The 42,017-nt window shown below is 72.6% G+C and carries 38 protein-coding genes, 3 pseudogenes and 1 riboswitch; of the genes and pseudogenes, 22 read left to right on the plus strand and 19 right to left on the minus strand.

All coding sequences use genetic code 11. The features are described from left to right. Nucleotides 1-660: 660 nt before the first annotated feature. The 4 genes and pseudogenes from FHG89_RS34280 to FHG89_RS08885 all read right to left on the minus strand — a co-directional run bounded on the left by FHG89_RS34280 (nt 661) and on the right by FHG89_RS08885 (nt 6,539). Complete coding sequence (locus tag FHG89_RS34280) at nt 661-3,345, minus strand: DNA topoisomerase (ATP-hydrolyzing) (protein ID WP_425280161.1); 2,685 nt, start codon at nt 3,343-3,345, stop codon at nt 661-663. A 69-nt stretch (nt 3,346-3,414) separates the two neighbouring features. After that, nucleotides 3,415-4,221: pseudogene (locus tag FHG89_RS34285) on the minus strand (LAGLIDADG family homing endonuclease); the annotation flags it as partial. Next, nucleotides 4,195-4,449, minus strand: a pseudogene (locus FHG89_RS34290) (DNA gyrase subunit A); the annotation flags it as partial. The pseudogenes FHG89_RS34285 and FHG89_RS34290, both read right to left, overlap by 27 nt. Before the next feature lie 32 nt (nt 4,450-4,481). After that, nucleotides 4,482-6,539, minus strand: coding sequence for a DNA gyrase/topoisomerase IV subunit B (locus tag FHG89_RS08885; RefSeq protein ID WP_139583888.1), 2,058 nt, complete (start codon nt 6,537-6,539; stop codon nt 4,482-4,484). Nucleotides 6,540-6,777: 238 nt separating this feature from the next. On the opposite strand from FHG89_RS08885, the gene FHG89_RS08890 reads away from it, so the two are divergent. From FHG89_RS08890 to FHG89_RS08900, 3 genes are all read left to right on the plus strand, one after another. Beyond that, nucleotides 6,778-7,500, plus strand: a complete 723-nt coding sequence (locus tag FHG89_RS08890; protein WP_139583889.1) for a hypothetical protein — start codon at nt 6,778-6,780, stop codon at nt 7,498-7,500. Nucleotides 7,501-7,745: 245 nt separating this feature from the next. Then, nucleotides 7,746-9,002: an SGNH/GDSL hydrolase family protein gene (locus tag FHG89_RS08895; RefSeq protein ID WP_139583890.1), complete on the plus strand. Its 1,257-nt coding sequence runs from the start codon at nt 7,746-7,748 to the stop codon at nt 9,000-9,002. 100 nt (nt 9,003-9,102) lie between these two features. Beyond that, nucleotides 9,103-9,966, plus strand: a complete 864-nt coding sequence (locus FHG89_RS08900; protein ID WP_139583891.1) for an alpha/beta hydrolase family protein — start codon at nt 9,103-9,105, stop codon at nt 9,964-9,966. 37 nt (nt 9,967-10,003) lie between these two features. Here the strand turns inward: FHG89_RS08900 and FHG89_RS32850 are convergent, their stop codons facing one another. Further along, on the minus strand, nt 10,004-10,174 hold the full coding sequence (locus FHG89_RS32850) for a hypothetical protein (RefSeq protein ID WP_167517363.1): 171 nt from the start codon (nt 10,172-10,174) through the stop codon (nt 10,004-10,006). A gap of 195 nt (nt 10,175-10,369) precedes the next feature. Between FHG89_RS32850 and FHG89_RS08905 the strand changes: the two genes are divergently transcribed. Together FHG89_RS08905 and FHG89_RS08910 are read left to right on the plus strand one after the other, a co-directional pair. Further along, on the plus strand, nt 10,370-11,002 hold the full coding sequence (locus tag FHG89_RS08905) for a hypothetical protein (protein ID WP_139583892.1): 633 nt from the start codon (nt 10,370-10,372) through the stop codon (nt 11,000-11,002). A gap of 157 nt (nt 11,003-11,159) precedes the next feature. Beyond that, on the plus strand, nt 11,160-11,528 hold the full coding sequence (locus FHG89_RS08910) for a hypothetical protein (protein ID WP_139583893.1): 369 nt from the start codon (nt 11,160-11,162) through the stop codon (nt 11,526-11,528). Between the two features lie 57 nt (nt 11,529-11,585). Here FHG89_RS08910 and FHG89_RS08915 read toward each other — a convergent pair whose 3' ends face one another. Beyond that, entirely contained in the window at nt 11,586-12,536 is a 951-nt protein-coding gene (locus tag FHG89_RS08915) for a DUF72 domain-containing protein (protein WP_139583894.1), read from the minus strand. Nucleotides 12,537-12,665: 129 nt separating this feature from the next. On the opposite strand from FHG89_RS08915, the gene FHG89_RS08920 reads away from it, so the two are divergent. Beyond that, nucleotides 12,666-13,169 (plus strand): DinB family protein, encoded by a 504-nt coding sequence (locus FHG89_RS08920; RefSeq protein ID WP_139583895.1) that lies wholly within the window; start codon nt 12,666-12,668, stop codon nt 13,167-13,169. 107 nt (nt 13,170-13,276) lie between these two features. After that, a complete protein-coding gene (locus tag FHG89_RS08925) occupies nt 13,277-13,501 on the plus strand; it encodes a hypothetical protein (protein WP_139583896.1) in 225 nt (74 codons plus the stop codon). Nucleotides 13,502-13,508: 7 nt separating this feature from the next. Here the strand turns inward: FHG89_RS08925 and FHG89_RS08930 are convergent, their stop codons facing one another. Next, a complete protein-coding gene (locus FHG89_RS08930; protein ID WP_139583897.1) occupies nt 13,509-15,560 on the minus strand; it encodes an amylo-alpha-1,6-glucosidase in 2,052 nt (683 codons plus the stop codon). Then, on the minus strand, nt 15,557-15,946 hold the full coding sequence (locus tag FHG89_RS08935) for an SCP2 sterol-binding domain-containing protein (protein WP_139583898.1): 390 nt from the start codon (nt 15,944-15,946) through the stop codon (nt 15,557-15,559). The genes FHG89_RS08930 and FHG89_RS08935 overlap by 4 nt, the downstream gene beginning before the upstream one ends. A 155-nt stretch (nt 15,947-16,101) precedes the next feature. Between FHG89_RS08935 and FHG89_RS08940 the strand changes: the two genes are divergently transcribed. Further along, nucleotides 16,102-17,148 (plus strand): NAD(P)-dependent alcohol dehydrogenase, encoded by a 1,047-nt coding sequence (locus FHG89_RS08940; RefSeq protein ID WP_139583899.1) that lies wholly within the window; start codon nt 16,102-16,104, stop codon nt 17,146-17,148. A 10-nt stretch (nt 17,149-17,158) separates the two neighbouring features. Here FHG89_RS08940 and FHG89_RS08945 read toward each other — a convergent pair whose 3' ends face one another. Continuing rightward, the gene (locus FHG89_RS08945) at nt 17,159-17,668 is read right to left on the minus strand and encodes a mycothiol transferase (protein ID WP_139583900.1); all 510 of its coding nucleotides are present in this window, start codon (nt 17,666-17,668) and stop codon (nt 17,159-17,161) included. Between the two features lie 77 nt (nt 17,669-17,745). Here FHG89_RS08945 and FHG89_RS08950 point away from each other — a divergent pair, with 77 nt between their 5' ends. Together FHG89_RS08950 and FHG89_RS08955 are read left to right on the plus strand one after the other, a co-directional pair. Continuing rightward, a complete protein-coding gene (locus tag FHG89_RS08950; RefSeq protein ID WP_139583901.1) occupies nt 17,746-18,261 on the plus strand; it encodes a 2'-5' RNA ligase family protein in 516 nt (171 codons plus the stop codon). Nucleotides 18,262-18,477: 216 nt separating this feature from the next. Next, on the plus strand, nt 18,478-18,663 hold the full coding sequence (locus FHG89_RS08955) for a hypothetical protein (RefSeq protein WP_139583902.1): 186 nt from the start codon (nt 18,478-18,480) through the stop codon (nt 18,661-18,663). A gap of 15 nt (nt 18,664-18,678) precedes the next feature. Here the strand turns inward: FHG89_RS08955 and corA are convergent, their stop codons facing one another. Next, nucleotides 18,679-19,806, minus strand: a complete 1,128-nt coding sequence (gene corA, locus FHG89_RS08960) for a magnesium/cobalt transporter CorA (protein WP_139583903.1) — start codon at nt 19,804-19,806, stop codon at nt 18,679-18,681. A gap of 228 nt (nt 19,807-20,034) precedes the next feature. Here corA and FHG89_RS08965 point away from each other — a divergent pair, with 228 nt between their 5' ends. The 5 genes from FHG89_RS08965 (at nt 20,035) to FHG89_RS08980 (ending at nt 24,876) form a co-directional block, all read left to right on the plus strand. Beyond that, a complete protein-coding gene (locus tag FHG89_RS08965) occupies nt 20,035-21,975 on the plus strand; it encodes an APC family permease (RefSeq protein ID WP_139583904.1) in 1,941 nt (646 codons plus the stop codon). A gap of 85 nt (nt 21,976-22,060) precedes the next feature. Continuing rightward, a riboswitch (SAM riboswitch) is annotated at nt 22,061-22,172 on the plus strand. Between the two features lie 33 nt (nt 22,173-22,205). Then, nucleotides 22,206-22,346 carry a hypothetical protein gene (locus tag FHG89_RS32855; RefSeq protein WP_167517364.1) on the plus strand — a complete coding sequence of 47 codons (141 nt, stop codon included), beginning with the start codon at nt 22,206-22,208 and terminating at the stop codon, nt 22,344-22,346. 95 nt (nt 22,347-22,441) lie between these two features. Continuing rightward, the gene (locus tag FHG89_RS08970) at nt 22,442-23,323 is read left to right on the plus strand and encodes an ABC transporter substrate-binding protein (RefSeq protein ID WP_139583905.1); all 882 of its coding nucleotides are present in this window, start codon (nt 22,442-22,444) and stop codon (nt 23,321-23,323) included. 45 nt (nt 23,324-23,368) lie between these two features. Beyond that, a complete protein-coding gene (locus FHG89_RS08975; RefSeq protein WP_139583906.1) occupies nt 23,369-24,148 on the plus strand; it encodes an amino acid ABC transporter permease in 780 nt (259 codons plus the stop codon). Beyond that, the gene (locus FHG89_RS08980; RefSeq protein ID WP_139583907.1) at nt 24,145-24,876 is read left to right on the plus strand and encodes an amino acid ABC transporter ATP-binding protein; all 732 of its coding nucleotides are present in this window, start codon (nt 24,145-24,147) and stop codon (nt 24,874-24,876) included. Before FHG89_RS08975 ends, FHG89_RS08980 begins: the two co-directional genes overlap by 4 nt. Nucleotides 24,877-24,886: 10 nt before the next feature. Here the strand turns inward: FHG89_RS08980 and FHG89_RS08985 are convergent, their stop codons facing one another. The 3 genes from FHG89_RS08985 to FHG89_RS08995 form a co-directional block, all read right to left on the minus strand. After that, the gene (locus tag FHG89_RS08985) at nt 24,887-26,182 is read right to left on the minus strand and encodes a hypothetical protein (RefSeq protein ID WP_139583908.1); all 1,296 of its coding nucleotides are present in this window, start codon (nt 26,180-26,182) and stop codon (nt 24,887-24,889) included. 173 nt (nt 26,183-26,355) lie between these two features. Further along, the gene (locus FHG89_RS08990; RefSeq protein ID WP_139583909.1) at nt 26,356-27,930 is read right to left on the minus strand and encodes a Na+/H+ antiporter; all 1,575 of its coding nucleotides are present in this window, start codon (nt 27,928-27,930) and stop codon (nt 26,356-26,358) included. A gap of 104 nt (nt 27,931-28,034) precedes the next feature. After that, nucleotides 28,035-31,334: an ATP-binding protein gene (locus FHG89_RS08995; RefSeq protein ID WP_139583910.1), complete on the minus strand. Its 3,300-nt coding sequence runs from the start codon at nt 31,332-31,334 to the stop codon at nt 28,035-28,037. A gap of 155 nt (nt 31,335-31,489) precedes the next feature. Between FHG89_RS08995 and FHG89_RS09000 the strand changes: the two genes are divergently transcribed. The 3 genes from FHG89_RS09000 (at nt 31,490) to FHG89_RS09010 (ending at nt 33,527) form a co-directional block, all read left to right on the plus strand. Beyond that, the gene (locus tag FHG89_RS09000) at nt 31,490-32,380 is read left to right on the plus strand and encodes an alpha/beta fold hydrolase (RefSeq protein ID WP_139583911.1); all 891 of its coding nucleotides are present in this window, start codon (nt 31,490-31,492) and stop codon (nt 32,378-32,380) included. 305 nt (nt 32,381-32,685) lie between these two features. Continuing rightward, nucleotides 32,686-33,135, plus strand: coding sequence for a hypothetical protein (locus FHG89_RS09005; RefSeq protein WP_139583912.1), 450 nt, complete (start codon nt 32,686-32,688; stop codon nt 33,133-33,135). Next, complete coding sequence (locus FHG89_RS09010) at nt 33,132-33,527, plus strand: hypothetical protein (RefSeq protein WP_139583913.1); 396 nt, start codon at nt 33,132-33,134, stop codon at nt 33,525-33,527. The genes FHG89_RS09005 and FHG89_RS09010 overlap by 4 nt, the downstream gene beginning before the upstream one ends. A gap of 19 nt (nt 33,528-33,546) precedes the next feature. Here FHG89_RS09010 and FHG89_RS09015 read toward each other — a convergent pair whose 3' ends face one another. The 5 genes from FHG89_RS09015 to FHG89_RS09035 all read right to left on the minus strand — a co-directional run bounded on the left by FHG89_RS09015 (nt 33,547) and on the right by FHG89_RS09035 (nt 38,346). Then, nucleotides 33,547-34,893, minus strand: coding sequence for a hypothetical protein (locus FHG89_RS09015; protein ID WP_167517365.1), 1,347 nt, complete (start codon nt 34,891-34,893; stop codon nt 33,547-33,549). Further along, complete coding sequence (locus FHG89_RS09020; protein WP_139583915.1) at nt 34,844-35,083, minus strand: hypothetical protein; 240 nt, start codon at nt 35,081-35,083, stop codon at nt 34,844-34,846. The genes FHG89_RS09015 and FHG89_RS09020 overlap by 50 nt, the downstream gene beginning before the upstream one ends. A 116-nt stretch (nt 35,084-35,199) precedes the next feature. Continuing rightward, nucleotides 35,200-35,967 carry a TetR/AcrR family transcriptional regulator gene (locus FHG89_RS09025; RefSeq protein ID WP_139583916.1) on the minus strand — a complete coding sequence of 256 codons (768 nt, stop codon included), beginning with the start codon at nt 35,965-35,967 and terminating at the stop codon, nt 35,200-35,202. Nucleotides 35,968-36,022: 55 nt separating this feature from the next. Next, nucleotides 36,023-37,657 carry an MFS transporter gene (locus FHG89_RS09030; RefSeq protein WP_139583917.1) on the minus strand — a complete coding sequence of 545 codons (1,635 nt, stop codon included), beginning with the start codon at nt 37,655-37,657 and terminating at the stop codon, nt 36,023-36,025. Further along, nucleotides 37,651-38,346 carry an SDR family NAD(P)-dependent oxidoreductase gene (locus FHG89_RS09035; protein WP_167517366.1) on the minus strand — a complete coding sequence of 232 codons (696 nt, stop codon included), beginning with the start codon at nt 38,344-38,346 and terminating at the stop codon, nt 37,651-37,653. The genes FHG89_RS09030 and FHG89_RS09035 overlap by 7 nt, the downstream gene beginning before the upstream one ends. Before the next feature lie 162 nt (nt 38,347-38,508). On the opposite strand from FHG89_RS09035, the gene FHG89_RS09040 reads away from it, so the two are divergent. From FHG89_RS09040 to FHG89_RS09055, 4 genes are all read left to right on the plus strand, one after another. Continuing rightward, nucleotides 38,509-39,798: a sensor histidine kinase gene (locus FHG89_RS09040; protein WP_139583919.1), complete on the plus strand. Its 1,290-nt coding sequence runs from the start codon at nt 38,509-38,511 to the stop codon at nt 39,796-39,798. Next, nucleotides 39,786-40,451, plus strand: a complete 666-nt coding sequence (locus tag FHG89_RS09045) for a response regulator transcription factor (RefSeq protein ID WP_139583920.1) — start codon at nt 39,786-39,788, stop codon at nt 40,449-40,451. The genes FHG89_RS09040 and FHG89_RS09045 overlap by 13 nt, the downstream gene beginning before the upstream one ends. Before the next feature lie 87 nt (nt 40,452-40,538). Beyond that, the gene (locus FHG89_RS09050; RefSeq protein ID WP_139583921.1) at nt 40,539-41,600 is read left to right on the plus strand and encodes a Gfo/Idh/MocA family oxidoreductase; all 1,062 of its coding nucleotides are present in this window, start codon (nt 40,539-40,541) and stop codon (nt 41,598-41,600) included. An 85-nt stretch (nt 41,601-41,685) separates the two neighbouring features. Continuing rightward, nucleotides 41,686-41,835: a DUF1062 domain-containing protein gene (locus FHG89_RS09055; RefSeq protein ID WP_280116057.1), complete on the plus strand. Its 150-nt coding sequence runs from the start codon at nt 41,686-41,688 to the stop codon at nt 41,833-41,835. A 50-nt stretch (nt 41,836-41,885) separates the two neighbouring features. On the opposite strand, the pseudogene FHG89_RS09060 reads toward FHG89_RS09055, so the two are convergent. After that, nucleotides 41,886-42,017: pseudogene (locus FHG89_RS09060) on the minus strand (IS481 family transposase); the annotation flags it as partial.

The raw sequence follows: 42,017 nt of genomic DNA on the forward strand, positions 1-42,017 counted from the left end.
CACCTCACCTCACCTCGCCTCGCCTCGCCGATCTTGCATCTCCGGACGCTGAATGCCCCTTTCGCGGTGCATTGTCGGTGCAGGAAGTGCAAGATCGGCGCGAGCGGGGCGCGAGCGGCTAGAGGAGGCCGGCTAGTTTGTAGAGACCAGGGAGCCGGCGGCAGGCACCGACCGCGTCGCACGTACGCAACAGGGTGCCCAGGTTCGCGCCGTGCATCGGCCAGAGCGGGGCGGCGATCAGGTGACCCCAACAGCGGTGTGGCCGGGGACGGCGGGCGGCGCGTAGCTCACGCCTCGGCCGGACCCGGATGGCGGCGCTCACGCCGCGCCGGCGACTCCGCCGGACAGAGAAGAAAACATGTTGAGGGGTGCTTCGCGGTGCACCCGGACCCTCACCGACAACAGAGGGCCCCACCATACCGCGCTGGCGTACACCCCACTCCCCATGATCGTGCTCGATCCAGGATCGAGTGGTATCACCGCGTCGATGAAACCAATACTTCCAGGATCGAGCACGAATATGCGGCGGCTCGAGCGACAAGATCCGCACAACATCAGGGAAACTGCTGCCTGCGGCATCCCGGAAGCAGCACCTTCCCCGAAGTTGTGCGGATCTTGGGGCCGGCCACGCCGGGCGCACGCCGGGACAACGCGGTTGGGTTAGTCGCGTTCGATGAGGTGGCCGACCACCGTCGGGCCGAGCATCACCGCGAAACCGGAACCGTCGCGGCGCGGGTCGGCCGCGGGCAGCTCCACCGGGTCGCCGGTGCCGGTCGCGCCGACCGGGCGCGGGCCCACCCAGGCGACAGCCACGTCCGTCTCACCCTTGAGGAAGCGGTGCGCGCGCACGCCGCCGGTCGCCCGGCCCTTCGCCGGGTACGACCTGAACGGCGTCACCTTGACCGTCGCCCCGGTCGACGTCACCACCATCGGCTCGCCGTGGCCCGGGTCGTCGGTGCGCACCGCCCCGAAGAACACCACGTGCGCCCCGGCCGGCAGGTTGATGCCGGCCATGCCACCACCCTTGAGCCCTTGCGGACGGACCAGCGCGGCAGGGAACCGCAGCAGCGACGCCTCCGAGGACACGAACGTCAACGTCTCGGCGCCGTCGGTCAGCCAGGTCGCCCCGACCACCTCGTCACCATCGCGCAGACCGATCACCTCGAACTCGTCGGAACGCACCGGCCACTCCGGCGCGCAGACCTTCACCACGCCCTGCCGGGTGCCCAACGCCAACCCCGGTGAGCCCTCCGCCTGCCCGCCCAGCGGGGCCAGACCCACAACGGTCTCCCCCGCCTCCAACGGCACCAGCTCGGCCGCGGACATCCCGCCGCGCAGCGACACCGTGCCCGCCTGCTCCGGCAGCACCGGCAACGGCAGGACATCGACCTTGAACGCCCGACCGGCGCTGGTCAGCAGCAACACCCGACCACGCGCGGTGGAGTGCACGATCGCGCGTACCGTGTCGTGCTTGACCCGGCCATTGCGTCGGCGCCCCTCGGCGCTCTCCTCCGACTCGGCGGCGGTCCGGGCGACCAGCCCGGTCGCGGAGAGGATCACCTGGCACGGATCGTCGGCCACCTCCAGCGGGCCGGCCGGCGCCGACGCGGCCAGCACCTCCTTCAGGTCGCCGTCGACAAGGGTCGTACGCCGTTCGGCGCCGAACTGCTTGACCACCGCCGCCAGCTCGTCGGAGACCACCTTGCGGAGCACCCGCTCGTCGTCGAGGATCTTGCTCAGCTCGGCGATCTCGGAGCGCAGCCGTTCCTGCTCGGCCTCCAGCTCGATCCGGTCGAACTTCGTCAACCGGCGCAGCGGGGTGTCCAGGATGTAGGTGGCCTGGATGTCGGAGAGGCCGAAGCGGCTCATCAGCCCGTCCTTCGCGGCCTGCGCGTCGTCGCTGCCCCGGATCAGCCGGACCACCTCGTCGATGTCCAGCAAGGCGATGAGCAGGCCGTCGACCAGGTGCAGTCGTTCCTGCCGCTTGCGCCGGCGGTACGAGGTGCGCCGGGTGACCACCTCGTACCGGTGCGCCAGGAAGACCTCCAGCAGTGCCTTCAGCCCCAGCGTGCGCGGCTGCCCGTCCACCAGGACCAGGTTGTTGACGCCGAAGGACTGCTCCAGCGGGGTCAACCGGTAGAGGTCGGCGAGCAGCGCCTGCGGGTTGACCCCGACCTTGCACTCGATGACGAGCCGGGTGCCGCTCTCCCGGTCGGTGAGGTCCTTGACGTCGGCGATGCCGGTCAGCCGCTTGGTCTTGGTGACCTCGTTGGTGATCGCCGCGATGACCTTCTCCGCGCCGACCCCGTAGGGCAGCTCGACCACGGTGATCGCCTGACGGCCCCGGCTGCCCTCGATCGGGCCGATCTCCACCTTGCCGCGCATCCGCACCACGCCGCGCCCGGTCTCGTACGCCCGGCGCACCTCGTCCAGGCCGAGCAGCACACCACCGGTGGGCAGGTCGGGGCCGGGGACGAACTCCATGAGCCGGTCCAGCGTGGCGTCCGGGTGGTTGATCAACCAACGGGCGGCGGAGACCACCTCGGCCAGGTTGTGCGGGATCATGTTGGTGGCCATCCCGACCGCGATGCCGGACGCGCCGTTGACAAGCAGGTTGGGGAACGCGGCCGGCAGCACGGTCGGCTGGGTCAGCGACCCGTCGTAGTTGGGCTCGACGTCGACGGTGTCCTCGCCCAGCTCACCGACGAGCAGCATCGCCTCGCGAGACATGCGCGCTTCGGTATATCTCGATGCTGCCGGACCATCGTCTGGAGATCCAAAATTTCCGTGCCCGTCGATGAGCGGCACGTTGAGGGAGAAGTCCTGTGCGAGGCGGACCATCGCGTCATAGATCGCCGTGTCGCCGTGTGGATGGTACTTTCCCATGCAGTTGTGAACGACATAGCCCTCGGCTACGAACGCGTGCTCGTCAGTGCCGACTTGGATGTCGTACGTGACGTCGGGCGACACCGCCTCAACGGAGGTGACCCGTAGAAACGAACTCCCGACCAACGCGTCCAGCCGGGCGGCGAGCGGTGAGCCAAGGCGGTGGAGCTTGTGGATCCATCCGTCTCGTACCGCACGCTCCAACTGGAACGACCGGTCCGCGAGCGGAACGCCGTTGCGGTCCTTGCCATACCGCACCTTCGGTCCACCGCTCGCCGAAAGCGAGTCACGGAACGCCTGTCCGTCCTGGTCCCGGAACCACCCGCCGCCTTGATGCGCGGCCGTGAACTCCGCGATGACCGGACCGTACGGCAACCGGTCGTTGCCCTGCTTGCCGCTGTACTCGTAGCCGATCTCGGCGACCCGCTGCAAGCCGTCGTGCTTGTATCCGATCCGCACCCAGGGCAGCAACAACCGGGCAAGGTCTGCGGCGTCCCGACCGCTGACCGAGAGACCCAAGAGCGGGTTACCCGCGGAGGCGCGACCGCTGGTCCAGTGGTGCGCGTGCAGCCCCAGGTCGGCAAGCATGGCGTAGATCTGCCGCACCAGCACCTCGCTCGTGCTGACGAAGACGATCTCCCTGAAGCGCTTACGGACGTAGCCGTCCCCGTCAAAGAAGCCGGCGAGGAACGGCACCCACGCCGACCGGTTCGCGATGATGTCGCCCGGCACGTGCTTGTCCCGGCTGAGCGGACGTGTCGCCTCCAGCAGCCCCTCGTGCCGGCTGAAGGTCAGAATGTGCTGGTCGCGATGGAGGGGATTGTGCGCCTCGCGCTTACCTCGGGAGACGTTCAATCCACTGGCGATGGCCCAGCCGTGAGCGACATCCAGCGGCTCGACGTCACACATGTGGATCCGGACCCGGCCGTCCGCTCCGCGAGACCGATGGGCAGGAAAGCCCTCAGCCACCAGCAGCCCGCGCACATAGTCGTAGACGTCACCGGCAGGCGTCGACACCGCTTTGCGGCGACTGCCGTACGCCAATGCCAGTCGCCCCGGGAGATCCCGGGCCTCCGCCCATTGAACCGAGAGGTCATCGGCGACCACGCGGAAGCGCTGGCCCGGCGTGACGAGCATCGTGTGCCCGTTGCTCCAGGTCACGCGCACGAGTTCGGAGGTCGGGTTCCGATAAACAGCAGTCACCGGTACGGAGGCTCCGTCGCCGTCCAGTACGAGGTCCCCGACCTCGATCTCCTCAATGGCCTGCAAACCGTCAGGCGTCGAGACGAGTGTGCCGGCAACGAAGCAGTCGCCCACAATGCGGGCGGACTTCACGTGGCCACGGTCGGGACGGTAGCCCTGCTCGTACATCGACCAGAGGATGCGCCGGTGCACGGGCTTGAGACCGTCGCGGGCGTCCGGCAGGGCGCGGGAGTGGATGACCGAGAACGCGTACTCCAGATAGGAGTCGGAGACCTCGGTGACCAGCGGGTTGTCGAAGACCCGCGCACCGGCCTGGTCGAAGGAGGAGAGGTCGACCTTGTTTTCCTTACGGCGTGCCATGACTCAGCTCTCCACTCGGACGGAACCCGTGCTCATGCGTCGATCGCCTCGCGGTCGACCCGGTCGGCCGAGTCGATCAGCCAGTTGCGCCGGGGCTCGACCTTCTCGCCCATCAGGAGTTCGAGGATGCGTTCGGCGGCGTCCACGTCGTCGAGGGTGATGCGGCGCACGGCGCGGGTGGCCGGGTTCATCGTGGTGTCCCACAACTCGTCGGCGTCCATCTCACCGAGACCCTTGAACCGTGGGATGGGGGTGACGATCTGCTTGCCGGCCTTCTCCAGCTTGCGGACCGTCGTCTCCATCTCGGCCTGGGTGTACGTGTAGACGGTCTGCGGGTTACGCCCCTTGGTGGTGACCTTGTGCAGGGGCGGCATCGCGGCGTAGAGCCGACCAGCCTCGATCAGCGGACGCATGTACCGGGCGAAGAGGGTGATCAGCAGGGTACGGATATGCGCGCCGTCCACGTCGGCGTCGGCCATGATCAGCACGCGGCCGTAGCGCAGCGCGGAGAGGTCGAACGTCCGCCCGGAGCCGGCCCCGAGGACCTGGACGATGGCCGCGCACTCGGCATTGTCCAGAACCTGCTGGAGGTTGGCCTTCTGCACGTTGAGGATCTTGCCGCGGATCGGCAGCAACGCCTGGTATTCCGAACTGCGCGCCATGCGGCTCGTGCCGAGGGCGCTGTCGCCCTCCACGATGAACAGCTCACTGCGGTCGATGCCGGTGGCCCGGCAGTCGACAAGCTTCGGCGGCATCGACGCGCCCTCCAGGGCGGTCTTGCGCCGGGCGGCGTCCTTCTGCTGCTTCTGGGTGAGTCGCACCCGGGCCGCGTCGACGATCTTCTGCAGGACGGTGCGCGCCTCGGCCTTGGTACGCCGGTCCTCCAGCCACGCCTTGACGTGCGCGTCGACCAGAGTCTGGATCACCTTGGTGATGCCGGTGGTGGACAGCTCGTCCTTGGTCTGCGAGGTGAACTGCGGCTCGGGGATCCGCACGTGCACCACAGCGGTCATGCCCTCCAGGACGTCGTCCAGGGTGGGCGGCTCCTCCTTGGCCTTGAGCAGACCGCGGGTGTTGCGGACCGCGTCGGCGAGGGTGCGGACCAGGGCGCGCTCGAAGCCCTTGCGGTGGGTGCCGCCGTGCGCGTTGCGGATGGTGTTGGTGAAGCACTCGACGGTGCGCTCGTAGCCGGTGCCCCAGCGGAACGCCACCTCGACCTCGGCGCGGCGCTGCACGTTGGACTGCATGACCCCGTTGGCGTCGGCGGCGTTCTCCCGGTACGTCCCCTCGCCGTTGACCAGCAGGACGCCGGAGACGGGCCGGTCGCCGGCCGGGGCGAGGAACTCCACCATGTCGCTGAGCCCGTTGGGGTAGTGGAACCGCTCCTCGGCGGGCGCCTCGCCGGTCAGGTCACGCAGCAGGTACGTCACGCCGGGGACCAGGAAGGCGGTGTTGCGCAGCTTCATCCGGACCGCGTCGACGTCGAGCGCCGCGCCGGTCTCGAAGTAGCGGGCGTCGTGCCACCAGCGGATCGAGGTGCCGGTGCGGTGGCCGCGCTTCATGGCGCCGACCACCTGGAGCCCGGGGCCGGGGGTGAAGGGCGCGTCCGGACCGTCCCCGTCGAAGATCCCGGGGACGCCGTGCCGGAACGACATCGCGTGGATCTTGCCGGCGCGGCGGACGGTCACGTCGAACCGGCGGGACAGCGCGTTGACCGCGGAGGCGCCGACGCCGTGCAGGCCGCCGGAGGTCTTGTAGCCGGAGCCACCGAACTTGCCACCGGCGTGCAGGCGGGTCAGCACCAGCTCGACGCCGGAGATGCCGGACTTGGCGTGCACGTCGGTGGGGATGCCCCGGCCGTCGTCGTCGACCTGCACCGAGCCGTCGGCGTGCAGGATCACCTCGACGTGGCTGGCGTGACCGGCGACACCCTCGTCGGTGGAGTTGTCGAGGATCTCGTTGACGAGGTGACCCACGCCACGGCTGTCGGTGGAGCCGATGTACATGCCGGGCCGCTTGCGGACGGCGTCCAGCCCCTCAAGGTGGGTGAGGTCATCGGCCCCGTACAGGGTGTCAGGCTCTGCGGTCAACTGGTCGTACTCCCCGGTCTCGGCGGTGTGCTGCCGGTCACCGGCGACATCAGCCGGCGTGGCGCGCCGCAGCGAGCCTAGCCGGAGGCTGGGACAACTCCCGTAGGCCCTACGCGACCCGCCGCGTGGCCCCGCCCGGACGTGAGCGAGGGAACAACCCCGGGTGATCACGGGACAACGCACCGACACCGTCGCCGGTAGGCTCTCCTACCCGGCCGGTGGTCGAAAGGTGGACACGGTGGACGAGACGACGCGCGGTGCGCTGCGGCGCTCCCTCGGCACGCGGGGCCGGGCCTGGCTGCTCGTGGGCACCCTGGCGGCGGGGCTGCTCAGCGCCGTGGCGCTGGTCGCGGCGGCGGATCCCGCCGACCGGACGTTCGCCGCCATCTCGGACACGGCCCAGAGCCTGATGTCGGTGCTGACGCCGCTCTTCGGCATCCTGCTGGTGCGTGATCTGCGGCGGGCGCCCGACACGATCGGGGTCGTTCCCACGGTGCTCGCGGTGCTGGTGCCGGCCGTCGTCGTCGGCGTGGGCGGGGTGCTTGTCTGCGCCGCGACGGTGGCTCTCACCCCGGCCGCCGTGGCCGACGAGCCGTGGCGGCACGCGGGGACTGTCGCGGTGGGCAGCGTGCTGGTGCAGGGCGTCGCCGGGCTGGTCGGCACCGGGCTGGGTCTGCTGCTGCGCTCGACGGTGCTCGCGTTCGTCGCGACGATCGTCCTGCCGTTGGGGCTGTTCGGGCTGTTGGGCGCCGTGGACGGCCTCCGTCCGGCGCAGCCGTGGGTGACCCCGTTCGGCAGCGTGCGCCACCTGCTGTCGGGCGAGATGAGCGTGCTGCGGTGGGTGCAGTGGCTGTGCGTACTGCTGATCTGGGGTGTGGGTCTGAACGCGCTGGGCGCGGCCGCGCTGAGGCGTCGCGGGCGGCCCGACCGGGTCGGCGCGCCGGCGGACGGGCTCGCGTAGGTCGGCGTCGTCCACGTCGCGGTGACGCGGCGCAGCGGGTCGGCCTCGCCGTGGTAGCGGCCGCCCGGCGCTCTGGCACGCCCCGATCCGGTACGCCAACAGGTCGTCCGATTCGGACGCGGGGCCTACCGGGCCGACATGTCATTCATCGAAAGATTCTGTTACGGGCCATTGACGCCCGTTGCGCAGGGGTGATCTGATCGCGCTCTCAGAGAATCTTTCATCTTTCGATGGATGGGAGCCCCATGCCCAGGTTCCGGCGTACCGCGCTCGCCGCGGCACTCACGATCGTCACGGCCGCGCTGTCGACGGCCGTCGCGCTGCCCTCCCCCGCGACCGCCGCGCTGCCCACCGCCGCGGTGGCGCTCGGCGACAGCTTCATCAGCGGCGAGGGCGCCGGGGCGTACACCCCGGTGGTCGACGTCAACGGGGTGGCCCAGGGGTTCCCCGGCTGGACGGCACCGAACAACAACGCGTACTTCTGCCACCGTTCGGCCAACGCCTCGCTCAACCAGGCGAACCTGCCGGGCATCCAGAACCGGTTCAACCTGGCCTGCTCCGGCGGTCAGCCCCACGACATCGCCAACGCCTCGCAGGCGCGCGCCAACGGTCGTACGGTGGCCGCGCAGCTCGACCAGCTCCGCGCCGTCGCGCAGACCCAGGACATCGACCTGGTGCTGATCGGCCTGGGCTCCAACAACAGCTCGTTCACCTTCGGCAGCGTCGCGGAGACGTGCGCCAACCGGTTCATCGCCGACGCGTGGACCGGCTGGTGGGAGTTCTGGGCGTACCTGAACGGGCCGGTCGAGCAGAAGCCGTGCAGCGACGCCGACCTGGCCACCGCCGCGCAGCTCAGCGCCGCGACGGCGGAGACCACCGCCGCCGTACGCCAGATCCTGACCACGCTCGACCAGGTGGACGCGGACGGGCAGCACCGGGTCGTGTTCCAGGACTACACGAACCCGCTGCCGCTGGAGCTGAACCCGACGTTCCACGAGGAGGACGGCCGGGACGACACCCGGGACAAGTTCCGTGACCTGGGCGCCGAGCGGTACGCGGCCGGCTGCCCGATCCACCGCGCCAGCCTCGCGCCCGGGCACCGCTTCTCCCAGGGCCTCGGCGGCATCGTGAAGTCCACCCGGGACACCCTGGCCGCCGAGTTCCCCTCGGCCGACCTGGTCTACCTCAACGTGCAGCGGGCCTTCGACGGCGCCCGGCTCTGCGAGCAGACCAGCAGCCCGACCGGCGCGCTGGCCACCCCGATCCGCCTCCAGGACGGCGCGAACGGCACCTTCGTCACGAGCCTCGCCGGCAAGGACAAGATCGCCATCCAGCGGATCGCGAACACCTGCGTCAGCTACTTCCAGACCTGCCAGGAGTCGTGGCACCCGAACGCCACCGGGCACCAGGTGCTCGGCCAGTGCCTGGCCGGCGCCGCCACCACCGCCGCCCGCGCGGTGGCGTGTGTCCGCGCCAGCAACGGAGCGATCTCCGTCTCCTGACCGGCCGCCTCACCGAAGGCCCCGCCACCCGGCGGGGCCTTCGTCGTGTCCGGCCCCGCCGGGGCTACCCGTCGGTAACGTCGGGCCGTAAGCTGGCCCGATGAACGGGGAAGCGGAGTACGCGCAGGAGTTCGTCGACGTCGACGGCGCCCGACTCGGTGTGCAGGTGTACCCCGAGCCGGCCGGACCGGCGGGAGCGCCGGTCGTGGTCATCTGGCCCGCGATGGGGGTACGCGCCCGCTACTACCGTCCGTTCGCGGCCGCGCTGCGCGCCGCCGGGCTGGCCGTGGTCGTCGCCGACCTGCGGGGCACCGGCACGAGCACTCCCGCGCCGACCCGCGCCGACCGGCACGGCTACAGCGAACTGGCCAGCGACGTCGACGCCGTCCTGGCCGCCCTCAAGCCACGGCTGGACGGGCGCACCCGACTGCTGCTCGGTCACTCACTCGGCGGACAGGCCGCCCTGCTGCACCTCGCCCTGCACGGCGACGTCGACGTGGACGGGCTCGTGCTGGTCGCGGTGGGCGTCCCCTACTGGCGTGCCTACCCGGGGCGGCGTGGCCTCGGCGTCCTGCCGTACACCCAGGGAATCGCCGCGACCGCGGCGCTGCTCGGGGTCTGGCCGGGCTGGGGCTTCGGCGGCCGGCAGGCACGCGGGGTCATCCGGGACTGGGCCCACACCGCCCGGACCGGCCGTTTCCCGCGCCTGGACGGCACCGACACCGAAGCGGCCGTACGCGCGGTGCGGACACCGGTGCTGGCGATAAGCATCGACGACGACCAGTACACCCCGCACGAGACCATGGACCACCTCTGCGCGAAGCTCACGTCGGCGCCGCTGACCCGCCAGCGGTACACGGTGGCGGAGGCCGGCGCGGCGCTCGACCACTTCACCTGGGTCCGCGCCAGCACGCCCCTGGCGGGGCGGATCGCCCGTTTCGCCGGCGACCTGCCGCCGCGCTGAGGCGTGACCGGCCGGGCACGTGGCCCGGCCGTCGGACTCACTCGTCCTGGTCCAGCGGGGTCAACTCACCGTCGCGCTCCACCCGGATCTCGGCGTGGTCCCTACGCGGCGCGACCTCCGCCGTGTTCCGGTGCGGGTCGTTGTCCGGATGCATGAGCACCGCGTCGGTCTTGGGGGTCTTCTCCCGAACCTCATCCGGCTGCGACATTCCGTTCCCCTCTCGGTAAGCGTCACACGGCTCTACCCGCCACCGCCCGGACGACTCCTGCCGGCGGCGGTCCCGCACCGCGATGCACCGATGTCACCACCGTGCCGGTGCGGCGGGGATCGGCCGGCGGGTGACGGGGTTAGCCGCCCGGGCGGCGGGTAAGCCGCATCGCCCGACACGGCGGAAGGGGATCACATGTCCGAACGACACACCGCACTGCGCTCGATGCACGATCTGGGCCTGGCGGCCTGGTTCGGCGGCTCCCTCATGGGTGCCTTCGGCGTCAACGGCGCAGCGGCGAAAATCAACGACTCGACCCAGCGACTCCCGATCGCCTCGGCCGGATGGTCGAAGTGGACACCTGTCAACGCGGCCGCGATCGGCGCGCACCTGGCCGGGGCGGTCGGCGAACTGGTCACCGAGAGCCCTCGGGTGGCGGCCCAGCGGGGAGTCGGCCGGGCCAGTGCCATCAAGACGGCGCTGACCATCGGCGCGCTCGCGGTCACCGGCTACAGCCGGTTGGTCGGCAAGCGGTTGGAGAAGGCGGGCGGCCCGCCGGTGAGCGGCGCCACCGAGCCCAACCACCAGACCCCGGCGAACGTCGCCTCCTCGCAGCGACAGATGAAGCTGCTCCAGTGGGCGATCCCGGCGCTGACGGGATCACTGGTCGTCGTCACCGCGTACATGGGCGAACAGCAGAAGCCCGGTCAGGTGCTGCGGGGCATCCTGAGCCGCACCAACGGGATGCGCGGCGCCCCGATGAGCATGGCCAAGATGGGCATGAGCATGGGGGCCGGCAAGCGGCACATGGCCATGTCCGGACGCTGAGCGTCGCACCGGCCGACGCCCCGACGGACCGTCGACGGCGGGACAGCGGCCGGGCCCTACGCGCCCGCCCACGGCGTACGCCGTGGCAGCGGGCGGGACCGGCCCGGGGACGGGCATTCCGTCCGCCCTTAGCGGCGGACCGACGAGCGAGGTGGCCATGACCGAGGCACGCAGCAGTGGCGGCGGTGACCGGCCAGTACCGGAGGCGGTCAAGCCGTGGGACACCGACGACCGTTTCGACGCCGAGCCGCCGTGGGGCGTGGACGACGATTCGCCGATGGACGAGGGCAGCGAGGAGACCGCGGTGCCCGAGGGACAGCGTGGTGAACGGCGCGCGGGCGCCCCTGCTGGCCGGTCCGGTCCGGCCGGTCGACACGGCCTCGGTTCGGTCGAACCCACCCGTACGCCGACGGCCGGGCCGGGCGCGCCACCGGACCCGGCGCCCAGCAACCGGCCCTTCCCGGACGACGCGGACGTCACCGAGCGGACCCAGGACGCGTTGCGCACCCGGGGCCGGCGCTCCTGACCACCGCGCTGCCCGCGTCCCCCGGTACGGCCGGGAGGGCACGCGGGCAGCGGGCCGTCAACGGGCCGACGCGACAGGCGCCGGAACGCTCCGGCCGTCGGCCGGTCGACGCGGCCCGGCCGGCGCCTCGACGAGCATGGTCTCGGCGAGCACCTGCGCCAGCCGGGTGGCGTCGCGCTGGGCCTGCCCGGCGCAGCAGTTGTTGAACAGCACGTGCAGGTCCTCGACCCGGCCAGCCAGTTCGGCCAGCCGTCCGGCCCAGTCCCGGAGTTCCGACTCCGTGTACGCGTATCGGAACTTGTCCTCCTTGTCACCGTCGCGCCACGCGTCGCTGTGCCCGTGGAACCGGACGACCGCCGGTTCCGCGGTGAGCGTGAGGATCGGCGGCACCGACGACGGGTGGCCCTGCGGCATGTCGACGCAGACCAGCGAGAGGTCGTGTGCGCGCAGCAGGTCCAGAGTGGCCGCCTGGGCGGCACCGTCGAACCAGGACCCGTGCCGCACCTCCACCGCCACCCGCCACGGCCGGCACCGCTGTGCCAGCTCGACGATGCGGCGCTCGGCCGCCGCGCCACGCGCCAGCCACGGCGGGAACTGCAACAGCACCACGCCCAGCTTGCCGGCGCCGGCGATCGGGTCCAGCGCCGCGCGGAAGCGGGCCCACAGCTCGTCGTACACCTGCTCGGGCAGGTCGCGGCGGCGGACCCGGCTGGGGCCGGAGGCGGGCCGCAGGTCGCGGGGCAGCGCGGCGACCGGCGTCGGGTGACCGGTGAAGAGACGGAACGCCTTGACGTCGAAGGTGAAGTCCTCGGGTGTCGCGTCGACCCAGCCCTGGGTGGTCTCCGGCGCCGGCACCGCGTAGTAGGAGGTGTCCACCTCGACCAGGGGGAACCGGCCGGCGTAGAAGGCCAGCCGGGCGGCCGGCGTGTTGGCCGAGCGCGGGTACCAGCCGGAGCGCAGCAGCGACTGGTCGGCCCAGGACGACGTGCCCACCTTAATCACACCCATGTCGTTCAGTGGACAGTCCCGAGCGCCGATCGGCAACCGCTGGCGGCCCGGGCCGACGTCGTGTCGACGCCGAACTGTCGGTGTCCCTTCCTAGTCTGGCGCGCGACGGACTTCGACGAAGGGGTGACCATGACCAGCACCGCACAGCTCACCGGGGAACGGGCCGACCTGCTGCAGGCCCTGCGACGGCACAGGGGTTTCCTCCTGCACACGGTCGAAGGGCTGACCGACGAGCAGGCCGCCACCCGCAGCACCGTCAGCGAGCTCTGCCCGGGTGGTCTGGTGAAGCACGTCGCCGGTGTCGAGGAGCGGTGGATGCTCTTCGCCGTGGGCGGCGCCGAGGCGATGCAGCGCGCCGAGATCGACTGGGCGGGTCAGTTCCGGATGACGCCGGGCGAGACCCTGGCCGGGCTGGTCGAGCGTTTCCAGGCGGTCGCCGCGCACACCGACGAGCTGGTCGCCACCCTCGACCTTGACAATGCGCACCCGCTGCCGCAGGCGCCCTGGTTCGAGCCGGGGGCGAGCTGGACGGTCCGCCGGGTGCTGCTGCACCTCATCGCCGAGACGGCCCAGCACGCCGGGCACGCCGACATCCTGCGGGAGGCGATCGACGGCGCCAAGACCATGGGCTGAGCCGACCCGCGTCCGACGGTGCCCCCGGCGCCCCGTCGCGTGTCACCTCCCGTCCCGCACCGGGCAGATGTGACGTCGCGCAGGTGGGCGGCGCTGAGGGACACGAGATGGACGCGGATCAGATAAACCAGGAGACCGCCGAGCGGCTGCTCGGCGGGGGTCCTGTCGACCCGTCGGCCGGACCACGTCCGCTCGTGCTGCTGCTGTCCGCGGTCCGCGCCGCGCCGCGCCCCGCCGAACTGGCCGGCGAGGGTCTCGCCGTGCAGGGCTTCCGCAGCGCCCGGCTCACACCCCGTCCGGAGGCCGGCGGGGCGACACACCGCGACGGGTGACGTCCGGTCAGCGGGGGCGGGTGCCGGTGGAGCGGTCGCTGGCGTAGGCGTCGGCGTGGCCCCAACGGCCGGGGATGTCGAGCAGCTCCAGCCGACCGAAGCCCGCCGGCAGGGCCGGGGTCACCAGGAGGTCGTCCCCGGTGGGTCGCAGTCCCAGCAGGGTTCCCAGCAGCATCAGCAGCGCGCCCGAGGACCACGACTGGGGGCGGCCCGCCGACGGCAACTGGACGGGATACTTCGTGATGCTGCGCTCGTAGCCGGCGATCAGCTCCGGCACCGCCCCGCCGAGGGTCTGCGCCATGTCGAGGATGCCGGCGGCGATCCGGGCCGCGTGCGCGTCGAAGCGGTAGCGCCGCAGCCCGGCGGCGATCAGCGCGTTGTCCGACGGCCACACCGCCCCCAGGTGCGAACCCACCGGGTTGTACGGGCGTTGCCCGGCGGCGAGGGTGCGCACACCCCAACCGTTGAACAGCCGCGGCCCGACCAGGTGCTCGGCGACCGCCTCCGCACGGTGGTCCGGCACGATCCCACTCCACAGCAGGTGCCCGATATTGGAGGACAGGGCGTCGACCGGCTCGCCGTACGGGTCCAGGGCCAACGCGTAGTACTCCTGGTGGGGCAGCCAGAAGTCCCTGTTGAACCGCTCCTTCAGTGCCTCGGCCTCCCGCTCCAGCCGGTCGGCGTACCCGGGGTCGTCCCAGAACGTACGGGCCAGGCGGGCGCCGCGCCGTTTCGCGTCGTACGCGTAGCCCTGCAACTCGCAGGTGGCGCGCGGGAACGCCGGTTGCCGTGCACGCGCGTCGGCGATCGCGTCATCGGAGTCCTTCCAGGACTGGTTCACCACACCGTGCCGCTCGTTGCGGCGCTGGTAGCGCACGTAGCCGTCCCCGGTCAGGTCGCCGTACTCGTCGATCCAGTCCAGCGCCATGCGGGCCGGGTGGCGCAACTCGCGGACCAGGTCCGCGTCGCCGGACCAGAGCTCGTACTCGTCGAGCAGGACGACGAAGAGCGGGGTGGTGTCGGCGGCGCCGTAGTACAGGGCGTTCGGGAGCGCGCCGAAGGCGGCCGACTCGCCGTAGCGGAGCTGGGCCAGGATCTTGCCCGGTTCCTCCTCGTGCTCGTCGTCGAGCTGCCCGCCCTGCAACAGGGCCAGCATCCGCAGCGTCGCGGGCGTCAGTTCGGGGGTGAACGCCATCGTCTCCAGGCAGGTGATGAGGCTGTCCCGTCCGCAGAACGACATCGCCCACGGCAGACCGCCGGTCGGCACCCGCTGGGTGTACGCCAGCGGCCGGTACCGCAGCGCCGCCAGGTCGGCGAGGCTTCCCTGGTACGTCGCCTCCAGGCCGTCCCGTTCGGAGACCAGCCGTGGAGCCCGGTTCAGCCAGCCCGCGAGGTCCTCGTCCATCCCGCTGCGGACGTCCTGTTGGTGCGAGGCCAGGCTGGCGCGCATGTCCTGCCCGTGCTCGCCCTGGATGGTCAGGCTGACGTGCAGGTCGGTCTCCCACCGCCCCTCGGGGTCGACACGGATCCGGAACGTCATTCCCCCGTCGTCCACCTCGACCGGAGCGGTGCTGCTCACGGTGGCCTCGCGGACGAACCGCTCCCGCTCGTAGCACAGGACGAGCCGGTGCCGCGCGGAGTCGGCGTCGACGTGCACGTCCCGCTGTCGGAGGTTCCCGACCTCGGCGATGTCGGCGAAGTCGCTGCCCACCTCCATCCGGACGGTGAACTCCGCGGGCTGTGCGGAGTGGTTGAGCACTGTGATGTTCTCGTGGAAGCAGTCGTGCACCGAGCGGTGCCGGATGATCGACACGTCGGCGTCGACGTAGTGGCTGGCCGCGCCCGGGACGAGGAAGAACCGCGTCTCGAAGTAGGTCATGTCGTCGCGGGAGAGGGCGTTGAGCCGTTCACCGTCGACGGTGAGCACCCAGTGGGACAGAAAGCGGGTGTCGAACGAGAAGAGACCGACGGGCGCCTGCGGATCGACTTCGATGTCGCCCTGGGCGTCGCTGATGGCGAAGACGTTGCCCGCTAGGACGTGCACCAGTTCCTGCTTCACCGCTGCCCGTCCCGACCGGCCAGCGCGGCACGCCCCAGTTCGCGCGGATGACGGGCGCCGTTCGGCCCGGGGAAGATCCGCCTCAGCAGCGTCAGCAGCCGTAGGTCGCCCCGCACGGTGATGTCGTTGCGCAGCAACGCCGCCACGACGTGCACCGAACCGTTCGCCAGCCGGTCGAAGACCACCCGGTCGGCGCGGACCACCAGGTCGGCTTCCTCGGCCGACCGGGTCACCCGGACGTGCTGGTCGGCCACGGTCAGGTACCAGTGCTCGGTGCCGCCGTCACCGCGTACGTCCAGCCGCAGCGTGCCGGCGGTGGTCTCGGGCAGGTCCGGACGCCGGCCGTCGTCCAACTGCTGGAGGTACCGCACCACGGTCGCGCCCATCGCGTCGCCCTCCTTTCGGGTTCTTGGCAGGATCACCGGCGCCGGGGTGAGCGTGGCTCACCCCGATCGGGTGAGCCACGTCGCGGGACGCGAACCCGTTTGCCCCGCGACGAAGTGGGCAGCCATCCGCAGGCTCAGAGACGGGGGGAAGTCGGATGCGGGCACTGCGGTTGATGGAGTGGAAGTCGGAACCGAAACTGGTCGAGGTCGCCGAACCGAAACCCGGGCCGGGCCAGGTGGTGGTGCGGATCGGCGGCGCCGGCGCCTGCCACTCCGACCTGCACCTGATGGACGAGTTCGAGCCGGGGTCGATGCCCTGGAACCCACCGTTCACGTTGGGCCACGAGAACGCGGGATGGGTGCACGCCCTCGGCGACGGCGTGGTCGGGCTGCGCGTCGGGGAACCCGTCGCCGTCTACGGCCCGTGGGGCTGCGGCACCTGCGCCCGTTGCCGGGTCGGCATCGACCCGTACTGCGAGAACCCGGCCGGCGCGCCGGTGCCCAGTGGCGGTGGCGGCCTGGGCCTGGACGGCGGCATGGCCGAGTACGAGCTGGTACCGGACGCGCGGCACATCGTGCCGCTGCCCGACGGGTTGGATCCGGTGCACGCCGCACCGCTCACCGACGCCGGGCTCACCCCGTACCACGCCGTGCGGCGGTCCTGGCCGAAGCTCCCGCCGGGAAGCACGGCCGTGGTGATCGGGGTCGGCGGGCTGGGGCACGTGGGCGTGCAGATCCTCAAGGCCACCACTGCCGCCCGCGTGATCGCGGTGGACACCCGCGCCGAGGCGCTGCGACTGGCCACGGAGTGCGGGGCGGACCGCGCGGTGGCCTCCGGCCCGACCGCGGCCGAGGAGATCCGGGACGCCACCGGCGGGCGGGGCGCCGACGTGGTGCTGGACTTCGTCGGCGCGGACGCCACCCTGGCGCTCGGGTCGGCGGTGGCCCGTACCGTGGGCGACCTGACCATCGTGGGAATCGGCGGTGGCACCCTGCCGGTGTCGTTCTTCTCCGTGCCGTACGAGGTGAGCATCGCGACCACCTACTGGGGCAGCCGCCCCGAACTGTTGGAGGTGCTGGACCTGGGCGCGCGCGGTCTGATCCGGCCGAAGAGCACCACCTTCGCCCTGGACGACGCCCTGGACGCGTACCGCCAGATGCGCGAGGGCACGCTTGAGGGCCGGGCGGTGATCGTGCCCTGAGCCCGTCGGGTCAGTCGGCCCCGAGGAGGCCACGGACGAAGGCGGCCTGCCCGACGTGTTGCAGATCGTCCTCGACGACGCTTACCAGCCGCACGCCGACGGTGACCGGTGGGTCCCACGCCTCGTCCACGACCCGGTCCAGGTCCGCCGGGGACAGCCCGGCCAGGAACGGCAGGGTACGCCCCGACACCGCGCCGTAGTAGTCGATCAACGCCTGGGCGCTCTCCGGCCGCACCGCCGCGACCTGCGCGGGCGAGTGCCCGAAGCCGGTGTCGTCGGGATCGGCGGCGAGGCCGAAGCGGCCCGCCAAGTCGCCGCTGACCCAGACCTGCTCGGCGTCGAGCAGGTCGGCGACGGCCTGGTCCTGGATGCGGGTGAGGTGCCAGACCAGCCAGCCGATCGAGTTGGCGCCCGGGCCGGGCTCGTGGCGCAGTTGCTCCGGGCTCAGGCCGTCGACCGCGGCGCGGACGAGGTCGGGCAGCCGGTCGTACGTCTCGGTCAGCAGGTCACTCACGTCCACGGCGCACGCCTCCTTGTCGGTTTTCGAACAGGTACCGCCGACACGGGCGATCAAACCTCGGCCGCTACGGTGATCACGTGGTCGCGGCCTTGGAGTTGTACCTGGATCCGGACGCCACCCGCCGGATCCGGGTGCTGTGGGACGCGCTGGAGGCCGAGGGCGTGCAGAGCATGCGCTCGCTGCTGGAACGGCGTCACCGCCCGCACGTGTCGCTCGCGGTGGCGCCCCGCTTTGACCCGGAACAGGTAGCCGCCGCGCTGCGCGGGACGGTCGTGGCCGCCCCGCTGCGACTCGAGTTCCAACACGCCGGGCAGTTCGTCGGCCGGGTGCTCTGGCTCGGTCCGGCGCCCACCACGGAGTTGCTGGCGCACCACCGGCTGGTTCACGACCGGCTGGCCGCCGCCGGCATCCCCCTCGCCGAGCACTACCAGCCGGGCCGCTGGGTGCCGCACTGCACGCTGTCCATGCGGGTGCCGAACGCGTTGATGGCCGCCGCGGTACGCCGCTGCCTGGAGGTGCTGCCGGTGGCCGCGACAGTGGTCGGCGCGGCGCTCACCGACCACGCGCGCGGCATCGCCCACCCGCTGCCCTGATCAGCTCACCCGCTCGCCGGACCGTAGCGAAAGATGTCCGGTTTGGCGGGCCACAGTCGGGAAATTGAAAAGAAGCGGTGCGGACGCGTCCGGGCGTGGGATGGTTCGAGATGGCTGCCGTACCGGTGGTGACCTGCTCAGGCGCGGGGACCCGCCCGGGGGCGTGGGCGTAGACCGCGCCACCCACGGCGGCTTCGACGAGGAGAGGCAGGGCCCATGCAGGCTCAGCGCAGGCCACCGCGCACGGAGCGGAGCCAGACCCGGGACGACCAGACCGGCGGCGGGATGACCGGGGCGGCCACGCCACTGACGATCTGGGCCGCCGCGGTGCTGCTCGGCCGGATCGCCGCGGGCGACGACGACAGCGAGGACGAGCGACACATCCTGCGCGGCATCGAGTGATCCCGACGCACCGGCTCAGAGCCAGCCGCGCCGCTTGAAGACCAGGTAGAGGGTGCCGCACACCAGCAGCATCAGCAGCAACGCGAACAGGTAGCCGAAACGCCAGTTCAACTCCGGCATGTGGACGAAGTTCATCCCGTACACGGTGCCGATGAGGGTGGGGGCGAACAGGATCGCGGCCCAGGACGAGACCTTCTTCAGCTCCTCGTTCTGGGCGTAGCTGGCGGCGGTGAGGCTGCGCATCTCCTCGTTCTGCTGCTGCGAGACGAGGGTGGCGTTGACGGTGAGGATGTTCTGCAACAGGTGCCGGAAGCCGTCCACCCGTTCCACCACCTGGGTGAGGTGGTCGGTGACGTCGCGTAGGTACCGGCGTAGTTCCTCGTCGGTGCCGTAGCTGCCCGCGCCGGCCGCGAGCGCGTCCAACATGGTGAGCAGCGGACGGGCGGCCCGCTGGAACTCGATGACCTCCCGGCTGAGCCCGTAGATGCGCCGGCTGGCGTTCGGGTCACCGCCGAACACCTGGGTTTCGATCTCGTCGATGTCGTTCTCCAGTCCGGCCACCACCGGCGCGTACCCGTCGACCACCTGGTCGAGGATCGCGTACAGGACCGCCTCGGGTCCCTGGGCGAGCATCTGCGCGTCGGTCTCCAGTCGACGGCGTACGGCGGCCAGGTCGGGCGCCTCGCCGTGCCGGACGGTGACCACGAACCCCGGCCCGATGAACAGGTGCAGCTCGGAGAACTCGACCTCCTCCCGCAGGTCGTCGTAGCGGGCGGCGCGCAGCACCACGAACAGGGTCTCGCCGTACCGTTCCAGCTTGGGCCGCTGGTGGGCGTTGATCGCGTCCTCGACCGCCAGGTCGTGCAGCCGGAACTCCCGCGCCAGTGAGGTGATCTGGTCGATGTCGGGCCGGTACAGCCCGATCCAGGCCATCGCGCCGTCCCGCTCCTGGAGGCAGCGGTAGGTCTCGGCGAGGCCGGACGGCGAGGCGAAACGGTGCCCCTGGATGTAGACGGCGCTCTCCACCATGCCGCCGGCGGCCGGTGCGGGCGCGGGAGGTGGCGGCATGCCGACGGGGGTCTCGTGCTCGTCGAGCCGGCGGCCGAAGCCACCACCCGGGCGGAGGCGACGGCCGCCGACCATGAGCCGCTCCCCTCCCCGGTGGCATCCGCGTCCGGCGGCCGCAGCCCGAGCGGGCGGGTCGGCGCGGGGCGCCGGAGGCGCTGCATCCCCCCTGCCCCTGGGCCGAAACCCGTCCGACTCGCCGGGACGGCCGGACGGTCACGGGCGGGTTCGGCGTACCCGCGGACGGGCGCACACGACCGGGCGGATACTCGCGGTGACCATGGGCGGAGGACGGGGGAAGCGCCGGTGCGGGTCGACAGGCGTGCCGGGCGGCTGCGCGGCTGGCTGCTCGGTGGCGGTACTGAGCAGGCCGCGCGACAGGCTGGCCCGCTCGCCCGCCCGCCGCGGGACCGGCAGCACCCGTGGTGGAGGGTGATGTGCCTGACCGGTGTCGACTACTTCTCGACGCTTGGCTACCAGCCGGGCATCGCGGCGCTGGCCGCCGGGGCCCTGTCGCCGGTGGCGACCCTGGTGCTGGTGCTTGTGACGTTGCTGGGCGCGCTGCCGGTGTACCGGCGGGTGGCCGTGGAGAGCCCGCACGGTGAGGGTTCGATCGCGATGCTTGTCCGTCTGCTGAGCTTCTGGCCGGGCAAGCTGCTCGTGCTGGTGCTGCTGGGGTTCGCGGCTACCGACTTCATCATCACCATCACCCTCTCGGCGGCGGACGCGACCGCCCACATCGACGAGAACCCGTTCCTGCCCGGCGTGCTCAAGGGACACGAGCTGCCGCTCACGCTGCTGCTGGTGGCGTTGCTGGGCGCGGTGTTCCTCAAGGGATTTGGCGAGGCCATCGGGATCGCTGTCGCCCTGGTGGCGGTCTACCTCACGTTGAACGCGGTGGTGATCGCCGTCGCGTTGGAGCGGGTGGTGACGCATCCGAGCGCGGTCGGGGACTGGAGGACCGCGCTGACCACCGGGCACGGCGATCCGCTGCTGGTGGTCGGGCTGTCCCTGCTGGTCTTTCCGAAACTGGCGCTGGGCCTGTCCGGGTTCGAGACCGGGGTGGCCGTGATGCCGCACATCCGGGGGGATCGGCGGGACTCCGAGGACCGACCGTCGGGCCGCATCCGCGGCGCGCGTCGACTGCTCACCACCGCCGCGACGATCATGAGCGTCTTCCTGATCACGAGCAGTGTGACAACCACCGTGCTGATCCCGCCCGAGGCGTTCCAGCCGGGCGGCCCCGCGAACGGCCGGGCACTGGCCTACCTGGCGCACCAGCACCTCGGCGAGGTGTTCGGCACCGTCTACGACCTGTCCACCATCGGGATCCTCTGGTTCGCGGGCGCCTCGGCGATGGCCGGACTGCTCAACCTCGTACCCCGCTATCTGCCGCGGTACGGCATGGCCCCCACCTGGGCCCGGGCCGTGCGCCCGCTGGTGCTGGTCTTCACCGCGGTGGCGTTCCTGATCACGGTGGTGTTCGACGCCAGCGTGGACGCGCAGGGCGGCGCGTACGCCACCGGGGTCCTGGTGTTGATCACCTCGGCGGCGACGGCGGTGACCCTCGCGGCGCGGCGACGGCGGCAGCGGGGCCGGACGCTCGCGTTCGGGACCATCGCGGTGATCTTCGTCTACACGACAGTGGCGAACGTCGTGGAACGCCCCGACGGCGTCAAGATCGCCGCCTGTTTCATCGGCGGGATGATCCTGGTGTCGGTGCTGTCCCGGCTCATGCGGGCCTACGAGCTGCGGGTCGACCACGTCGAGCTGGACCCGGTCGCGGCCCGGATGGTCGACGAGCGGGCCGCCCGGCGGATCCGCCTCATCGCGCACGAGCCGGAGCGCCGGGACCCGGCCGAGTACCGCGCCAAGCTGGCCCAGACCATGGCGGACAACGACTTTCCCGACGACAGCGACGTCATCTTCGTCGAGGTGCACGTCACCGACCCGTCGGACTTCGAGACGGCGCTGCTGGTCCGCGGCAGCGTGGCGCACGACAGCTACCAGGTGCTCAGTCTGGCCAGTTCCTCGGTGCCCAGCGCCCTCGCCGCCCTGCTGCTGGAGATCCGCGACCGGAGCCGGCGACGCCCCCACATCTACTTCGAGTGGACCGAGGGCGGCCCGGGTCGCAATCTCCTGCGCTACCTGGCGTTCGGGCAGGGCGCGATCGTCTCGGTCACCCGGGAGATCCTGCGCCGCCAGGAGCCCGACCCGCGCCGCCGCCCGCACGTGCACGCCGGCTGACCTGCCGGTCGACCCTCGTCGCGGACGGTGAGCATGGTCATAACGCCTGGACGACGCACCGGTTCCGGCTGCTAGCCTCGGCGCAGGTCATGAGCGCCAGCGCGAAGCCCCGGCTCGCTGGCCGGCAACCCTCCTCCGCGGTGGGGTGCCCCGGGTGAAGACCAGGCACCGGCAGGACGTCGGTGCAAGCGTGGCCTGGCACCCAGGTCAGCACAGACCCGGGAGACCGTATGCGCATCCTCAGCTCCATCCCACCGGCCGACCTCGCGGATCTGCGCGTCGGCCGCCTCTCGCCGGCACTGACCCGGCGCCGGCACGTGGACATGATGCGAATGTGCAGCGCGGCGTGTCGCCGCCGCGCCGCGCTCTGACGCGTCCCTCTTTCCACACCCATTTCCAGCGGTACGCCAATCGGGCGCACCGTCCGCGGCGCTACCCGCCGCGGCGCACCCCATCGGAGAGACCTGTGCGATTCCTTCCTGCCCTGACCCGCGTCGCCGCCCTGGGCGCGGCCACGATCCTCGCCGCCACCGCGCTCACCGCGTGCGGCGACGAAGCCTCGACCGACGACGCCGCCAACCCGTACGGCCTGGCGCAGCCGGGTGTCCTACGCGCCGGCACGCTCACCGACGCCCCGCCGAACGTCTACCTCAAGGACGGTAGGTTCACCGGCTTCGACAACGACCTGCTGAGCGCGGTGGCCGGCAAGCTCGGCCTGACTGTCGAGTTCGTCGGAACCGACTTCTCCGCCCTACTCAGCCAGGTCAACAACCACAAGTTCGACGTCGGCAGCTCCTCGATCACCATCACCGAGGCGCGCAAGAAGACAGTCGACTTCGGCAACGGCTACGACTTCGGCTACTTCGGCCTGGACGTCCCGGCCGGCTCGCCGATCACCAGCTTCGACCAGTTGACCGGCAAGCGGGTCGTGGTGGTGCAGGGCACTGTCCAGGACGACTACGCCACCGGCAAGCAGCTCGACCCGGTGCGGGTGCCGGACTACAACGGCGCGATCAACCAGCTCAAGGCCGGCACCGCCGACGCGTGGATCGCCCCGGCGGAGATCGGCGAGAAGTCAGCCGCCGACAGCAACGGCAAGATCACCGTGGTGGCCAAGCAGCTCAGCCCGGCGCCGACCGCGTACGCCGTGGCCAAGGGTGGCGACAAGCTGCGCGAGGCTCTGAACAAGGGCCTCGACGAGGTCATCGCGGACGGCACCTGGAGCCGTCTGCAGGCGCAGTACTACCCGGGTCGGCCGATCCCGGCGGACTTCACGCCGGGCAGCGGCGCGGTCGCGGCGCCGTCCGCGTCCGTCGCGCCGTCGGCGTCCGCGTCGACCGCGTCCTGAGCGGTAACCGGTGACGAGCGAGCGGGGCGGTAGGAGAGGCGACCGATGGATCCGTTGAGCACCCTGTGGGAGACGTTCTTCGACGCCGACGCCATGCGCGAGGCGCTGCCCGAGATGCTGACCGTCGGGCTGCCGAACACGCTGATCCTGGCGGTCTCCGCCGCCCTGCTCGGCTCGGTGCTGGGCCTGCTGCTGGCCGTCGCCGGCATCTCCCGTACCCGTTGGCTGCGCTGGCCGGCGCGGGTCTACACCGACGTGTTCCGGGGTCTGCCGGCCGCCGCGACGATCCTGCTGATCGGCGTCGGGCTGGCGCCGCTGGGCATGGAGGTCTGGGGGCCGGACCCGTACCCGCTGGGCATCCTGGCGCTGTCGTTGATCGCGGCGGCGTACATCGGGGAGATCTTCCGTTCCGGCATCCAGTCGGTGGAGGCCGCCCAGTTGGAGGGCGCCCGCGCCCTCGGTTTCTCCTGGGCCGACGCGATGCGGCTGGTGATCATTCCGCAGGGCATCCGGCGGGTGCTGCCCGCCTGGGTCAACCAGCTCATCGCGTTGATCAAGGACTCCAGCCTGGTCTACTTCCTCGGGCTGGTGGCCAGCCAGCGGGAGCTGTTCCGGATCGGGCAGGACTACGCGGCCACCACAGGCAACGAGTCCGCGCTGCTGCTCGCCGGGCTCTTCTACCTGGCGTTGACCGTCCCGCTGACGCACGTCGTCAACTGGATCGACAGGCGGCTGCGGCACGGCCGACCGGCCACCGCTCCCGTCGACGAGGACGAGGACGACACCCCGGCGCTGGCCGGGGCCCCGGAAGGAGACCGGCGATGACCACCTCCGTGAGCCTGGAGGCGCGCGACGTCCACCTCGCCTTCGGACCGAACCGGGTGCTGCGCGGCGTCGACCTCACCGTGGCGCGCGGCGCGACGGCCTGCGTGATCGGGCCGTCCGGGTCGGGCAAGTCCACTCTGCTGCGGACCCTCAACCGGCTGATCGAGCCCGACCGCGGCGACGTGCTGCTGGACGGCCGCAGCGTGCTGCGCGACGACCCGGACGCGTTGCGGCAGCGGGTCGGCATGGTGTTCCAGCAGTTCAACCTGTTTCCGCACATGACCGTGCTGCGCAACATCACCCTGGCCCTGCGCCGCCTGCGCAAGCTCGGCGAGGACGAGGCGGACGCCGTCGCCCGCGCGCAGCTGGAGCTGGTGGGGCTGGCCGGCCGGGCCGACGCCCGGCCGACGCAGCTCTCCGGCGGTCAGCAGCAGCGGGTGGCGATCGCCCGGGCACTGGCCCTGCGGCCCGAGGTGATGCTCTTCGACGAGGCCACCTCGGCGCTCGACCCCGAGCTGGTCAAGGGCGTGCTCGGGGTGATGGCCGACCTGTCCGCCGCCGGAATGACCATGGTGGTGGTGACCCACGAGATGGGGTTCGCCCGGCAGGTCGCCGACACCGTCGCCTTCATGGACCGGGGTGTGGTGCTGGAGGCCGGCCCGCCCGAGGCGATCTTCGAGGCGGCCGAGCATCCCCGGCTGCGCCGCTTCCTCGCGCAGGTGCTCTGAGGGCCGTCGCTCACCCGGCCTGGCGGCGCAGGTGCGCGGCGAAGGCCGTCAGATCGCCGAGCAGCACCAGGATGGCGTTGCGGTACGCCACCGACGCCCACAGGTGCAGCTCGTCGTCGTCCAGTCCGCCGAACGCCGCCGACAGCGCCTTGCGCCGCCGCCGGTCGAGCACCTTGTGCGGACGCGCGAGCAGGTCGCCCTCGCGGCGCAGGGCCTGAACGTAGGCGGCCACCGCGTCCTGGTAACGCCGACCGGCGACCCGCTCCAGCAGGGTGAACTCGAAGACGTTCAACGCCGCCTCGGACTCCCAGTAGGCGCTGTCCCGCTCCGGTGCGGCCGCGACGTGCCGGCCCATGGCGTGCCGCGCCTCGAAGAGCAACAGCACACCCCGGCCGGTGGTGCTGAGCGGACGGCGGGGCGCCGGCAGCCGGAGCGTCCGCACCGGCGCCGCGCCGATCAGGTCCACCGCACCGGCGTACGACGGCATCCGCTGCGAACCCGACCCCGGCTCCGGCAGCAGACAGGCCCGCTCCTGGTACGGCAACGGGCCGCCGGTGGGCAGCGCCCGCAGCGCCGCGGTGTGCAGCTCGGACAGCGGCCGGTCGTCCCCGGCCCCGTGCGGGGCCAGGGCGAGGACGAGACCGCCGGCGCCGGGCACCGGCACGCCAAGCACGCAGGACGTACGCAGGAACGCCCAGGTCGCCGCCGCCTCGCGGACTCCACTCGCCACCGCCTGTGCGTCGGCCCGCCAGTCCCGGGCGATCCGCAGCCGCTGCTGGATGTCCGCCGTCGCGGCGGCGTCGTGCGGGTACAGCTCGCGCAGCGCCCGGGGCAGCGCTCCGGGGCGCAGGTCCAGAGGGTCACCCGTCGGTGCGGGGACCGCGTGCCGCGCGCAGTCGGCACCGGTGTGCGGGTCACCGTCGACCGCGTGGCAGTCACCGAGCCAGCTCTGCCCCGCCGAGCCCGCCGGCCGGGCGAACGCCAGGTGGGGCAGTCGACCGGTCCGCAGCACCGTCTCGTACTGCGGACGGGCACGCCCGGCGCGCAGGACGTCCAGGGGAAGCACCGGCGACAGCGCCCGTACCGCCTCCAGTGCGACGCAGTGCGGGCAGCGGTCGCGTACGCGGTAGCGGCGCAGATGGTCGACGCCGGGCTGCTCCCACTGGACGGCGATCACGGCGTCGCCCCGCGCCATCAGGTAGAGGAACTCGGTAGCGGCGCGTTCGCGGGTGACCGAGACCAGCTCGTCGAGGAACTCCCGCTCGGTGACCACCCGCGGCTCGTTCCCCGTCGCACCGGTGGTCATGGACACCCCCTCCCGCGGACCGGACGCATCGACGGACGCCGAATGGTTTCCACCGTACCCGGGTGGTGTGGTGGGCAGCCGCCCTCGACCTGCGCCGGACGCTGTCACCAATCCGTCAGGCGTCCAGCCGGCCAGCCGTCGCCACGGCCCGGGCCGTGGCGACGGGCCGACTGTCACTCGCTGGGTCCGCGTCCCAGCAGCCGGATCTCCTCGTTGTCCAGCGCGGCCTGCAACTCCAGGAGCACGAGGTCGTCGATCTCCCGGCTGTCGCGCAGGCGGGTGACCTCCCGGCGCTTGTGGGCGAGGACGCCCAGGCGCAGTTTGCGTTCCAGTCGACGTTCCTCGGCGGTGTCCCCGCCGCTCTCGTTGACGTCCTCCAGGTGCCGCTGGTATTCGGCCTGCAACCGCCGCACCGCATCCTCGCCCGCGCCGACCTCGGCGGCCACGTGGGGCACCGCGGCCAGGCCGACCTCGGTGGCGCGCATCCGGGCCAGCCGGGCCTCGTCGACCCGTTCCGGGTCGCCCGCCAGTCCCGCCCAGCGCACCACAAGCGGCAGGGTGGTGCCCTGGATGAGCATGATCAGCACGATCACCAGCGCCGTCACGAAGATGATCAGATCGCGTTCGACAACCGGTCGACCGGATACCGTCATCGTCGGGACGGCCAGCGCGGCCGCGAGCGACACGGCGCCCCGGAAGCCGGCCCAGCCCGCGACGGTCCCCACCCGCCAGCTCGACGGTCCCGGGCCCTGCTCGACCATCCGGCGGCGTCGCAGCTTCGCCGACTGCGCGGTCAGGTAGATGAAGAACAGCCGGGTGCAGAGGACGACAAGCGTGACCACCAGCACGATCACCACGGCCCTCGCCGGCGAGGTGCTCGTGACACCCCGCACCGCCCTTGGGATCTGGGTGCCGAGCAGCACGAACAGGCCGCCGTTGATGAGGAACGTGGACAGGTCCCAGAACGCGTACGCCAGCACCCGGGAGCGGGCGCGGATCACCCGTGGACCGGCGTAGGCCAGGATCAGACCGGCGACCACCACCGCCAGCACACCGCTGGCGTGCATCGAGTCGGCGAGCAGGAACGCGCCGAACGGGGTCAGCACGCTCAGCGCGCCCTCGCGCAGCGGATCGTCGAGCCGCTTGCGGATCAGCACCACGGCCAAGCCCACCAGCAGTCCGGCGAGCACGCCGCCGACGCTGGCCCCGACGAACTCCTCACTGATGCCCAGCGCGCCCGGCTCCGCGCTCTGGGTGAGCAGCCCCACGGCCACCGCGAAGATCACAAGCGCGGTGCCGTCGTTGATCAGGCTCTCCGCGTGCAGGGTGGTGAGGAGCTTGCGGGGCAGCCGTTTGGCCAGACCGGTGACCGCCGCCGCATCGGTAGGTGCGAGGACCGCGCCGAGCACCCAGGCGGCGGCGGGGTTCACCCCGAACGCCTGCGCGGTGAACGACACCGTGACCATGGTGAGCACCACCAGCACCACGGCGAGCAGACCGATCACCGGCAGATTGGCCCGGATCTCGCGCAGGCTGATGGTGAGGCTCTCCCGGTACAGGATCGCCGGCAGGAAGATCAGCAGCACCAGGTCCGGTTCCAGGGTCAGCTCGGACAGCGGGGGTGCCAGCCCGAGCAGCACCCCGAACACGATGAGCAGGACCGGCGGCGCGACCCGGTACCGGCCGCCGAGCGTGGTGCCGACCAGGACGGTGACGCCCAGCACCACGATCAGGACGAGCACCTCCACGGCGTACCCCCTCGATCCCCGGCCGACGGCGGGCGCGTCGGTGGTTCCATCTGACCGCACCCACCGGCCGGTTCCGACGGAAAGCCCGCAAGTCGCCGTGGGGGTCAGGCGGCGACGCGAGCGCGGGCGGTCACCGCGCGGGCGGTACGACGGTGCCGGGCCGCCTCGTCGTCGCGGCCCAGCGCCGCGGCGAGGTCGGCGAGGTGCCCGGCCACCGGGCCGACGGTGAGCACTCCGCTGCCGGCGGCCAGCTCGTCGGCAGCGGGCAGCAGCTCGGCGTGGACGCGGTCCATCGTGACCCGGTCGCCGAGCAGCCGCGCCGCCCGGCCGACGAGGCAGAGACGGACCTCGCGCAGCAGGTCGTGCGGCCCCGGCGGCAGTGCCCGCAGGGCCGACCCGGCCGCGGTCCGGTCCCCGGCGGCGACCAGCAGCAGCGGGCGGACCCACGGCTCGTGCGGCCCCCAGTCCAGACCCGCCCAACCCTCGTCGTCGGGCTTCGGGAGCGGACGGTCGCCGGCCAGCCGCAGGCCGAGCAGCGCGATCGGGAGCAGACCGCGGGTCAGGCCCGGCATGGCGTCACCAGACAGCCGGTCGGCAGCCGCCCGGTACGCGTCGGCCGCCGCGGCCAACTCGCCGTCAAGCGCCAGCCGCAGCGCGGCGTACCACCTGGTGAAGACGCCGACCAGCGGCAGCTCGTACCGTTCGGCGAGGCGGTCGGCGGCGCGGGCGTGCGCGTCGGCGGCGGGCCGGTCGGCCAGCGCACAGGCGGCCTGGACCAGGACGAGGTGACCCAGCACCTCGAAGGTCACCAGCTGGTGCCGGGCGGCCAGGTCGACCAGCTCGGCGCCGATCCGGGCGCGTTCACCGGCCAGGCCGACCCGGTCGAAGGCGTGCATGAAGCGGGCGTTCAGCGCGAACGCCAGCAGCCCGGGGTCACCGACGGTCCGGGCGATCGTCTCGGCCTCGTCGGCCGCACGACGTCCACGGTCGGTGACGGTGCCGCGCAGCTCCAGGGCGAGGGTGCTCAGCAGCCGGCTGCGCCGCGCCGACCCGGTCGCACCGAGGGCCGCCAGGGCACGCTCGGCGGCCTGCGCGATCCGTCCGGAGAGCAGGTCGTCGTCGTTGCGCGTCCAGATCGCCGGCACGTCGAAACCGGCCAGCACCTCCTCGATCAGCCGGGGGTCGCCGACGGACTCGGCCGCCGTGATCGCCTCGGCCCTCTCCCGCCGCGCCTCGGCGAGGCGGCCCGTCACGGCCAGCGCACGCCCCAGACCCACAAGCGCGGTCAACCGCTCGCGGTGGTGGACCCCGCCGGCCCGGTCGTACGCGTCGATCGCCTGCCGCCACAGCCGGGCCGCCTCGTGCGGGTTGCCGCTCCGTTCGGCCTGCTCGGCCGCCGTGCGGGCGTACGCGGCGGCGCGACCAGCGGCGACCGGCCCGCCGGCGCGCAGCAGGTGGTGGGCCAGCGCGGCCGGTTCGACGGGCTCACGCTGTCGCAGCACCTCGGCGGCGGCACCGTGCCAGGCGGCGCGGCGCGGCGCGGACAGATCGGCGTAGAGCGTGTCGCGGACCAGGATGTGGGTGAAGCGCAGCTGTCCGTCGGTGTCCCGCTCGACGAGGAAGCCCGCCTGAAGGGCGCGGTCCACGGCGTCCAGCACGGTCGAGGGGTCGTCCGCCAACGCGCTGAGCACCTGCGGGTCGAGGTCCCGGCCGAGCACGGCTGCCTGCCGCAGCAGGGTACGGGTCGGCGCGGGCAGCTGCGCCAGCCGGTGCCGGATCACGTCGCGCACCCCGGGCGGCACCGACGCCAGCGCGGCGTCGCCCTCACCCGCGTACAGCTGGGCCAGCTCCCGGACGAAGAAGGGGTTGCCGCCGCTGCGGTAATGGATCAGCTGGGCGGTGGCCGCGTCCAGGTCGACTCCGGCGACGGCGCTGGCCAGTTCGCCTGTCGCCGGAGCGGGCAGGCCGGCGAGATACGCCCGCACCGGTTCCAGCCCGGCCGCGCGGGCCAGGGCGGCGGTCAGCGCCGGGCTGATCTCGGTGGCCCGGTAGGTGCCGAGGATCAGGACCGGCCCGCTGGCCGGTTGCGGGCCGGCCAGGAGCGCGGTCAGCAGGTCCAGGGTGTCGCCGTCGGCACGGTGCAGGTCGTCCAGGACGACCAGCACCGGTTGCCGGTCGGCGACCGCGGAGACCAGCGAGGCGACCGCGCGGTGCCGGCGGAACCGTGTGACGCTGGTGTCGCCCGTGGCGGCGTCGTCCTGTTCGTCGACGCCGGTCGAGCCGGCGAGCGCCTCGGTGACCTGCGTCCAGGGCCAGGCCGCAGGGGCGCCCTCGTACTCCGGGCTGCGCCCCCACGCCGTGGTCCATCCCTGCGCGGCCAGCTGTCGGGTGAGCGTCTCGGCCAACGCGGTCTTGCCGGCCCCTGGCTCGCCGCTGAGCAGGGCGAGCGCGGGCCGGCGGCGACCGGCGGCGGTGTCGGCGGCCAGCCGCAGCCGGGCCAACTCCGCGTCGCGGCCGACGAACGGACGCTCCCGCGCCGCCCCGCCGGGACGGTCCGCGGTCACGACGGGACGATCGACGGTCCCGACGTCGGGGGCGGCGCCGCCGAGGCGCGGGGTGAGGTGCGGCGCCTGGGCCAGGATGTCGGCCTCCAGCCGCCGCAGCTCCGGCCCCGGGTCCACACCCAGCGCGGTCACCAGGACGTCCCGGGCCTCGCGGAGCGCGGCCAGCGCGTCACCCTGCCGACCGGCGCGGTACCTGGCCATCGCCAGCAGCCGCCAGGCGTCCTCGCGCAGCGGGTTGCCGGCGAGGTGGGCCGGCAGGTCGGCGGCGGCCTCGTCCGGCCGTCCCAACGCCAGCAGCGCCTCGGCCCGCCGTTCGACGGCGAGCATCCGCAGCTCGTCCAGTCGGTTGACCTCCGCCACCGCCCAGGCCTCGTTCGCGCAGTCGGCGTACGCGGGACCGCGCCACAACCCGAGCGCCGCATCCAGCGCCTCCAGGGCCGGGGCGGGACGTCCCGCCGCCAACAGCCGGCCGGTCTCGCCGACGGCCGCCTCGAACCGGTCGGCGTCCACCGCGTCCGGGCCGGCCCGCAGCGCGTACCCCGGCGCCTCGGTGAGCAGGATCCGGGGCGGCGTGCGGGGCGGCCGGTCAGGCTCCAGCGCCCGGCGCAGGTCGGCCACGAAGGTGCGGATGGCGCCCACCGCACCGTCCGGTGCGACGTCCCACAGGTCGTCGACGAGCCGTTCCACAGGCACCACCCGGCCGTGGGCGATCAGCAGCCGGGCCAGCACGAGGCGCTGCCGGTGCCCCCTGAGCGGGACCGGGCCACCGTCGGTGGCGGCGGTCACCGGCCCGAGCACCCCGAAGGTCACCGCCGGAGCCGGCTCCGGCTGCCTGGTCATGGCACCAATCTAGGCGGGCCGGCGCGGACCACGGCCGCCCGCCCGCACTGATCGGACGCTGACCGTCCGCTGATCGCCGCGGGGCAGGCTCGACGACGTACGACGGCGTCCGGCCACCGCGCCGGAGCCCGCCCTCATCACCAGGAAGGTTCCCCGTGGACCCCAGGATCAACGGATTCGACTACCAGCGCGTCACGGTCGCCGACGGTGTGACGCTCAACGCCGCCGTGGGCGGTTCCGGGCCACCGATCGTGCTGCTGCACGGCTTTCCGCAGACGCACCTCATGTGGCGGCACGTCGCGGCCGACCTGGCCGCCGACCACACGGTCATCTGCCCCGACCTGCGGGGGTACGGCGACAGCGACAAGCCCGCGGACAGCGACGGCACCGCGTACGCCAAGCGCACCCTGGCGGCCGACGTCGTGGCGCTGGCCGGGGCGCTCGGCCACGAACGGTTCGCGCTGGCCGGGCACGACCGGGGCGCCCTGGTCGCGTTCCGCGCCGGTCTCGACCACCCGGCGGCGATCAGCCAGCTCGCCCTGCTCGACGTGCTGCCCACCCTCGACATGTGGGACGTGCTGCACGGCGCCAGCGCGGCGGTCGCCTTCCACCTCTACCTGATGGCACAGCCGCCCGGTCTGCCCGAGGAGTTGATCGGCGCCAGCCCGGACACCTTCTTCGGTCATTTCCTGGACGTCTGGACCCGCGACCCGGAGGCCCTGCCGGCGGAGGTGCGGGCCTCGTACCTGCGTGCGTCCCGCAACGCGGTCACCTCGATCGTCGCCGACTACCGCGCGTCCGCCGGGGTCGACGTCGCCCACGACGCCGCCGACCGGAGCGCCGGTCGTCAGCTGTCGATGCCGGTGACCGTGCTGCAGCAGGACTGGGGCGCGGCGCTCGGTTACGACGCGGCCGGGCTGTGGCGGGCGTGGGCACCGGACCTGGCGCACCAGACGGTCACCTGCGGGCACTTCATGGCCGAGGAGGCGCCGGCCGAGGTGGTCGGGGCGCTGCGCGCCCTGCTCAGCCGCCCACACCATCAGTAAGACTTACGACACTGTGTGTCAAGGGCGGTCCGGCACAGCCGGACCGCCCGTACCCAATAATGGCCCTGACCTGCGGAAATGCTACGTTACACCAGGTGGACGACAACCGGTCATCGGTGATACACAGGCAGATACCGGCAGCCAACGACGGCCCGTCGCCCACCTCCTCGCCACCGACCGTTCGCACGCAACCGCCACTCCACGGGCCTCCGCCGCAGGAACCGCACCCAGTCACCAACCTCTCCACACGGCACCGGCCCATCGGCCGATGACGGATGGGACGGTTCCTCGACCAGGGAGTTGCCGTGAGATATCTGCGTATCCGGTCCCGCCACCAGCCGTACGAGGTGGCCGTCCTGGTCACGTCGCCGATCTGCGGCGTCCTGATGCTGACCCTCGACGTCCGGCCGACGTCCGTCCAGACGTCCATGCCGGCGCCCGTGCAGGCCGCCTGGGAGCTCGGCCTGATCCTCGTGGGGGTGGGCGGGCTGCTGGGCATCCTGTGGCCCGGCCGGCTCTCCACCGGGCTCGGCCTCGAACTCGCGTCGGTCCTGGTGCTCGGCACCATCACCGGCATGTACGCGGTCGCCCTGGTGTCCCTGTGGAGCCAGCAGTCCCTGGTCGCGTCGTCGTTCGTCGTCGCGGTGACGATCGGCTCGATCTGGCGGGCCATCCAGATCGCCGTCGACCTGCGCCGTCTGGTCCGCGCCTGCCGATGCGTGACCGACCTGCAACTGCAGGGGAGTATCCCGTGAGCGCCCCGCCGGCGCCCGCCGCACCACACTGGGTGCAGGTGGCGCTCAGTGTGTTCGGCATCCTCGGGGGCTCGACCGGTCTGGCCGCGATCGCCACCGTGCTGGTGCAGCGGGGCAAGTTCAAGGCCGACGCCGCCGACACCCTCACCGAGGCCGCCCTCACCCTGGTGCAGCCGTTGCAGACCCGGATCACCGAATTGGAGGGCGAGGCGTTGCACGCCCGCTCGGAGCTGGGGACGCTGCGCGAACAGGTCAACCAGTTGCAGTTCGTGGTCCGGGTGCTCACCCGGACGCTGGACCGCTGGCGGGCCGCGATCCGCGCGCCGGACGCCACCCTGCGCAAGGTCAGAGCGGTCGTGGCGGAGTCCGAACGGCTCCCGGACGGCGGTTGACCGGCCTGCCACGTCTGGCTCAGCCGTGGCCGGCGGAGCCACTGAGTCGTCCGAGGAGGTCGCGTACCGCCGCCCGGAACTCAGGGTCGGACTCGCCCGGATGGTGGCCCCGGACCGGTGGCGGCCGATCCTCCCCCGGCGTGCCCAGCAGCTCCCGGGGGTCCCGCAGCCGCCGGTCGACCCCACCGGCCGGGTCGGCGGCGGCCGGAGGCGGGTCACCGGGTCGGTTCGGGTAGAAGATCCAACCGCCGACCGGGTCGGTGTCGCGCCACAGGTTGATCCACCGCCACCCGACCCGCTCCCCCACGTCACGCATCATCTCCTCGTTGAGGTACGCCGGGTAGAGCCGGGCGTAGAGGCGGTCCAGCGGCGACCCGTAGGTGAGCAGAGCAACCCGTTGACGCACCTGCTGCGGCAGCCGCAGCACCGCCAGGGCCAGCAGCACCGAGCCGTGGCTGTGCCCGCAGAGCAGCACCCCGGCGTGCCGCCCGGCGAGCTGGATGATCCGGTCGGCCAACTCCGGCACCGCGCGGTCGGCGTAACTCGCCGGTGCGAACGGGTGGGCAGCCCGGGGCCAGAAGGTGCCCAGGTCCCACAGGATCCCGACGTGCCGGCGGAACCAGGCCGTCCGGTACCCGAAAACACCACCCACCAGCAGGGTGAGGACCACCGCGGCGACGAGGTAGGTGCCGGCGGTGAGCCCCATCCGGACGGATTCGGCCGGCAGCCCGACATCCCCCGCCAGATCCTCCGGTTGGCGGCCGGTGAGCCCGAGCAGGCTGGTGGCCAGTCCGACCGCCGCGAGAACCGCGTACGTGGCGGCCAGCACGCCCAGCCACTCGGTGAACCGCGCCCGGGCGATGGCCCTGGTGGCCTGCCGCAGCCGCCCGGCCGCCTCCGGCGGCGCGGCGGGAAAGTCGCGGGCGGTGACCATCTCTGCCGCTCGGCGCCGGCGTGACCGCGACAGCAGGGCTATCGCCCCACACAGCAGCACCGCCACGCCCATGTGCAGGAAGAAGGCCAGCAGTGTCCAGCGGTACGGCAGCGGCGGCCCGCCGTCACTGAAGTACCCGCCGAGCACCTCCCCCGTCTGGTAGGCCAGGCCGGCGGAGAGCGCACCGGCCAGGCCGACCGCGATCGCCGCGATGACGGCCGCGCCCAGTCCGTGCCGTAGCACGACGCGGCCGTCCACCCGGCCGCGCTGCCACAGGACCAGGCCGCTGAGCAGCACCAACAGTGCCATCTGGCCGAGCAGCACCGCGCCAGCGACCCCGTCGTAGCCGGGTAGCCCGCCCGACGACGGCCAGTCACGCTCATCACGGGCGATGGCGACAAGCGTCGCCACACTCAGGCCGACAGCCGCCACGCCCGTCGCGCGGGCGCTGCGGGTGGCCGTCCGCGCGGTCGCCGCCGTTGAGGGTGTGGTCGGCAAGCAGCGCCTGGGACAGCCGGGGCAGCGCGAAGATGAAGGCCAGGTCGAAGAAGAGCTCCAGGAACGACGTCCGGCGAGGGTTCTCCCTCCGCTGAAGCAGCCGCTCGGGGAGGCCGTTGTTCATCGCCCCCCTTCCCGGACGTCGCCTGCCGTCCCAGTCGTACCACCCCGGCGACCGGTCGCGGGCGGGTTCCGCCGAGCCCGGGACGTCGGTGCCGGCGTACCCCTGAGCGGGGCTGGCTACCGGTTGGCCGCCCGCTCGGCGACCACCACGGAGATCCCGTCGAGGACGCGTTGCAGACCGAACTCGAAGGCGTACTCCGGGCCGTACGCGGCGCCGTGCTGCTGGCCGGCCGCCGTACCGACCCGGGAGGCGGTCGGATAGCGCTCGGGCGTCAGGAACGTCTCCAGCCAGGGCGCGTGCGACTGCCACCACTGGCCGTCGGTCAGGCCCGTGTCCCGCTCCAGGTCGACCACCTCGGACGCGGAGCGCGCGGAACTCTTCACGTGCCCGAGCACGAGGGTGAGCACCGCGTCCATCTCGACGTCGGTGAGCCCGATGTCGGCGACCGCGCCGAGTTCGTAGTCGTACTTGGCCACCAGGTGCGGACCGAGCACCGGTCGGGTCGTCTCGGCCCGCAGCATCCACGGATGCCGCTGGTAGAGCGCGAGATTGTCCCGGGCGATCCGCTCCAGCCGGACCCGCCAGTCCCCCTCGACCGCGGGGCGCGGCATCTCGCCGTACGCCGTGTCGATCATGACGTCGACGAGTTCGGCCTTGCCCGGCACGTAGGTGTAGACCGACATCGTGCCCACCCCCAGCGCCTCACCGACGCGGCGCATGGTCAGCGCGTCGAGGCCCTCGGCGTCGGCGATGTCGATGGCGGCACGGACGATCCGGTCGACGCTGAGCCCCTGCCCGGCGCTGCGGCTGGTCGGCTCCCGGGTGCGCCAGAGGATGGCCAGGCTGCGGGCCGGGTCCGCGGTCGCCTTACGCTCACTCGCCATGGTGCGGCCATCCTAACAACGCGGGCGTACGACGTACGCCGCGCGGCTGGCCGGGTCAGGTGGCCTCGCGGTCGTCGGCCAGCGCGCGGCCGGCGGCGGCCGGTACCAGGTGCCGCACCTCCGGGGCGCCGTCGGCGCACTCCCGGGCCCGCTCCTCGGCCGCACGGTCCTCGCCGGTCAGCCGGCCACCGTGCTGGCGCAGGTGCTCGTCCCAGGACGGCACCAGGTACACCTCGACGAACTGGTCAGTGGCCTCGGCCGGACGGAACAGCCCCCAGCGCATCGCACCGGTCCGCTGCCGGGCGGCGCGCACCAGGTCCATGGCCGCCAGGAACGGCCGGGTGCGCTCCGGCCGGACGCTGTACCGCACCGTCACCAGCACCGGCCCCACCCTCGGGTCCGGCTCGTACGCGAGGTGCAGCTGCGGCCAGTAGGCCGCCGGTTCCCGGTTCACCGCGCGCAGGTCGGGCAGTGGCCAGATCCGGCTCGTCACGGTGCCGACCAGCATCAACGCCGCCGCCGCGAGGTAGGCGAGGACCAGGCCACCCGTGTCGGCCACCAGCCCCCACAGCAGAGCGCCGACCGCCTGCCCGCCCGCGAAGCACACCTGGTAGACGGCCAGGCCACGGGCGCGTACCCAGGCCGGCAGGAAGAGCTGCATCTCGGCGTTGACGTTCGCCAGCACCGTCACCCAGGCCATCCCGGCGGGCAGCAGGGCGAGAAGCACCAGCGGCACCACCCGTACCGTGGCGACCACGGCCAACGCCACGGTGAACACCGCCCCGGCAGTGAACAGGAGCTGGTTCGCCGACAGGCGGGTACGGATCACGGCCAACAGCAACCCACCGACGACCGCGCCCACCCCGAGGGCTGCCAGCAGCAACCCGTACCCGCCGGAGCCCAGCCCCAGCCGACGGCTCGCCACCAACGGCAGCAACGCCCACAGCGCGCTGGCCGGGATCACGAAGACCAGCGCCCGACGCAGCAACCGACGCACGGTCGGCGAGTGGCGGACGTACCGGCTGCCGGCGCGCAGCGCGGCGGTGAACCGCTCGGGGACCTCGACCGCGCGGGCAGTGCCGGGCCGCCAGCGCCACAGCGCGTACGTGAAGATCGCGAAGGCGACCGCGTTGAACCCGAAGACCGGGGCGACACCGGTACGGGCGATCAGCACACCGGCCAGCGCCGGCCCGACCGCCCGCGCCACGTTCACGCTTATCGAACCGAGCGCGGACGCCGACCGCAGCTGCTCCTGCGGCACCAGCTCCGGGATCACCGCCGCCCAGGCCGGCAGGGTGAGCGCCTGCCCGACCCCGAACGCGAAGGTGAGCGTGAGCAGCAGCGCCGGCGGCATCCGGTCGGTCAGGGTGAGCAGCGTCAGGGCGAGGGCCACCACGACGAGGAACAGCTGCACGGCGATCAGCAGGTGCCGACGGTCGAAGTTGTCGGCGAGCACCCCGGCGGGCAGCGCCAGCAGCAGCACGGGCAGCAGGCTGGCGGTCTGCACCAGGGCGACGAGGGTCGAGGCGTTGGAGTGGTGGATCAGCAGCCACTGCGCGCCGACCGTCTGCATCCAGGTGCCGATGTTGGCGACGAGCAGGGCCAGCCACAGGTTGCGGTAGACCGTGGTCCGCAGCGGCGCCCACGCCGAGGCCGGACGGTCGGTGGGTCCGGCTCCGGCCGTCACCACCGCCCGTCCGCGCGTAGCACGCGCTCGCCGGACACGTACAGGTCGTCGGGTTCGAGCAGCAGGAGCCGGACGACCTCGGAGGCGACCTGTTCCGGCAGGGCGTACACCTCGTCGAGGAAGTCGGCGCCGACCCGTTCCTGTAGCCGGGTCGGCATCGGCCCGGGATGCAGCTGCATCACCTTGACCCGGTTGCTGTGCTGGGCCTCGGCCAGCGAATCGACCAGGCTGTTGCCGTAGCTCTTGGTGGCCCGGTAGACGGGGATGCCGGGCCGGGGGGCCGCCAGCGCCAGCGCGCCGATGTACACGACGTTGCCGTGGCCCTGCCGGTGCAGGTGCTGCACCGCCTCGCGCATCAGGTAGGTGAGGCCCAGAACGTTGATCTCCACGGCCCGGCGGATGTGCTCTACCGACAGGTCCCCCAGGTCGCCGCCTGCCCACATCGAGGCGCAGGCCGCCACCCCGTCGATAGTGCCGTAGCGCTCGACCACCTCGGCGAACCCGTCGCGGACCTGCTCGTAGGAGGCGATGTCGCAGACCGCCCCGTCGCACCCCAGTTCGTCGGTCACCGCGGCTACCTCGGCCGGCACGTTGCCGAACACCACGACCTGATGCTCGTCCACGAGCAGTCGGGCCACCGCGAGACCGAGACCGCTGGTCCCGCCGACCACCACGAAGGTTCTGGCACCCATGTCTCTCCCGCCGTCGCGAGCACAGCTCACGCGGGTCGCGTGATGGCGCGTCCTTCCCGTTTCCGGACCCCGCACACCCGTCAGGCCGGTAGTGCTGGGCATACCCGCGAAGTGGATCTGGACGGCTGGGGCGCCAGTTCGCCCGCGATTAGCGTCTGTGGCATGACCCCGCAACGCCCTTCCCACCTGGCCGAAGCGCTACGTCGCCGCGACTGGCTGGTCTCCGCCTGGCCCTGGCGGGCGCTGGCCTACCTGGTCAGCACCGTGCCGATCGCGGGTGTGCTCGCCGTCGGGTTGCTCGTCATCGGCGCACCCCTGCTCGCCGCAGTCAACGCGGTGCGGCTGCACGGACGACCGCCGGGGATACCGCTGACGCTGTTCCTGGCGGTCGGCAGCCTCACCCTGCTGGCGCTCGCGCCGATCGTGAGTTTCCCGGTCGCCGCCGTGGAGCGGTGGCGGCTCGGGCTCGTGGACGGCCGCCCCCTGCCGGCGTCCCCGTGGCCGGGCCTGGCCGCCCGGTACCGCACCGCCGCCGGCTGGCGGGAGGTGGCGTACCTGTTCTGGCTGGGTGGGATAGCCCCGGTCGCGTACTGGGTGTTTCTGCTGCTGGTGCTGCTCGACCTCGGGATGGTCACCAGCCCCTGGCTGGTCAGCGACGCCGACCCGGTGGTGGTCTGGCAGCCGATCGAGACCACCGGGGAGGCCGTTCCGTACGCGGTCGTCGGGGTGCTGCTGCTACCGGTCCTGGGCTACGCGGCCGGTCTGCTCGCCACCGTCCAGGCCGCGGTGGCCCGGTGGGCGCTCGCCTGGCCGGTCGACGCGGCGGCGCTGCGCGAGGTCGCCCGGTCCCGCACCCGCCTGGTCGGCGCGTACGAGGCCGAACGGCGCCGCATCGAACGGGATCTGCACGATGGCGCGCAGCCCCGGCTGACCAGCCTCACTCTTCAGCTGGGTCTGGCCCGGCTGGACGTACCGGAGGACTCCCCGGCCTCCCGGCCCCTCGCCGTGGCGCACGACCAGGCGCGCGGACTGATGGTGATGCTGCGGCAGCTGGTGCACGGCATCCGACCGCAGAGCCTCACCGACCTCGGCCTGGCCGGCGCTGTCCGCGAGCTGGCGGACGTGGCCACCGTCGCGGTCACCGTGCACGCCGACATCGACGGCGAGCTGCCGGAGATCGTCGAGACCACCGCGTACTTCGTGGTGTCCGAGGCGCTGGGCAACGTGGCCCGGCACGCCGGGGCGACCCGCGCCGACGTGCGCCTCACACGGGCCGGCGGCGACCTCGTGGTCGAGGTGTCCGACGACGGTCGCGGCGGCGCCGACCCGGCCCGGGGCACCGGCCTGACCGGCCTCGCCGACCGGGTCGCCGCCGCCGACGGGCGGCTGCTGCTGTCCAGCCCGCCCGGCGGGCCTACCCTGGTCCGGGTGGAGCTGCCATGTCGTCGGTGACCCGGGTGGTGCTCGCCGAGGACGAGGTGCTGCTGCGCGAAGGGCTGGTCGCGCTGCTGACCCGCTTCGACTTCGCGGTGTGCGCCGCCGTCGGTTCCGCGCCGGAACTGCTGGACGCCGCCCGGGAGCACCAGCCGGACCTGGTGCTGACCGACATCCGGATGCCGCCCGGTCGACGCGACGACGGGCTGCGCGCGGCCGTGGCGCTGCGCGCCGAACGGCCCGGACTCCCGGTGGTGGTGCTCAGCCAGTACGTGCAGACCGGGTACGCGGCGGCGCTGCTGGACAGCGGCGACGGCCAGCGGGTGGGCTACCTGCTCAAGGACCGCGTCGCCGAGGTCGCCGAGTTCGTCGACACGCTGCGCCGGGTCACCGCGGGCGGAACCGCCATCGACCCGGACGTGGTCCGGCAACTCCTGCACCGCCCGCGTGATCCGCTCGCCGCGCTGTCCGGGCGGGAACGCGAGGTGCTGGCGCTGCTGGCCGAGGGCCGGTCGAACGCGTCGATCGCGGCCCGGCTGCACGTCACCGAGGCGGCGGTCGGCAAGCACGTCGGCAACATCCTGCTGAAGCTCGACCTGCCGCCCAGCGACGACACCAACCGAAGGGTGCTCGCGGTGCTCACCTACCTGCGCAGCGACCCGGCGGCCTGACCAGCGGCGGGCCGGGAGCGGGGCGTAGATTCGACAAGCGGTACCGCCGCCGCTCAGGGCCGCGGACCGGCGAGACGGGGGTCCGGCATGGCGGAGGTACTGCGGGTTGGCCTGCTGGGGTACGGGCTGGCGGGCCGGGTGTTCCACGCGCCGCTGATCGCCGCGACGCCGGGCCTGCGCCTCGACGCCATCGTGACCCGCGATCCGCAGCGGCGCGAGCAGGCCCGGCAGCACTTCCCGGACGCCCGCCTGGTCGACGACGCCGACGAGTTGTGGCGTACGCCGGACGCGTTGGACCTGGTCGTGGTGGCGACGCCGAACCGGCAGCACGTGCCGATGGCGCGGGCGGCGCTCGCCGCCGGCCTGCCGGTCGTCGTCGACAAGCCCCTGTCCCCCACGGCGGCCGAGGGCCGCGCGCTCGTCGACGAGGCGGCCGAGCGTGGGGTGCCGCTGACGGTGTTCCAGAACCGGCGCTGGGACGGCGACTTCCTGACCGCCCGTCGCCTGGTCGAGCAGGGCGAGTTGGGGCGGGTGCTGCGCTTCGAGTCCCGGTTCGAGCGTTTCCGGCCCACGATCAAGCCGGGCTGGCGGGAGCTCGCCGGTCCCGAGGAGGCCGGCGGCGCCCTCTTCGACCTCGGCGCCCACCTCGTCGACCAGGCGGTGCAGCTGTTCGGCAGGGTGGACCGCGTGTACGCGGAGGTGGACAGGCGCCGCGCGGGTGCGGCTGTGGACGACGACGCCTTCGTGGCGTTGACCCACGCCAACGGGGTGCACTCGCACCTGTGGATGGGCGCGGTGACCGCGCAGCTCGGCCCCCGACTGCGGGTGCTCGGCGACCGGGCCGGCTACACGACGTACGGGCTGGACGTGCAGGAGGCGGCGCTGCACGACGGCGGCCGACCGGACCAGCCGGGCTGGGGCGAGGTCCCGCCGGAGCGGTACGGCCTGCTCGGCGTGGACGGTGACCTGCGGCCGGTGCCGACCGAGCCGGGCGCGTACCAGAGCTTCTACGCGCAGGTGGCGGCGGCGCTGCGGGACGGCACGCCGATGCCTGTGGACCCACGGGACTCGGTCGCCACCGTCGAGTTGATCGAGTTGGCGCACCGGTCGGCGGCCGAGGGCACGGTAGTGCCTGTCCCGACCGCCTGACCGCCGTCTGCCCGAAACCCAGTGGAGTGGCGCCGCCGCGCGCCGTTACCGTGCGGCGCGGGAACACGTCGTCTAGGCCGCCCGGATCCCGGTCCGGCCGGTACGACTGATCGCCGATGGGTGCGGTCTGTCGCGGGGCGAGGTCGAGCGGCTGGTCACGGAAGGGAAGATCGTGTCGGCGGTCCGGCTGGGTGGCACGCTCTCCGGCGACTTCACCTTCACGCTCAAACGCTGATCGGTCGTCGAAGACCACGGGCCTGTCCGGCACGATCCGCCGGGCAGGCCCTAGCTGTTCTGTCCAGAGAGGTTGGGGACGCGGCTGGCGGGTGGGCCGCCGAGTGCGGTGTGGTGGCGGTGGTGATTGTAGGTGTGGAGCCAGGCGGGTAGGGCCGCTCGTCGGGCGGTCTCGGATCGGTA

This window comes from Micromonospora orduensis, from assembly GCF_006228125.1.
In the GTDB taxonomy this organism is placed as follows: domain Bacteria; phylum Actinomycetota; class Actinomycetes; order Mycobacteriales; family Micromonosporaceae; genus Micromonospora; species Micromonospora orduensis.

Coding starts and splice junctions, on each gene's coding strand:
- FHG89_RS09020 (WP_139583915.1), bottom strand. CDS start 35,083: ATGAACAACGGCCTCCCCGAGCGGCTGCTTCAGCGGAGGGAGAACCCT.
- FHG89_RS09040 (WP_139583919.1), top strand. CDS start 38,509: ATGACCCCGCAACGCCCTTCCCACCTGGCCGAAGCGCTACGTCGCCGC.
- FHG89_RS08980 (WP_139583907.1), top strand. CDS start 24,145: ATGACCACCTCCGTGAGCCTGGAGGCGCGCGACGTCCACCTCGCCTTC.
- FHG89_RS32855 (WP_167517364.1), top strand. CDS start 22,206: ATGCGCATCCTCAGCTCCATCCCACCGGCCGACCTCGCGGATCTGCGC.
- corA (WP_139583903.1), bottom strand. CDS start 19,806: ATGGTCGGCGGCCGTCGCCTCCGCCCGGGTGGTGGCTTCGGCCGCCGG.
- FHG89_RS08915 (WP_139583894.1), bottom strand. CDS start 12,536: ATGGGTGTGATTAAGGTGGGCACGTCGTCCTGGGCCGACCAGTCGCTG.
- FHG89_RS32850 (WP_167517363.1), bottom strand. CDS start 10,174: ATGTCGCAGCCGGATGAGGTTCGGGAGAAGACCCCCAAGACCGACGCG.
- FHG89_RS08985 (WP_139583908.1), bottom strand. CDS start 26,182: ATGACCACCGGTGCGACGGGGAACGAGCCGCGGGTGGTCACCGAGCGG.
- FHG89_RS08955 (WP_139583902.1), top strand. CDS start 18,478: ATGCAGGCTCAGCGCAGGCCACCGCGCACGGAGCGGAGCCAGACCCGG.
- FHG89_RS08975 (WP_139583906.1), top strand. CDS start 23,369: ATGGATCCGTTGAGCACCCTGTGGGAGACGTTCTTCGACGCCGACGCC.
- FHG89_RS08895 (WP_139583890.1), top strand. CDS start 7,746: ATGCCCAGGTTCCGGCGTACCGCGCTCGCCGCGGCACTCACGATCGTC.
- FHG89_RS08900 (WP_139583891.1), top strand. CDS start 9,103: ATGAACGGGGAAGCGGAGTACGCGCAGGAGTTCGTCGACGTCGACGGC.
- FHG89_RS08905 (WP_139583892.1), top strand. CDS start 10,370: ATGTCCGAACGACACACCGCACTGCGCTCGATGCACGATCTGGGCCTG.
- FHG89_RS09025 (WP_139583916.1), bottom strand. CDS start 35,967: ATGGCGAGTGAGCGTAAGGCGACCGCGGACCCGGCCCGCAGCCTGGCC.
- FHG89_RS09035 (WP_167517366.1), bottom strand. CDS start 38,346: ATGGGTGCCAGAACCTTCGTGGTGGTCGGCGGGACCAGCGGTCTCGGT.
- FHG89_RS08920 (WP_139583895.1), top strand. CDS start 12,666: ATGACCAGCACCGCACAGCTCACCGGGGAACGGGCCGACCTGCTGCAG.
- FHG89_RS08910 (WP_139583893.1), top strand. CDS start 11,160: ATGACCGAGGCACGCAGCAGTGGCGGCGGTGACCGGCCAGTACCGGAG.
- FHG89_RS08925 (WP_139583896.1), top strand. CDS start 13,277: ATGGACGCGGATCAGATAAACCAGGAGACCGCCGAGCGGCTGCTCGGC.
- FHG89_RS08935 (WP_139583898.1), bottom strand. CDS start 15,946: ATGGGCGCGACCGTGGTGCGGTACCTCCAGCAGTTGGACGACGGCCGG.
- FHG89_RS09050 (WP_139583921.1), top strand. CDS start 40,539: ATGGCGGAGGTACTGCGGGTTGGCCTGCTGGGGTACGGGCTGGCGGGC.
- FHG89_RS08995 (WP_139583910.1), bottom strand. CDS start 31,334: ATGACCAGGCAGCCGGAGCCGGCTCCGGCGGTGACCTTCGGGGTGCTC.
- FHG89_RS09045 (WP_139583920.1), top strand. CDS start 39,786: ATGTCGTCGGTGACCCGGGTGGTGCTCGCCGAGGACGAGGTGCTGCTG.
- FHG89_RS08940 (WP_139583899.1), top strand. CDS start 16,102: ATGCGGGCACTGCGGTTGATGGAGTGGAAGTCGGAACCGAAACTGGTC.